Annotated in this window: 53 protein-coding genes and 1 riboswitch (1 of these 54 only partly in view); of the genes, 31 read left to right on the plus strand and 22 right to left on the minus strand. The window is 74.3% G+C overall.

Annotated elements, in window-relative coordinates:
- Nucleotides 1–173 precede the first annotated feature (173 nt).
- Both ACFWPT_RS19530 and ACFWPT_RS19535 read left to right on the plus strand, forming a co-directional pair.
- Nucleotides 174–923 (plus strand): SDR family NAD(P)-dependent oxidoreductase, encoded by a 750-nt coding sequence (locus ACFWPT_RS19530; RefSeq protein WP_363369728.1) that lies wholly within the window; start codon nt 174–176, stop codon nt 921–923.
- Entirely contained in the window at nt 920–1,987 is a 1,068-nt protein-coding gene (locus tag ACFWPT_RS19535) for an S-adenosylmethionine:tRNA ribosyltransferase-isomerase (protein WP_380483068.1), read from the plus strand. The genes ACFWPT_RS19530 and ACFWPT_RS19535 overlap by 4 nt, the downstream gene beginning before the upstream one ends.
- A 54-nt stretch (nt 1,988–2,041) precedes the next feature.
- Here the strand turns inward: ACFWPT_RS19535 and ACFWPT_RS19540 are convergent, their stop codons facing one another.
- Both ACFWPT_RS19540 and ACFWPT_RS19545 read right to left on the minus strand, forming a co-directional pair.
- Nucleotides 2,042–5,722: a SpoIIE family protein phosphatase gene (locus ACFWPT_RS19540; protein ID WP_380483070.1), complete on the minus strand. Its 3,681-nt coding sequence runs from the start codon at nt 5,720–5,722 to the stop codon at nt 2,042–2,044.
- A 69-nt stretch (nt 5,723–5,791) separates the two neighbouring features.
- A complete protein-coding gene (locus tag ACFWPT_RS19545; protein ID WP_380376545.1) occupies nt 5,792–7,294 on the minus strand; it encodes an MFS transporter in 1,503 nt (500 codons plus the stop codon).
- Nucleotides 7,295–7,415: 121 nt separating this feature from the next.
- On the opposite strand from ACFWPT_RS19545, the gene ACFWPT_RS19550 reads away from it, so the two are divergent.
- Nucleotides 7,416–7,958, plus strand: a complete 543-nt coding sequence (locus ACFWPT_RS19550) for a winged helix-turn-helix transcriptional regulator (protein WP_380483072.1) — start codon at nt 7,416–7,418, stop codon at nt 7,956–7,958.
- A 98-nt stretch (nt 7,959–8,056) separates the two neighbouring features.
- Here ACFWPT_RS19550 and ACFWPT_RS19555 read toward each other — a convergent pair whose 3' ends face one another.
- The 5 genes from ACFWPT_RS19555 to ACFWPT_RS19575 form a co-directional block, all read right to left on the minus strand.
- A complete protein-coding gene (locus ACFWPT_RS19555) occupies nt 8,057–9,244 on the minus strand; it encodes an alpha/beta hydrolase family protein (protein ID WP_380483074.1) in 1,188 nt (395 codons plus the stop codon).
- A 199-nt stretch (nt 9,245–9,443) separates the two neighbouring features.
- Nucleotides 9,444–10,250 (minus strand): hypothetical protein, encoded by an 807-nt coding sequence (locus ACFWPT_RS19560; protein WP_363369716.1) that lies wholly within the window; start codon nt 10,248–10,250, stop codon nt 9,444–9,446.
- Between the two features lie 164 nt (nt 10,251–10,414).
- The gene (locus tag ACFWPT_RS19565) at nt 10,415–11,491 is read right to left on the minus strand and encodes a serine hydrolase domain-containing protein (RefSeq protein ID WP_380483077.1); all 1,077 of its coding nucleotides are present in this window, start codon (nt 11,489–11,491) and stop codon (nt 10,415–10,417) included.
- 191 nt (nt 11,492–11,682) lie between these two features.
- Nucleotides 11,683–12,750 (minus strand): glycoside hydrolase family 19 protein, encoded by a 1,068-nt coding sequence (locus ACFWPT_RS19570; RefSeq protein ID WP_380483152.1) that lies wholly within the window; start codon nt 12,748–12,750, stop codon nt 11,683–11,685.
- A gap of 257 nt (nt 12,751–13,007) precedes the next feature.
- Entirely contained in the window at nt 13,008–13,421 is a 414-nt protein-coding gene (locus ACFWPT_RS19575) for an HIT family protein (protein ID WP_380483079.1), read from the minus strand.
- A 167-nt stretch (nt 13,422–13,588) separates the two neighbouring features.
- On the opposite strand from ACFWPT_RS19575, the gene ACFWPT_RS19580 reads away from it, so the two are divergent.
- Nucleotides 13,589–13,777, plus strand: a complete 189-nt coding sequence (locus ACFWPT_RS19580; RefSeq protein WP_063346479.1) for a DUF1508 domain-containing protein — start codon at nt 13,589–13,591, stop codon at nt 13,775–13,777.
- A 43-nt stretch (nt 13,778–13,820) separates the two neighbouring features.
- On the opposite strand, the gene ACFWPT_RS19585 is transcribed toward ACFWPT_RS19580, so the two are convergent.
- Complete coding sequence (locus ACFWPT_RS19585; protein ID WP_380483081.1) at nt 13,821–14,516, minus strand: MSMEG_1061 family FMN-dependent PPOX-type flavoprotein; 696 nt, start codon at nt 14,514–14,516, stop codon at nt 13,821–13,823.
- 141 nt (nt 14,517–14,657) lie between these two features.
- Here ACFWPT_RS19585 and ACFWPT_RS19590 point away from each other — a divergent pair, with 141 nt between their 5' ends.
- From ACFWPT_RS19590 to ACFWPT_RS19640, 11 genes are all read left to right on the plus strand, one after another.
- A complete protein-coding gene (locus ACFWPT_RS19590; RefSeq protein WP_159398348.1) occupies nt 14,658–14,972 on the plus strand; it encodes an antibiotic biosynthesis monooxygenase in 315 nt (104 codons plus the stop codon).
- 197 nt (nt 14,973–15,169) lie between these two features.
- Nucleotides 15,170–15,297, plus strand: a riboswitch (FMN riboswitch).
- Between the two features lie 208 nt (nt 15,298–15,505).
- Nucleotides 15,506–16,168 carry a riboflavin synthase gene (locus tag ACFWPT_RS19595; RefSeq protein WP_380483083.1) on the plus strand — a complete coding sequence of 221 codons (663 nt, stop codon included), beginning with the start codon at nt 15,506–15,508 and terminating at the stop codon, nt 16,166–16,168.
- A gap of 56 nt (nt 16,169–16,224) precedes the next feature.
- The gene (locus ACFWPT_RS19600; protein WP_380483154.1) at nt 16,225–16,812 is read left to right on the plus strand and encodes a nicotinamide riboside transporter PnuC; all 588 of its coding nucleotides are present in this window, start codon (nt 16,225–16,227) and stop codon (nt 16,810–16,812) included.
- On the plus strand, nt 16,809–18,086 hold the full coding sequence (locus tag ACFWPT_RS19605) for a bifunctional 3,4-dihydroxy-2-butanone-4-phosphate synthase/GTP cyclohydrolase II (protein WP_380424032.1): 1,278 nt from the start codon (nt 16,809–16,811) through the stop codon (nt 18,084–18,086). The genes ACFWPT_RS19600 and ACFWPT_RS19605 overlap by 4 nt, the downstream gene beginning before the upstream one ends.
- A gap of 71 nt (nt 18,087–18,157) precedes the next feature.
- Nucleotides 18,158–18,631 carry a 6,7-dimethyl-8-ribityllumazine synthase gene (gene ribH / locus ACFWPT_RS19610; protein ID WP_063346473.1) on the plus strand — a complete coding sequence of 158 codons (474 nt, stop codon included), beginning with the start codon at nt 18,158–18,160 and terminating at the stop codon, nt 18,629–18,631.
- Between the two features lie 100 nt (nt 18,632–18,731).
- Nucleotides 18,732–19,004 carry a phosphoribosyl-ATP diphosphatase gene (locus ACFWPT_RS19615; protein WP_063346472.1) on the plus strand — a complete coding sequence of 91 codons (273 nt, stop codon included), beginning with the start codon at nt 18,732–18,734 and terminating at the stop codon, nt 19,002–19,004.
- 45 nt (nt 19,005–19,049) lie between these two features.
- Nucleotides 19,050–19,898: an ATP phosphoribosyltransferase gene (hisG, locus tag ACFWPT_RS19620; protein WP_363369700.1), complete on the plus strand. Its 849-nt coding sequence runs from the start codon at nt 19,050–19,052 to the stop codon at nt 19,896–19,898.
- Nucleotides 19,899–20,062: 164 nt separating this feature from the next.
- The gene (locus ACFWPT_RS19625) at nt 20,063–20,503 is read left to right on the plus strand and encodes a PH domain-containing protein (protein ID WP_380483086.1); all 441 of its coding nucleotides are present in this window, start codon (nt 20,063–20,065) and stop codon (nt 20,501–20,503) included.
- 296 nt (nt 20,504–20,799) lie between these two features.
- Nucleotides 20,800–22,143 carry a hemolysin family protein gene (locus ACFWPT_RS19630; RefSeq protein WP_380376522.1) on the plus strand — a complete coding sequence of 448 codons (1,344 nt, stop codon included), beginning with the start codon at nt 20,800–20,802 and terminating at the stop codon, nt 22,141–22,143.
- Nucleotides 22,140–23,186 carry a hemolysin family protein gene (locus ACFWPT_RS19635; protein WP_063346468.1) on the plus strand — a complete coding sequence of 349 codons (1,047 nt, stop codon included), beginning with the start codon at nt 22,140–22,142 and terminating at the stop codon, nt 23,184–23,186. The genes ACFWPT_RS19630 and ACFWPT_RS19635 overlap by 4 nt, the downstream gene beginning before the upstream one ends.
- A gap of 98 nt (nt 23,187–23,284) precedes the next feature.
- Nucleotides 23,285–24,271, plus strand: coding sequence for an NAD-dependent epimerase/dehydratase family protein (locus ACFWPT_RS19640; RefSeq protein WP_380483088.1), 987 nt, complete (start codon nt 23,285–23,287; stop codon nt 24,269–24,271).
- A gap of 38 nt (nt 24,272–24,309) precedes the next feature.
- On the opposite strand, the gene ACFWPT_RS19645 is transcribed toward ACFWPT_RS19640, so the two are convergent.
- The gene (locus ACFWPT_RS19645) at nt 24,310–26,286 is read right to left on the minus strand and encodes an AAA family ATPase (RefSeq protein ID WP_380483155.1); all 1,977 of its coding nucleotides are present in this window, start codon (nt 26,284–26,286) and stop codon (nt 24,310–24,312) included.
- A 407-nt stretch (nt 26,287–26,693) separates the two neighbouring features.
- Entirely contained in the window at nt 26,694–27,326 is a 633-nt protein-coding gene (locus ACFWPT_RS19650; RefSeq protein WP_380376516.1) for a uridine kinase, read from the minus strand.
- Between the two features lie 209 nt (nt 27,327–27,535).
- On the opposite strand from ACFWPT_RS19650, the gene ACFWPT_RS19655 reads away from it, so the two are divergent.
- On the plus strand, nt 27,536–28,699 hold the full coding sequence (locus tag ACFWPT_RS19655; RefSeq protein WP_380376514.1) for an acyl-CoA dehydrogenase family protein: 1,164 nt from the start codon (nt 27,536–27,538) through the stop codon (nt 28,697–28,699).
- 98 nt (nt 28,700–28,797) lie between these two features.
- Here ACFWPT_RS19655 and ACFWPT_RS19660 read toward each other — a convergent pair whose 3' ends face one another.
- On the minus strand, nt 28,798–29,268 hold the full coding sequence (locus ACFWPT_RS19660; RefSeq protein WP_208869051.1) for a hypothetical protein: 471 nt from the start codon (nt 29,266–29,268) through the stop codon (nt 28,798–28,800).
- Nucleotides 29,269–29,497: 229 nt separating this feature from the next.
- Here ACFWPT_RS19660 and ACFWPT_RS19665 point away from each other — a divergent pair, with 229 nt between their 5' ends.
- The 4 genes from ACFWPT_RS19665 (at nt 29,498) to fxsA (ending at nt 34,154) form a co-directional block, all read left to right on the plus strand.
- On the plus strand, nt 29,498–29,938 hold the full coding sequence (locus ACFWPT_RS19665; protein ID WP_045694655.1) for an Lrp/AsnC family transcriptional regulator: 441 nt from the start codon (nt 29,498–29,500) through the stop codon (nt 29,936–29,938).
- A gap of 31 nt (nt 29,939–29,969) precedes the next feature.
- On the plus strand, nt 29,970–31,583 hold the full coding sequence (locus ACFWPT_RS19670) for an amidohydrolase (RefSeq protein WP_380424028.1): 1,614 nt from the start codon (nt 29,970–29,972) through the stop codon (nt 31,581–31,583).
- A gap of 296 nt (nt 31,584–31,879) precedes the next feature.
- Nucleotides 31,880–33,520 (plus strand): apolipoprotein N-acyltransferase, encoded by a 1,641-nt coding sequence (gene lnt, locus ACFWPT_RS19675; protein ID WP_380483091.1) that lies wholly within the window; start codon nt 31,880–31,882, stop codon nt 33,518–33,520.
- Nucleotides 33,521–33,575: 55 nt separating this feature from the next.
- A complete protein-coding gene (fxsA, locus tag ACFWPT_RS19680) occupies nt 33,576–34,154 on the plus strand; it encodes an FxsA family membrane protein (protein WP_063346461.1) in 579 nt (192 codons plus the stop codon).
- Nucleotides 34,155–34,278: 124 nt separating this feature from the next.
- Here fxsA and ACFWPT_RS19685 read toward each other — a convergent pair whose 3' ends face one another.
- The 3 genes from ACFWPT_RS19685 to ACFWPT_RS19695 form a co-directional block, all read right to left on the minus strand.
- The gene (locus tag ACFWPT_RS19685; protein ID WP_030306127.1) at nt 34,279–34,653 is read right to left on the minus strand and encodes an RNA polymerase-binding protein RbpA; all 375 of its coding nucleotides are present in this window, start codon (nt 34,651–34,653) and stop codon (nt 34,279–34,281) included.
- A gap of 275 nt (nt 34,654–34,928) precedes the next feature.
- The gene (locus tag ACFWPT_RS19690) at nt 34,929–36,545 is read right to left on the minus strand and encodes a hypothetical protein (protein ID WP_380483093.1); all 1,617 of its coding nucleotides are present in this window, start codon (nt 36,543–36,545) and stop codon (nt 34,929–34,931) included.
- 347 nt (nt 36,546–36,892) lie between these two features.
- Nucleotides 36,893–37,087, minus strand: a complete 195-nt coding sequence (locus ACFWPT_RS19695) for a hypothetical protein (protein ID WP_063346460.1) — start codon at nt 37,085–37,087, stop codon at nt 36,893–36,895.
- 426 nt (nt 37,088–37,513) lie between these two features.
- Here ACFWPT_RS19695 and ACFWPT_RS19700 point away from each other — a divergent pair, with 426 nt between their 5' ends.
- From ACFWPT_RS19700 to ACFWPT_RS19715, 4 genes are all read left to right on the plus strand, one after another.
- The gene (locus ACFWPT_RS19700) at nt 37,514–37,939 is read left to right on the plus strand and encodes an ankyrin repeat domain-containing protein (RefSeq protein WP_063346459.1); all 426 of its coding nucleotides are present in this window, start codon (nt 37,514–37,516) and stop codon (nt 37,937–37,939) included.
- Nucleotides 37,940–37,962: 23 nt separating this feature from the next.
- Nucleotides 37,963–38,475 (plus strand): GNAT family N-acetyltransferase, encoded by a 513-nt coding sequence (locus ACFWPT_RS19705; RefSeq protein WP_380342973.1) that lies wholly within the window; start codon nt 37,963–37,965, stop codon nt 38,473–38,475.
- Between the two features lie 46 nt (nt 38,476–38,521).
- Nucleotides 38,522–39,595 (plus strand): serine hydrolase domain-containing protein, encoded by a 1,074-nt coding sequence (locus tag ACFWPT_RS19710; RefSeq protein WP_380483095.1) that lies wholly within the window; start codon nt 38,522–38,524, stop codon nt 39,593–39,595.
- A gap of 113 nt (nt 39,596–39,708) precedes the next feature.
- Nucleotides 39,709–40,206, plus strand: a complete 498-nt coding sequence (locus ACFWPT_RS19715) for an NUDIX domain-containing protein (protein WP_380377316.1) — start codon at nt 39,709–39,711, stop codon at nt 40,204–40,206.
- A gap of 33 nt (nt 40,207–40,239) precedes the next feature.
- On the opposite strand, the gene ACFWPT_RS19720 is transcribed toward ACFWPT_RS19715, so the two are convergent.
- The 3 genes from ACFWPT_RS19720 to ACFWPT_RS19730 all read right to left on the minus strand — a co-directional run bounded on the left by ACFWPT_RS19720 (nt 40,240) and on the right by ACFWPT_RS19730 (nt 42,591).
- Nucleotides 40,240–40,890 carry a vitamin K epoxide reductase family protein gene (locus tag ACFWPT_RS19720; RefSeq protein WP_380483097.1) on the minus strand — a complete coding sequence of 217 codons (651 nt, stop codon included), beginning with the start codon at nt 40,888–40,890 and terminating at the stop codon, nt 40,240–40,242.
- Between the two features lie 68 nt (nt 40,891–40,958).
- Nucleotides 40,959–41,780, minus strand: coding sequence for a thioredoxin domain-containing protein (locus ACFWPT_RS19725; protein ID WP_063346454.1), 822 nt, complete (start codon nt 41,778–41,780; stop codon nt 40,959–40,961).
- A gap of 136 nt (nt 41,781–41,916) precedes the next feature.
- Nucleotides 41,917–42,591 carry a hypothetical protein gene (locus ACFWPT_RS19730; RefSeq protein WP_380377313.1) on the minus strand — a complete coding sequence of 225 codons (675 nt, stop codon included), beginning with the start codon at nt 42,589–42,591 and terminating at the stop codon, nt 41,917–41,919.
- A 264-nt stretch (nt 42,592–42,855) separates the two neighbouring features.
- On the opposite strand from ACFWPT_RS19730, the gene ACFWPT_RS19735 reads away from it, so the two are divergent.
- On the plus strand, nt 42,856–43,743 hold the full coding sequence (locus ACFWPT_RS19735) for a CHAD domain-containing protein (protein ID WP_380483100.1): 888 nt from the start codon (nt 42,856–42,858) through the stop codon (nt 43,741–43,743).
- A gap of 18 nt (nt 43,744–43,761) precedes the next feature.
- On the opposite strand, the gene ACFWPT_RS19740 is transcribed toward ACFWPT_RS19735, so the two are convergent.
- On the minus strand, nt 43,762–44,613 hold the full coding sequence (locus ACFWPT_RS19740) for a helix-turn-helix transcriptional regulator (protein ID WP_380377310.1): 852 nt from the start codon (nt 44,611–44,613) through the stop codon (nt 43,762–43,764).
- Nucleotides 44,614–44,760: 147 nt separating this feature from the next.
- Here ACFWPT_RS19740 and ACFWPT_RS19745 point away from each other — a divergent pair, with 147 nt between their 5' ends.
- Complete coding sequence (locus tag ACFWPT_RS19745; protein ID WP_380377309.1) at nt 44,761–45,534, plus strand: SDR family NAD(P)-dependent oxidoreductase; 774 nt, start codon at nt 44,761–44,763, stop codon at nt 45,532–45,534.
- A gap of 94 nt (nt 45,535–45,628) precedes the next feature.
- Here the strand turns inward: ACFWPT_RS19745 and ACFWPT_RS19750 are convergent, their stop codons facing one another.
- Complete coding sequence (locus ACFWPT_RS19750; RefSeq protein WP_380377307.1) at nt 45,629–46,411, minus strand: uracil-DNA glycosylase; 783 nt, start codon at nt 46,409–46,411, stop codon at nt 45,629–45,631.
- Nucleotides 46,412–46,705: 294 nt separating this feature from the next.
- Here ACFWPT_RS19750 and ACFWPT_RS19755 point away from each other — a divergent pair, with 294 nt between their 5' ends.
- From ACFWPT_RS19755 to ACFWPT_RS19765, 3 genes are all read left to right on the plus strand, one after another.
- Complete coding sequence (locus ACFWPT_RS19755; RefSeq protein ID WP_063346448.1) at nt 46,706–47,623, plus strand: PIG-L deacetylase family protein; 918 nt, start codon at nt 46,706–46,708, stop codon at nt 47,621–47,623.
- Nucleotides 47,624–47,992: 369 nt separating this feature from the next.
- Nucleotides 47,993–48,964 (plus strand): slipin family protein, encoded by a 972-nt coding sequence (locus ACFWPT_RS19760; protein WP_380377305.1) that lies wholly within the window; start codon nt 47,993–47,995, stop codon nt 48,962–48,964.
- Between the two features lie 77 nt (nt 48,965–49,041).
- Nucleotides 49,042–49,500 (plus strand): CBS domain-containing protein, encoded by a 459-nt coding sequence (locus ACFWPT_RS19765; RefSeq protein WP_380377304.1) that lies wholly within the window; start codon nt 49,042–49,044, stop codon nt 49,498–49,500.
- 63 nt (nt 49,501–49,563) lie between these two features.
- Here the strand turns inward: ACFWPT_RS19765 and ACFWPT_RS19770 are convergent, their stop codons facing one another.
- Nucleotides 49,564–50,187 (minus strand): TetR/AcrR family transcriptional regulator, encoded by a 624-nt coding sequence (locus tag ACFWPT_RS19770; RefSeq protein WP_380377302.1) that lies wholly within the window; start codon nt 50,185–50,187, stop codon nt 49,564–49,566.
- A gap of 79 nt (nt 50,188–50,266) precedes the next feature.
- Here ACFWPT_RS19770 and ACFWPT_RS19775 point away from each other — a divergent pair, with 79 nt between their 5' ends.
- Nucleotides 50,267–50,779: a DUF1453 domain-containing protein gene (locus tag ACFWPT_RS19775; protein WP_380377300.1), complete on the plus strand. Its 513-nt coding sequence runs from the start codon at nt 50,267–50,269 to the stop codon at nt 50,777–50,779.
- Between the two features lie 41 nt (nt 50,780–50,820).
- Nucleotides 50,821–51,327, plus strand: coding sequence for a hypothetical protein (locus ACFWPT_RS19780; RefSeq protein WP_380377298.1), 507 nt, complete (start codon nt 50,821–50,823; stop codon nt 51,325–51,327).
- Here the strand turns inward: ACFWPT_RS19780 and ACFWPT_RS19785 are convergent.
- Nucleotides 51,324–54,245: an FAD-binding and (Fe-S)-binding domain-containing protein gene (locus tag ACFWPT_RS19785; RefSeq protein WP_380483102.1), complete on the minus strand. Its 2,922-nt coding sequence runs from the start codon at nt 54,243–54,245 to the stop codon at nt 51,324–51,326. The genes ACFWPT_RS19780 and ACFWPT_RS19785 overlap by 4 nt on opposite strands.
- A 173-nt stretch (nt 54,246–54,418) precedes the next feature.
- Nucleotides 54,419–54,735, minus strand: the final stretch of a protein-coding gene (locus ACFWPT_RS19790) for a glycosyltransferase family 2 protein (protein WP_380483104.1). The gene runs 688 nt beyond the window's last position; 317 of the gene's 1,005 nt are visible here — the last part of the coding sequence; the start codon falls outside the window, past its right edge; the stop codon is at nt 54,419–54,421.

Genomic DNA, 54,735 nt, shown 5'->3' on the forward strand with positions numbered 1-54,735 from the left:
GATCCGACAACCGCTCACCCGCACACGACTTGACCTGCCCCACCCTCGCCACACCACAACCAACGAGACAGACACACCAAAGTCACTGGCATTGGCTCTAGGCCCAACGGACGACCGGGTCCCGGTTCCGGTGGCCGATCCGCCGCCGCCCCCTGCGGGGCGAGGGTGGGGGCATGAACGCAGCACAGCACACCGCCCCCGCCCCCGTCGCCGTGGTCACCGGCGCCTCCCGGGGGCTCGGCCTGGCGCTCGCCCGGGCCCTCGCCGCCGACGGCTGGCAGCTGGTGATCAGCGCCCGCGGCGCGGCCGGACTCGCCGCCGCCGAGGCGGCCCTGGCCGCCGTCACCAAGGTCGTCGCCCTCCCCGGTTCCATCGTCGACGACGACCACCGCGCCCACCTGACCGCGGCCGCCGACGGGCTCGGCGGCGCGAGCCTGCTGGTCAACAACGCCGGTACGCTCAACGGCGCCACCGCGCCCGGCGCCGAACCGCTGCCCCGGCTGGCCGACTTCCCGCTGCCGGACCTGCTGGAGACCTTCGAGGTCAACGCGCTCGCCCCGATCGCCCTCACCCAGCTCGTCCTGCCGCAGCTGCGCGCCCACGCCGGGGCCGTACTCAACATCAGTTCGGACGCCGCGGTCGTGCCCTATCTAGGCTGGGGCGGCTACGGCGCCAGCAAGGCGGCGCTCGACCTCGCCACCGCCGTACTCGCCCGCGAGGAGCCGGAGTTGCGGGTGTGGGCGGTGGACCCGGGAAGCATGCGCACCGGGATGTTGCAGGAGGCCAGCCCCGGTGAGGACATCTCCGGCGAGCCGCTGCCCGAGGAGGTGGTGCCGGTCCTGCTCGGACTGCTGCACGACCGCGCCCCTTCCGGCCGCTACCGCGTCGAGGACCTGAGGGCCGCGGCCCGGGGTGGGCGATGACCGGACTGGCGGACCTCGGCCTCGACGTCGCCGTGCCGCCCGAACTCTCCGCCCGGGCACCGGCGGAGGCGCGCGGCGGGGCGCGCGACGGCGTGCGGATGCTGGTCGGCCGGCGCGACCGGGGGAGCGTCGAGCACCACCGCTTCACCGAGCTGCCCGGGGTGCTGCGCGCGGGTGACCTGCTGGTGGTCAACAACTCGGCCACCCTGCCGGCCGCGCTGCCCGGCCGGCTGCCCGACGGTACGGCGGTCGCGCTGCACCTTTCCTCCGCCCAGCCCGACCAACGTGGCTCCTACCTGGTGGAGTTGCGGCGGGTGGTGCCGGGGTCGGCGGCCGCCTACTACCCGCCGGCCGACTCCCCGGCCCGCCCCGGTCTGCGGGTGGCGCTGCCCGCCGGCGGCGCGGCCGAGCTGGTCGCACCGTTCACCGCCCGGCTCTGGTACGCCCGACTCACCTTTCCAGCAGGGCTGTTGCCGTACCTGGAGGCGCACGGCAAGGCGATCCGGTACGGCTACGTGGACCGCGACTGGCCGATCGAGGCCTACCAGACGGTCTTCGCGACCGCCCCCGGCAGCAGCGAGATGCCCAGCGCCGCAAGGCCGTTCAGCGCGGAGGTGGTGGCCCGGCTGGCGGGTCGCGGGGTGCTGGTCGCGCCGGTCACACTGCACACCGGGGTGGCCTCGCCGGAGGCGCACGAGGCGCCGTACGCCGAGCGGTTCCACGTCCCGGCGGCCACCGCCCGCCTGGTCGGCCATGTGCGGGCCGGCGGCGGGCGGGTGATCGCCGTCGGCACCACGGTGGTGCGCGCCCTGGAGTCGGCCGCCGCGCCGGACGGCACCGTCCAGGAGGCGGACGGCTGGACGGAGTTGGTGATCACCCCGGAGCGCGGGGTGCGCGCGGTCGACGGCCTGCTCACCGGCTGGCACGAGCCCCGCGCCTCGCACCTGCTGATGCTGGCCGCCGTCGCCGGGCGGCCCCTGCTCGCCGAGTGCTACCGGGCTGCCGTCCAGCACCGTTACCTCTGGCACGAGTTCGGCGACGTGAACCTGCTCCTGCCGGACTGAGCCCGCGGGCCGTGCCTCCCGGTCGTAGGCCGCGCCACCCGGTCGCGGGCCGGATCACTCGGACGGGCTGCCCGGGGGCAGTTCCAGCTCGAACCAGACCACCTTGCCGTCCCCGGTGCGGCGGCTGCCCCAGCGGTGCGCGAGCTCGTTGACCAGGTGGATGCCGCGCCCGCCCTCGTCCTCGGCGCGGGCGCGCCGGATCCGGGGCGTCTCGCTCTCCTGGTCGGCGACCTCGACGGTGAGCGCCCGGTTGCAGAACAGCCGCAGCTGGGTGGGGGATCCGGCGTGCACCAGGGCGTTGGTGATCAGCTCGCTGGTGAGCAGTTCGGCCCAGTCGGCGAGCGCTTCGAGGCCCCAGGCGGCCAGCGTCTCGCGGGTGAAGCGGCGCGAGTGGGCGACCATCGCGCGGTCGCCGGTGAGCGGCAGGCTGGCGATCCGGTCCGCGCCGACCGGCCGGACCTGCGCCATGATGACGGCGATGTCGTCCTCGCTGGTGGGGCCGGTGAGTTCGGCCAGGACGGCGTCGCAGGTCTGCTCCAGCGAGCGGCGCCGGTCGGCGACCGTCCGGCAGAGCAACTGCAGTCCCTCGTCGATGTCGTGGCCCCGGCGCTCGACCAGCCCGTCGGTGTAGAGCACCAGGATGGCCTCCTCGGGGAGGGTGAACTCCACGCTCTCGAACGGGACTCCGCCGACGCCGAGCGGTGCGCCGGGCGGCAGTTCGACCAGGTGCGCCCGCCCCTGCGGATCGGCGACGACGGGCGGCAGGTGGCCGGCGCAGGCGGCGGTGCAGTGGCGGTCCACCGGGTCGTACACCACGCAGACGCAGGTGGCGAACTGGCCCTCGCCGAGCGCGCTGGAGGCCTCGTCCAGCCGGTGCAGGACGCGCTCCGGGTCCAAGTCCAGGGTGATCAACGTTCGGGCGACGGTGCGCAGTTGGCCCATCGTCGCGGCGGCCCGGATGCCGTGGCCCATCACGTCGCCGACGATCAGCGCGACCCGCCCCGAGGAGAGCGGCACGACGTCGAACCAGTCGCCGCCGACCTCGCTGACCACGCTGCTGGGCAGGTAGCGGTAGGCGAGGTCCAGGCCGAGCGTGCGGTGGATCTCCTGCGGCAGCAGGCTGCGCTGGAGGGTGAGCGCGGTGTCCCGCTCGCGCCGGTAGAGCCGGGCGTTGTCGATCGCGAGGGCGGTGCGCGCGGCGAGTTCCTCGGCCAGCGAGCGGTCCTCCGGGCCGAACGGCTCCGGGTTGCGGGTGCGGACGAACTCCGCGCCGCCCAGTACGAGTCCGCGCGCCACCAGCGGCACCATCAGGTACGAGTGCACCCCGGCGGCCAGCCCCGGCTGGACCCGGTCGGGCGAGGCGGCGATCCGGCGCATCTCCTCCTCGGTCACCTCGGAGACCAGGATCGAGCGCCGGGTGCGCAGGCTCTGCGCGTACAACTGGGCGGACTGCGAGGTCTCGCCGACCTGGTCGGAGGCCGCCGTCATGGTGCCGTCCCGGGTCGCTTCGCCGACCGCCACCGCCCGCATCAGTATCGACTCGTTATCCGGGACGGGGCCGGGCTCCTCACCGCCGAGCACCGCGTCGCGCAGGTCCACGGTGACGAAGTCGGCGAAGCGCGGGATCACCACCTCCACCAACTCCTGGGCGGTGCGGTGCAGATCGAGGGTGGTGCCGATCCGGGTGCTGGCCTCGTTGAGCAGTGACAGCCGCTGCTGCGCGGCCCGGGCCGCGTCCAGCGCCCGCTGCCGGGCGGCGGCCGCGTCCCGCTCGCGGGTGAACAGCAGTGCGTTGTCGATCGACACGGCGGCCCGCACCGCCAACTCGCCGGCCAGCGCCATGTCGTCCTCCTCGTACGGGCGCTCCACCAGGGTGCGGTAGAAGCCCGCGACGCCGACCGCGGTGCCGCGCGCGATCAGCGGGACGACCATGAAGGAGTGGACGTTCTGCTCCCGCACCGCCGCGGCGCGCACCGGGTCGTCGGCGAACCAGGCCAGCCCCTCCGCGTCCATCCGCGGCACCAGGACCGGCTTGCGGTGTGCCAGGCTCCACGCGTACGGCGTGCCGGGTGCGAAGCGGTGCACCCCGCCGAGCCGGGCGACCGGCCGCAATGTCGAGCCGGGCACCGAGTGGAAGGCCATCCGCCGCAGCAGCGCCGAACCGTCCTCCGGGGCGCGGGCCTCGCGCTCGCCGCGGACCAGTTCCTCCAGCACCTCCACCACCACGGAGTCGGCCAGCCTGGGCGTCGCCACCTCGGCCAACTCCTGTGCGGTCTGGGCGAGATCGAGGGTGGTGCCGATCCGGGCGGAGGCCACGTTGACCAGCGCCAGCCGCTCCTGGGCGGCCTTCGCCTCGCGCAGCGCCTGCTGCCGGGCCAGGACGGTCTGGTGCTGGCGCAGGTACAGCCGGGCGTTGTCGATCGCGACGGCGGCCCGCGAGGCCAGCTCGTCGCCGAGGGTGATGTCGGCCTCGGCGAACGACTCCCGGTCGCCGCGCCGCGAGTACACCACCATGCCGAGCGTGGTGCCGCGCGCGACCAGCGGGGTGATCCGCACCGAGCGCGGCCGGTCGCCGAGGTAGGCCCGGCGGTGGCTCTCGGTGATGGCCTCGCTCAGCAGCGGCAGCTCCCAGGACGGCACCACCACCGTCCGCCCGGTGGCCAGCGCCCGGGCGTACGGCGAGTCCGGGGTCAGCTCGTACAGCGATTCCACCGGCAGTGACTCGGCCGGGTACAGCGGGTCGGTGGTGGCCAGGGCCAGCCGGCGGACCAGCTGCGGCGCGTCCGGGTCGGGCGGTTCGACGTTCCGCCCGGCCACCAGCACCTCCAGCGCGAACACCCCGCTGATGTCGGCGACCCTGGGCACCATCGTGTCGGCCAGCTCCCGGGCGGTCTGCCGCAGGTCGAGCGTGGTGCCGATGGAGGCGGTCGCGTCGACCAGCAGGGCCAGCCGCTCCTGGGCGCGCGCCGCCCGGGCCTCGGCGCGGAACCGCTCGGTGACGTCGATGACGGTGGAACTCACGCCGAGCACCCGGCCGCCGGGTTCCTCCAGCCGGAAGTACGAGGCGGACCACGCGTGGTCGCGCTGCGGGTCGCCCGGGGTGCGGCCGTGCGAGCGGGTGTCCACCACCGGTTCGCCGCTCTCCAGCACCCGCCGCATCACCGCCTCGGCCTCGGCGCCGTTGATCCCGGGCAGCACCTCGGTGAGCCGGTGGCCGAGCTGCTCCTCGACGGGCAGGCCGTTGGCCCGGGCCAGCGCCTCGTTCAGCCGGACGAACCGCAGCTCGGGGTCGAAGACGCCCATGCCCACGGGGGACTGGGTGAAGAAGCCGTCGAGCACCGCCAGGTCCGCCTGGATCCGGCGCAGCGTGGTCACGTCGGAGGCGACGGCCAGCACCAGCGTGCGGCCGTCCGGCCCGGTGATCGGATGGGTGCGGAACTCCAGGTTCACCAGGTGCCCGTCCCGGTGCCGGACCGGGAACACGCCGGACCAGGGCCGGCCGTTCAGGATCTGCTGGAACAGCTCCAGCACCTCGGGCCGCTGCTCCTCGGAGGTCAGCAACTTGGCGGCCCTGGCCCCGACCGCCTGCCCCGGGGAGTAGCCGAGCAGTGCCTCCGCGTCGCCGCTCCAGTGCAGGATCCGGCCGTCGGCCTCGATCAGCGCCGTCGCGATCGGCACCATCAGCAGGGCGTCCTGTTGCGGCTCGCCCTGGTGGTGCTCGTTGTCGTTCACCATGGCCAGAGAACCGTCCGGAGATCGTCCCCACCAGCCCTGCCATCTTCGCACGCGGCCCCGGCGGGCCGCTCACCGTAGCGGGCTCACCGGTGCGGCAGCGGGCGCTCCGGGAAGGGCTCGCCGGGCTTCGGCGCCTCGGACTTCGGCGGTGCGGGCGGCCAGGGCGAGCAGCGCGCCGACGAGGCACAGGGCGGCGGCGACCAGGACGGCCCGGTCGGTGCCCGCCGCCAGGGCGCGGGCGGCGGCCTCCCGGCCGGGGCCGCCCGGTCGGGCCGAGCCCGCGACGGCCACGGTGACCGCGACGCCGAGCGCCGAGCCCAGGTACCGGGAGGTGTTGTTGGCACCCGAGCCCATGGCCGCCCGGTGCGCCGGGACGCTGCTGACGGCCAGCCGGGCCAGCGCCGCGTTGAGCACCCCGCTGCCGACGCCCGCCACCGCCAGACCCGGCGCCAGCCGCAGCCAGCCGGAGCCGGGCGCCAGCCCGTACAGGCCCGCCTCGCCGAGGCCGCAGACCGCGAGTCCGACGGCGACCTGCGCGGTGGCCGACAGGTGCGCCGCCAGCCGCCGCGCCTGGAGCGCGGACAGCACCGACAGGCCCGACCAGAGCGCCAGCACCCCGCCCGCGGCCAGGCCGGACAGGCCCAGGACGCCCTGGAGCAGGGTCGGCAGGTAGCTCATGAAGCCGACCAGCGAGAGCCCGGTGAACAGCGCCCCGACGGTGGCGGCGACGAAGCCGGGGCTGCGGAACAGTGCGAGGTCCAGCATCGGCTCCCGGGTCTTCGCCTCGACCAGCCCGAACAGCGCCAGCAGCAGCACGCCGAGGGCCAGCAGCGCGACGACCACCGGCCGCCCCCAGCCGCCGCGCCCCTCGGCCAGCCCGGCGATCAGGCAGGACGTCCCGGCGGCCAGCGTCAGCACCCCGTACGGATCGAGGGCGCGTGGCCGTTCGGCCCGGGACTCGGTGAGGACGGTGGCCGCGTACGCCGCCACGGCGGCCGAGACGATCGCGATCCCGCCGCTGACCGCGCGCCAGCCGGCCCACTGCCCTACCAGCGCGCCGTACACCGGGCCGACGGCGATGCCGAGGCCGACGGCGGCGCCCCAGACCCCGAGGGCCCGGATCCGGCCCGGTCCGGGCGGGTGGGCGTGGCTGATCAGGCCGAGCGCGGGTGCCAGGACGGCGGCCGAGGCGACGCCGAGCAGCACCCGGGCGGCCAGGTAGACGGCGCCGCCGGGGGCCAGCGCGGCCAGCGCCTCGGCGGCCGCGAACAGCAGCACGCCGAAGGTGAAGACCCGCTTGCGGCCGTGGTCGTCGGCGGCGCTTCCGGCGGTGAGCAGCAGGGCGGAGATGCCGACCAGGGTGCCGGTGAGGATCCAGGTCCGGCCGGTGGCCCCGAGGTGCGCGGCCTGGGCGGTGGCGGCGAGCGAGGCGGTGGGGGCGGTGTAGGCGACGGTGACCAGCGCGGTTGCGGCCGCGGTGGCGGCCAGGGTGGCGCGGGGCCGGGCGGGCGCGGTGACGGGCACGGTGACGGGGGAGGAGCCGGGGGAGGAGCCGGGTGGTGCGGGGGACATGGGGTGTTCCCTCCGGAGCGCGGACCTTAGGTCTGGTGAATGAACCTTCGTCTCGGTCGGCACGCTACCACCATTGGTCTGTTCATTGAACCCTCTGTCCGGGTGGACTAGGCTGACCCGCATGGCGCTGGGAACCGACTACGAACAGCAGGACTGCGCACTGGCCCGCGCCCTGGAGGTGGTCGGCGAACGCTGGAGCCTGCTGATCCTCCGCGACGCCTTCTACGGGGTGCAGCGCTTCAACGACTTCCTCGCCCACCTCGGCATCCCCCGCGCCGTCCTCACCGCCCGCCTCAACGCCCTGGTCGCGGCCGGGGTGCTGCGCAAGGAGCCGTACCAGCAGGCGCCGCTGCGCCACGGCTACCTGCTCACCGGGACCGGCCTCGAACTGTGGGGGCCGCTCTACCAGTTGAGCCGCTGGGGCGGCCGCCACGCGACCGCGGGCGGCCCGCACCACCTGTTCGCGCACGCCGTCTGCGGCACCGACCTGGACGTCGTCGGCGTCTGCCCGCGGTGCGGCGGCGCACCCGTCCCGCCGGCCGGGATCGCGATGCGCCCCAACCCCGCCCGTGGCGGCACGCACCGGGACGACCCGGTCTCCCGCTCCCTGGTCCGCCCGCACCGGCTGCTCGAACCGATCGCCTCGGCGGCGCCGGCCGCCTAGCGAACGGCGGTCGGCAAAAGGCGAACGGCGAACGGCTGGCGACAGACGGCGGCGCGGCCGCCGGCAGGCTGCCGACGACCGCGCCCACCGCGTTCCGCTTACGGGTGGAACGTCACCTCCGGATCGGCGGCGGTCGGCCCGTCGAGGAGCGGCTGCGGCGTGCCCTTCAACTGGAGGTCGAAGAAGGCCGCCACGTACGAGCGGGTGAGCTCCACGCCCCGCTCGCCCGACATCGTGGTGCCGGGAGGCTGGGGCAGGTTGAGCTTCTCGAAGAACAGCGGGAAGTCGGTGAAGGTGCCGTGGTTGGAGCCGGCGAAGGTCAACCAGCGCTTCCAGCCGTCGAGGTGCGGCCAGCTCTCCGTCCAACTGCTGTCCTCGGCGCCGTCGGGCAGCGGGTGGCCGATCATCAGGAAGGGCTTGCCGCCGATCCCGGAGGCGGGGACGGTGACGTCCATGGTGCCGTCCAGGTCCACCCCGGCCCGGATCCGGTCGTCGGTGAGCAGGGACGGGACGGTCGAGGCGCCGCCGGCCGAGTGCCCGGCCATCCCGATCCGGTCGCGGTCGATCATGCGGGCGTAGCGCCACGCCGGGTGGGGGCGGGCGGTCAGCTGGTCGAGGACGAAGGAGACGTCCTTCGCCCGGCTGTTGTCCACGGCCGCCCAGGACTCCGGGGTCGTCAGCTTGTTGCACAGCAGGCACGGGAGGGTCTGCCCGTCGGGGAACGTCGTCCCGGTGTTCTCGTAGGTGTGGTCGACCAGCGCGACGACGTACCCGCGGCTGGTCAGGTCCTCGGCGAGGCCGCTCAGCGAGGCCCGCGGCATGGTGAAGCCCGGCGACAGCACCACCAGCGGGAAGTGGCCGCCCTGCGGGCGCGCGTCGGACTTCGCCCAGGTCCGGGTGCCGGTGACCGTCTCGGTCGGGATGGTGTTGCCCGGGAGCTTCCCGTCCAGCAGCATCCGGGCGGCCGCAGGGGTCATGTACGGGGCCGCGCTGCCCGTCCCGGCCTTCGCGGGGTAGTACATCGACACCATCAGCTGGCGCGGACCGGCGGAGGGGACCCACGGATCCGGGCGGTCCTGGTCCACCAGGTGCAGGATCTCCTGCCCGACCGCGTACGGGCCGGTCGGGCGCGGCAGGTCGACGTGGACGGCGGTCGGGGCGGGAGCGGAGGCGGAGGCGTTCGCCGGAGCGGCGGGAGCGGCCAGGGCCGGCACGGCGGCGGCGACGGACAGCGGCAGGGTGAGCAGCAGGGCCGCCGCGGCGGCGGTGGCGCGAAGTCGGTTCATGTGAGGGACGGTAGGCCGGGGGAGCGGAAGTTGACGTCCCCTCAGCGGCGTACAGATCCCTTCCGGGAGGTGCGGGCGGGGACCCTTAGGGGTCGGCCGGACGGACGCCGGCCGGACCGGACCGGGGGGGTCCTTTGAGGAGCCGAACTCGCCGCTGAGCAGCGAGTCCGGGAGTCCAGCCCCCGGGACCGTTCGCCGGTCAGAGGCTCCGGGCCCGGACCTCCTCGACGAAGGCCGCCGCCGCACCGGCGTTCGGCACCGGGAGGGTGAGCGGCAGGCCGGCCGAGTGCGTCCGGATCTCCAGCTCCCCGAGATCCGAGGCCCGCGCGGACTGCACCTCCGCCCACCGGAACGCCTCCGTCGCGGCGAGCGGATGCGGCGGCCGGTGCACCAGCCCGCCGGCCGTCAGCGTCAGCCGCCCCCGGGCGAACCGGACGCCGCCCTCCGTGCGCAACGCCTCGTGCAGCGCGGCCCGGAGGGTCGGGCGGAGCCGCTCGTCGAGCTCCCGGAACAGCTCGTCCAGCCGCCGCAGCTGCGCCAGTGCCAGCGGTTCGTCCGCGCCGACCAGCCAGATCCGGCCCTGCTCGCCCACCCCGTGCCGCCCGCCGGGGGAGTACTCGGTGGCCTCCACCGCACTCCACGGCAGGGGCCGCTCCGCGCCGTCCGCCCCGACCAGCACCAGCCCGCGCTCGTGCACCCGGACGGCCCGCAGGCCCGGTGCCGGCCGCAGCCGCCCGTACCCGCTCGCGGCCGTGATCGCCGCCGCGGCCACCACGGGCGCGGGCCACCACTCCCCGCTCGCCAGCCAGGCCGCCCCGGCGACGGCGGCCGCCGCCGCGTCCAGCCAGGCCCGCGTCCGCCACGGCAGCGGCCGGAACCGCCGGTACACCCGCACCGCCCGGCCGAGCCGCCCGTCGCCGCCCGCGACCGACCGAGCCCGCGACAAGGGCCACACCACCGCCACCTCGGCCACCTCCCGCTGAGCGAACACCACAACCGGAACCACGACTGTCAGATCCTCAGCATCGACCGACCGCCGCGCCCTCGAACAGGGCCAATTCGTACCTCTTGGCCCTGAAACGAACTCACCCCATCCTCCACCTCACTCCGCCGACGGCCGCACCCGGTCCTCCACTCGACCCGGCCTGCCGCTCGATCGGACCCGCCGCCTCAGCTCGTCGTCGCGTACTCGTTCTGCAACGTGCGCAGCAGGGCCGTCCCGGCCGGATCGGCGGAGCGACGGGTGTTGACCAGCACCGCCACCCCCACCTGCTTCTCCGGATCGAAGGCCACGAAGGAGCGGAACCCGCCCGTGCCGCCGTTGTGCCAGATCTGCAGGTGGCCGCCCTGCTGGGTGTGCAGGCGGTGGCCGAGCCACCCCAGGTGCATCCAGGCGAACGGGTTGACCCGGTGCCGGGTCGCCCGGGTGAGGGTGATCGCGGGCGCCAGCGGCGCGTCCGGCTCGCGGTCGGCGGCCAGCTGGGCCCGCAGGAGTATCGCCAGGTCGGAGGCGGTCGACCGGAGCCCGCCCATACCGGGGACGTCCGCGAAGTCCCAGTACGGCACGGGCCGCCCGCCGGAGGTGTGCCCGTGCGCCAGCCGCCCGGACTGCTCCCGGCCCGAGCGCACGTGGGTGTCCACCAGCCCCAGCGGCTCGCATATCTCACGCGCCACCAGCTCCTCGTAGCCGGTGCCGGCCCGGTGGGCGAGGGCCAGGCCGAGCAGCCCGGCGCCGAGGTTGGAGTAGCGGAAGCCACGCCCGGGTCTGGCCCGCAGTCTCGTCCTGGCCAGCCCGGCGAGGACGTACTCGGTGCTGCAACGGGCGTACGGATCGGGCTTGTTGGGATTGAGCAGTGCCGTCGCCAGCAGGCCCCGGGGCAGCCGGGGGAGCCCGGAGGTGTGGGTGGCGAGGTGCCGCAGGGTGATCGGCTGCCCGCCCCTGGCCGGGACGGCGACACCGCCGGGCCGTACGTCGGCGAGCACGTCGGCGAGCGGTTCGTCGAGCCCGGTGGCGGCCCCGCCGGAGTCGGCGAGCACCAGCCGCGCGAGGACGAGCGAGGTGAACACCTTGGTGACGGAACCGACTTCGAACAGGGTGTGCGGCCCGGGCGCGGCGCCGCCCGGACCGGTCCGCCCGGCGCCGCGGATCTCCACGGCGCCGCCGGCCAGCCCGGCGACCACCGCACCGACGTGCTGGCCTGCGAGCCGGTCGGCGGTCTGTTGCACGAGGCCGGCGAGTTCGTTCATGCCTTGAGCGTAGGGCGTGTCTTCGAACCCCCGTCGTCCGCCGGAGCGACGATTTCAACCGCCCTCCGCTGCCCCCGCAGGAGGACGCCCCCCACATGAGTACGTCCCGCTACGCTCGGCAGCGTACGGGCACCACGGTGTGATGACCGGTCCGGGCGTAGCGGGGCGCGTGGTGGGGCGGGGGCGAGCCGTCAGCAGCTCAGGTTGCCCCCGGGGACGGTGCCGAGGATCTGGACGAAGCTCTGGTACAGGCTGATCCGGTGCTGCATCTGGGCGGTGTTGTTGCCGTTGCACTCCAGCGAGCCGTTGATGCTGCGGATCGTCTCACCGAAGCCGTACCCGTTGACCATGGCGTTGTGCGCGGTCATGGTGCCCGGCCCGTTCTGGGTGTTCCAGTACCAGAGGCCGGTCTTCCAGGCCACCGCCGGGTCGGTCTGCACCAGGTTCGGATTGTTCAGCAGGTCGATGCCGAGCGCGTCGCCGGCGGCCTTGTAGTTGAAGTTCCAGCTCAGCTGGATCGGCCCGCGCCCGTAGTACGCGGCCTGCCCGGCCGGGCACCCGTACGGCTGCGAGGTGTCGCAGTAGTGCGGGTAGTTGGAGGTGTTCTGCTCGACCACGTACACCAGTCCGCCGGTCTCGTGGCTGACGTTGGCGAGGAACGCGGCGGCCTCCTGCCGGCGCACGGTGTCGCTGCCGGTGGCCGCGAAGCCGGGGTAGGCGCCGAGCGCGTCGAGCAGGCCCTGGTAGGTGTAGAAGGAGTTCCGGCCCGGGAACATCTGGTCGAACTGGGCCTGGCTGACCGGGAATCCGCCCGGGTTGGGCGGCTGGGTCGAGCCGCAGCCGTACGGCTCCCAGTACCAGGTGCTGATGACCGGGTCGTAGCCCGGGTTGTCGTGGGTGGCGCGGTAGTAGCCGCCGTTGGTGTACCGGACGATGTCGCCGGCGACGTAGGCGCGGCCGGCGACCCAGGCGGGGTAGTTGCAGGTGCCGGACGTCGGGGTCGGCGTCGGGTCGGTGGACCCGCCGCAGGAGCCCTGGTCGGCCCAGACCCCGGTGCCGCCGGTGCTCGGGGGCTCGTTCTGGGTCCACCACTTGGCGTTCCAGTTGTGCCCGTTGTACGAGACGGCCGCGCCGCCGGTGTAGGCGGTGGCCGCGCTCCACGGCGTGCCGCAGGCGGCGGCGCTGGCGGAGGCGGGGAGGAGCACCGCGACCGCCAGCGCCGTGACCACGGCGGAGAGCAGCGCGAGCAGGCGTTTCATTGACACGTCATCACCCCTTGTGCGGTGGGGGCCGCACGTCGTCGTGACAGGGACTTGAGTGGGGCAGGGGAGCCGGGTCCCGTGCGGGGGTGCGCCAGGGGGGCGGCCGACCGGGGTGTGGGCCGGTGCGGGGCCGTGAAGGCGACTCAAGCGGAGTGTTCTATACCTGTCAAGAGAGTGGGTGAAACCGGCTCACAAATGCGGTGCGCACGCCCCCGGCGCCCCTGCGAGCCCCATCGGCCCCCGACCCGCCCCCTTCAGCCCCCGAGCGCCGCCCGCAGCCGGGCCGCGACCTCCGCCGCCCCCGCCTCGTCCGGGTACTTCCCCCGCGGCCAGAAGAAGCCGCGCAGCCCGTCCTTCGGATTGCGCGGCACCACGTGGACGTGCAGATGCGGCACCGACTGGCTGATCCGGTTGTTCGCCGCCACAAAGCTGCCCGCGGCTCCCAGTCCGCGCTCCACCGCGGCGGCCACCCGCTGCACCTGGAGGAAGAACGGCCCCACCTCGGCGGCCGGCAGGTCCGCCAGGGTGCGGCGGTGGGTGCGCGGGACGACCAGCACGTGGCCGGGGAACAGCGGCCGCCGGTCCAGGAAGGCCACCGCCGCCTCGTCGTCCAGCACTCGGTGCGCGGGCTCCTCGCCCGCCACCACCGCACAGAAGACGCAGTCCATCCGTCCATTCAATCCACCGGCGGCCGCCCCGGCACTTCCGCGATCGCGCGGTTGCGGGGCGTCACCCGTCCGGCCGCCGAGCAGGTGCGGCCGCCCGGTCGGGGGGCGCACGGTGCTGGAGGGGGTCGACCAGAGGCGCGCCGCGCGCCGTACGAGGAGGTGGCCCGATGGCGGGCAAGTTCGAGGTCTACGAGGACGCCGGCGGCAAGTACCGGTTCCGGCTCAAGGCGGGCAACGGCGAGATCGTCGCCACAGGCCAGGGCTACTCCAGCAAGGAGGCCGCCCACAAGGGCGTCGAGGCCGTCCAGCGGGCGGCCAGCGACGCTCCGGTGGTGGACGTGCCCAAGGCCGCCTGAGCACGCCGAGCGCCGAGCGCGCCACGCCCGCCCGCACCGTTCGTCACTCGTAGCGGTAGAGCAGCGCCTCCCGCTCGGTCTGCTCGATCATCTCGACGGTCAGCGACTCGTCCCGCAGGTGCGAGAGGGTGATCTCGGCCGAGGTCGGCTGCGCGTCCTTGGCCGGCCAGTTCTCCGGCTTCCACGCCGAGCCGCGCAGGAAGGCCTTCGGGCAGTGCGCGTACACCTCCTCGACGGCCACCACGATCGCGCTGCGCGGGGGCTTGCCGACGGCGGTCAGCTGCCGCAGCAGCTCCGGGTCGGTGGAGATGCAGGCCCGCCCGTTGACCCGCAGCGTGGTGTCCCGGCCCGGGACCACGAAGAGCAGCCCGACCCGGCCGTTCTCCAGGATGTTGTGCAGGGTGTCCAACCGCTTGTTGCCGGTGGCGTCCGGGATGGCCAGGGTGTGCTCGTCGAGGACGGAGACCACCCCGGCCGGCCCGCCGCGCGGGGAGACGTCGCAGCGCCCGGCGGCGTCCGAGCTCGCCACGAACACCAGCGAGGAGCAGGCGATCAGCCGCCGCGCGACCTCGTGCAGGTGGTCGACCTGCTTGCGGCGCGCGTGCTCGCCGGGCTGCTCGTAGATCTCGCGCAGCTGCGCCGGGTCGGTCAGCGCCCCTGCGCTGAGGGCGGCGAACAGGCTGCCCGGCATGTCCGGAGCGGTGGTTGACGCAATGACAGATTCCGGTGTGCTGGTCATACCGGAAATCTAGCCGAACCCCTTTCCGGAGCGCCTGGCCGCCGGGCGGTGCACCCCTCGGTAAAGCTTCCCCGCCACCCCTCCCCACCAGCGGTTTTACGCTGATAATGGGGCCAGGCGCTCCGCTCGGAGGTGGTGGTCGTGATCGTGAGGATCTGGGCCGGGCAGGTCCTGGCCGGTCGCATCGAGGAATTCTGTGTGCTGCTGACAACCCAGGTGATCCCGCAGCTCGGGCGGACCGACGGTTGCCTGGGCGGCGAACTGCTGCGCTCGGTGACCGAGGACGGACACCGGGTGCTCGTGGTGAGCCGCTGGCGCGACGAGGCGGCCCTGCGCGGGTACGCGGGGCCGATGTGGCGGATCCGGCCGGTCTGGTCGGAGGGCGAGCTGTGCTACCTCGCGCACCCGCCGGTGGTCACCCACTTCACGTCGATCGCCGCACCCGCCACGCTCTGACCGCACCCGCCGCGCTCCGGCCGTACCCACTACCCTCCGTACGTGCCTGCCACCCTCCGTAGGCGACCGCCACGTTGTGGGCGTCACCTACCACCCGGCCGCACATTCCCCGCATCCGCGTGAAACAGGCCACAGCGGAAGGCTCTCCCTGGCCTTGCGCGCGTCGTGGCAGAATGACCCCAACAGCAGTGACGTTCAGCGCACTCCGGGGTCGGTGAAAATCCGAACCGGCGGTTACAGTCCGCGACCCGTCCGCAGCCAGCGGCCGGTTGACCAGGTGAAATTCCTGGACCGACGGTTAAAGTCCGGATGGGAGGCGTGCGCGGGCGGACGAAGAGCAGTATCCGTGGTCCCCCGGTGGACCACGGCCAGGTGAACGGCGGGAGAGGTGTCTCCCGGGCCGGGCGAGCGATCTCCCGGCGGCCTCGGCATCCCGGCGACGGGTCGTGCCGTCGGCTCGCGCGCCGTTGCCCGTCCGTGTCATCTCCCATGCCGCCCCGGAGTCCGCGCCCCCAAGCGCGAGGAGAACCCGGGTGTTCACCGGCATCATCGAAGAGCTCGGCGAGGTCGTGTCGATCGAGGAGATCGGCGACTCCTCGCGAATCCGCCTGCGCGGCCCGGTGGTCTGTACGGGTGCGCGGCACGGCGACTCCATCGCGGTCAACGGCGTCTGCCTGACCGTCGTCGACAGCCCGGACCAACTGGCGGCCGATACGGGCGAGTTCAGCGCCGACGTGATGGCCGAGACGCTGCACCGCTCCAGCCTCGGCGAGTTGAAGCCCGGCTCCCGGGTCAACCTGGAGCGCGCCATGGCGCTCGGCGACCGGCTCGGCGGCCACCTCGTCCAGGGCCATGTCGACGCCACCGGCACGCTGTTGGGCCGCGAGCCCGGCGAGCGCGACGCGGCCGGCGACCTGCGCTGGGAGGTGCTGCGCTTCTCGCTGCCCGACACCATCTCCCGCTACCTGGTGGAGAAGGGCTCGATCACGGTCGACGGCGTCAGCCTCACCGTGGTGGAGGCCGCCCGGGACAGCTTCACCGTCAGCCTCATCCCCACGACCCTCGCGCTGACCTCGCTCGGCGCCAAGGCCGTCGGCGAGAGCGTCAACCTCGAAGTGGACGTGCTCGCCAAGTACGTCGAGCGACTGCTCGACTCCCGCACCCTTCCCCCGACGATCGCCGGAGAGTCCAAGTGAACTGGCTCAGCGGAGAAGCGTTCACCGTCTTCGGCGAGCACGTGAAGTGGGCCGACATGTTCGGCAACCTGCTCGGCCTGGCCGGGCTGGCCTTCGGCTGGCGCCGCTCGGTCTGGAGTTGGCCGCTCCAACTCCTGTCCGGCGCCGTGCTGATCGCCGCCTACCTCGGGGGCCACGTCCCCGGCCTGATCGGCAAACAGCTGATCGTGCTCGTCACCGCCGCCTGGGGCTGGGCCCAGTGGCGGCGGGGCCGCCGGGACACCGGCACGATCGCCGTCCGCTTCGCCACCTGGCCGGAGCGGGCCGCCCTGGTGGTCGGCACCGCGGCCGGCACCGTCGCGCTGGCCTGGCTGTTCACGGCCCACCCCAGCCTGTCCTGGAGCCCCTGGTCGGACGCCTACATCTTCGTCGGCACGCTGGCCGCGATGGTCGCCCAGGCCCGTGGCTGGCTGGAGTTCTGGTTCGCCTGGATCGCCGTCGACGTGGTCGGCGTCCCGCTCGCCTTCAACAACGGCTACCCCTTCTCCGGCCTCACCTACTCGATCTACTTCGTCCTGGTGCTGCTCGGCCTGCGCTCGTGGTGGCTGAGCAGCCGTGAGCCGCGCGTCAACTCCGCCAACGTCCCGCAGGGAGCCACGGTATGACCGAGAACCACACCGCCGACCGCGACCGCGAGGTGGCACCCGAGCTCGTCCTCGACCCGGTCGAGCGCGCGATCGCCGACATCGCCCTCGGCCGCGCCGTGATCGTGGTCGACGACGAGGACCGTGAGAACGAGGGCGACATCGTCTTCGCCGCCTCCGCCGCCACCCCGGAGCTGATGGCCTTCACCATCCGCTACAGCTCCGGCGTGATCTGCGCCCCGCTGACCGGCGAGGAGCTGGACCGGCTCAAGCTGCCGCCGATGACCCAGGTCAACGAGGACCGCAAGGGCACCGCGTACACCGTCTCGGTGGACGCCCGGGAGGGGGTCGACACCGGCATCTCCGCCGCCGACCGCGCCCGCACCGTCCGGCTGCTGTCCTCGCCCGGCACCGAGCCCGGCGACCTCACCCGCCCCGGGCACGTGTTCCCGCTGCGCGCGGTGGAGGGCGGCGTGCTGGTGCGCCCCGGCCACACCGAGGCCGCCGTCGACCTGGCCCGGCTCGCCGGACTGCCGCCGGCCGGTGCGATCGCCGAGGTGGTCAACGACGACGGCACCATGGCCCGGCTGCCCGAGCTGGTCGCCTTCGCCCGCGAGCACGGCCTCGCGATCATCTCCATCGAGGACCTGATCGCCTACCGCCGCCGCACCGAACTGCACGTCGACCGGGCCGCCGTGACCGCCCTGCCCACCGTCCACGGCGAGTTCACCGCGGTCGGCTACCAGGGCACCATCGACGGCGTCGAGCACATCGCGCTGGTGGCCGGCGGCCTCGGCGCCGACGGCCGGCTGCCCGAGGGCGAGGACGTCGTGGTCCGGGTCCACTCCGAGTGCCTGACCGGCGACGTCTTCGGCTCGCTGCGCTGCGACTGCGGCCCCCAGCTGGAGGCCTCGCTGCACAAGGTCGCCGAGTCCGGCCGCGGAGTGGTGCTCTACCTGCGCGGCCACGAGGGCCGGGGGATCGGCCTGGCCCACAAGCTGCGCGCCTACGAACTCCAGGAGCAGGGGCGCGACACCGTCGACGCCAACCTCGACCTCGGCCTGCCGGCCGACGCCCGCGACTACAGCATCGCGGCGCAGATGCTGGTGGACCTCGGCGTCCGCTCGCTCACCCTGCTCACCAACAACCCGGAGAAGCTCACCGCGCTCACCGAGCACGGCCTCAAGGTCAAGGGGCGCGAAGCGGTCGAGATCGCGCCGGGTGAGCACAACCTGCGCTACCTGCGCACCAAGCGTGACCGGATGGGCCACGACCTGCCCGGCCTCGACTCCTGAACCCACCCCGCGCCCCACGCACCACACCCCACACCCCACGCACCCCATGACGACGGACAGGAAGAACGAGCATGAGCGGCCACGGAGCCCCCGAGCTGACCATCGACGGCGCCGCCGACCTCAAGGTCGCCGTCGTCGCCGCCCAGTGGCACGACGTTGTGATGAACGGCCTGCTGGACGGCGCCCACCGGGCGCTCAAGGAACTGGGCGTCACCGAGCCGACCGTGCTGCGCGTCCCCGGCACCTTCGAGCTGCCGGTCGCCGCCAAGCGCCTCGCCGACCACGGCTACGACGCGGTCGTCGCCCTCGGCGTGGTGATCCGCGGCGGCACCCCGCACTTCGACTACGTCTGCCAGGCGGCCACCGCCGGCCTCACCCAGGTGAGCGTCGACACCGGCGTCCCGGTCGGCTTCGGCGTGCTGACCTGCGACAACGAGGAGCAGGCGCTCGACCGCGCCGGCCTGCCCGGCTCCGCGGAGGACAAGGGCCACGAGGCGGTCACCGCCGCCGTCGCGACCGCCGCGGTGCTGCGCGCCGCGCTCTGAGCGCACCGCCCCGACCCGGACCGTGGACGTCCAACGGACTGTCCACGGTCCGGGACCGTTTACCGCCGGTCAGCCCGCACGCCGTAAGGTGAGTCCCATCATGGCTTCGAAGACATTCGAGGAGCTCTTCGCCGAGCTCCAGCAGAAGGCCGCCACCGGCGACCCCTCGTCCTCCCGTACCGCGCAGCTCGCCCAGCAGGGCGTCCATGCGATCGGCAAGAAGGTCGTCGAGGAGGCCGCCGAAGTCTGGATGGCCGCCGAGTTCCAGACGGACGAGCAGACCGCCGAGGAGATCTCACAGCTCCTGTACCACGTTCAGGTGATGATGATCGCCCGCGGGCTGACGCTCGACGACGTCTACAAGTACCTCTAAACCCGAACCGCACGCCCCTCCCCACAGGTAAGGAACCAACCTCCCATGCTGCGCATCGCCGTCCCCAACAAGGGTTCGCTCTCGGGTCCCGCGGCGGAGATGCTCCATGAGGCCGGCTACCGCCAGCGGAAGGACCCCAAGGAGCTCGTCCTCGTCGACCCGAACAACGAGGTCGAGTTCTTCTTCCTGCGCCCGCGCGACATCGCCGTCTACGTCGGCTCCGGCCGCCTGGACGTCGGCATCACCGGCCGTGACCTGCTGCTGGACTCGCACTCCAACGCCGAGGAGGTGCTCGCGCTCGGCTTCGCCGCGTCGACCTTCCGCTTCGCCCGCCCCGAAGGCGTCGCCGTCGAGGACGTCAAGGGCCTGGAGGGCCTGCGGATCGCGACCTCCTACACCGGCCTGGTCGAGCAGCACCTCGCCGACCACGGCGTGAAGGCGACCGTCACCAAGCTGGACGGCGCGGTGGAGACCGCGGTGCAGCTGGGCGTCGCCGACGTGATCGCCGACGTGGTGGAGACCGGCACCAGCCTGCGCAACGCCGGCCTGGAGGTGTTCGGCGAGCCGATCCTGATCTCGGACGCCGTGGTGATCCGCCCCAAGGGCGCGGGCGAGGACACCCGGGTGGACCAGTTCCTGCGCCGCCTCCAGGGTGTGCTGGTGGCCCGCCGCTACGTGCTGATGGACTACGACATCCGCGCCGAGAAGGTCGGCGCCGCCGTGGCGCTCACCCCCGGCCTGGAGTCGCCGACCGTCTCCCCGCTGCACACCGAGGGCTGGGTGGCGGTGCGCTCGATGGTGCTCCGCAAGGAGGCCCAGCAGATCATGGACGACCTGTGGGCCATCGGCGCCCGGGCCATCCTGGTCACCAACATCCACGCCTGCCGCCTCTGACCGGCGCGGCGGCGACCTCGCCCGCCGTGGTGCGGGTAAGGAACGGTTGAATGGGGCGGGGACGCTGACCGGCGTCCCCGCCCTTCGTCTGGATCCGTCCGTTGCCCGGAACCGTCGTTCCCGGGAACGACCGTTCCCCCGAACCACCCCACCGGAGACCCCACGTGTCCACGCCGCCCGTCGAGTTCCCCGTCACCTGGGCGCCGCGCCGCACCCGCGCCGTGCTGCTGCCGGTCTGCGCGCTGCTGGTGGTGCTGTTCGCCGTGATGGCCGTGGCGCTCCCGGAGAACTGGCAGCTCAACGACCGGATCATGATGGCGGGCAGCGGCGTGCTGTTCGCGTGCGTGGGCCTGATGCTGGCCCGCCCCCGGGTGAGCGCCGACGCGCAGGGCGTGACGGTGGTCAACTTCGTCCGCAGCCGCCGGCTCACCTGGGCCGAGATCGTCCGGGTCAACTTCCGCCAGGGCGACCCGTGGGCCACCCTCGACCTGGCCGACGGCACCTCGCTCGCCGCGGTCGGCATCCAGTCCGGTGTCGGCAAGGACCAGGCGATCGCGCAGGCCCGTGCCCTGCGCGACCTGGTCGAGCACCACGCCAGGGCCTGAGCCCCGCGCCACCGCCGCCGCCGGTCGGCGCCCGCCCGTTCACACCGGCACCGCCCGCCCGCCGACGCCCGCTCCCGACACCCCGCCGGGCCCCGCCGGGCCTGCGAATCCTCGGCCCGGCGGGTCCGAACACTCTTCCTACCATCGTCCGGCTATGGTCTACGCTGGTAAAAGCAGGGCAAAACTTCCGTCCTGCCCGAAAGACGACTTGAGGAGTGACTTCCCCCCTCGATGGACGATCCGTCCGGTAGTACCTGCGCCGCCCACCTTCCTGTCAGCGGAAGGCAGGCGGCACTGTGATCACCGCCTGGCTGCTGTTGCTCGCAGCCCTCCTGCTGATCCTCGCCAACGGCCTGTTCGTGGCCGCCGAGTTCGCCTTCGTGACCGTCGAGCGCGGGGCGGTCGAACGCTCCGCCGGGGCCGGCGACGCCAAGTCCGCCCGCGTCTCCCGGGCCCTGCGGCACCTCTCGTTCGAACTCTCCGGCGCCCAGCTCGGCATCACCGTCACCTCGCTGGTGGTCGGCATGCTCGCCGAGCCGGCGCTGTCCACCCTGCTCAGCCCCGTCATGACCGGGATCGGCGTGCCCGAGTCGGCCGCCCGCGGCGTCGCCGTGGTCGTCGGCATGGTGCTCGCCACCGTGGTGCAGATGGTGATCGGCGAGCTGGTCCCGAAGAACTGGGCGATCTCCCGCCCGCTCCAGGTGGCCCGCGCGGTCGCCGCCCCGCACATGGCCTTCTCCTTCGCCTGCCGCCCGCTGATCAGCTTCCTCAACGGGGCGGCCGACCGGACGGTCCGCGCCTTCGGCGTCGAGCCGCAGGAGGAGCTGGACCACGCCCGGACCCCGGCCGAACTGGTCTCGCTGGCCCGCCACTCGGCCAAGGCCGGCGCGATAGACGAGGAGTCGGCGACCCTGTTCGTCCGCACCCTGGGCCTGGGCGAGCTGACCGCCGAGTCCGTGATGACCCCGCGGATCGACGTCGCCTCCCTCCAGAGCGACGCCACCGCCTCCGACGTGATCAACCTGACCCGGGCCACCGGCCTGTCCCGCTTCCCGGTCTACACCCACAGCCTGGACGAGGTCACCGGCATCGTGACCCTCAAGGACGCCCTCGCCGTCCCGGCCGCCCGGCGCGGCCTGGTCCGGGTGGGCGAGCTCACCTCGCCGCCGCTGCTGGTGCCCGAGACCCTGCCCGCCGAGCGGCTGCTCGACCAGCTGCGCCGCCTCCAGCCGATGGCCATCGTGGTCGACGAGTACGGCGGCACCGCCGGCGTCGTCACCGTCGAGGACATCGTCGAGGAGATCGTCGGTGAGGTGCAGGACGAGCACGACCCCGCCGACCGCCCCGAGCTGCTCCCGCTGCCCCCGGTGAACGGCCTGCCGGCCTGGGAGGCCGAGGGCCGCGCCCGGATCGACCAGCTGGAGGCGATCGGCCTGATCGCCCCGGACGGCCCGTACGAGACGCTGGCCGGCCTGGTCTCCGACCTGCTCGGCAAGCTGCCCGAGGTCGGCGAGCAGGCGGAGCTGCCGGGCTGGCGCTTCACCGTGACGGGTGTCGACCGGCACCGCACCAGCCAGGTCCGGGTCGAGCGCACCAGCGCGCCGGCCTCGTTCGGAGACGACCAGGAGAACGCCCGATGACCGCGCTCCAACTGGCCGTCGCCGTCCTGCTCCTGCTCGGGAACGCCTTCTTCGTCGGCGCCGAGTTCGCCGTCGTCTCGGTGCGCCGCAGCCAGATCGAGCCGCTCGCCGAGGCCGGCCACAAGCGTGCCCGCACCGTGCTGCACGCGCTGTCCAACGTGTCCGCGATGCTGGCCGCCGCCCAGCTCGGCATCACCGTCTGCTCGCTGGGCCTCGGCGCCCTGGCCGAGCCGACCATCGCCAGTCTGCTGGAGGGCCCGTTCCACGCGATCGGCGTCCCGTCCGGTCTGATGCACCCGCTCTCGTACGGCATCTCGCTGGCCGTCGTGGTCTTCCTGCACATGGTGATCGGCGAGATGGTGCCCAAGAACATGGCCATGGCGGGCCCGGAGAAGGCCGCGCTCTGGCTCGGCCCGCCGCTGGACCGGCTGGCCCGCTGGCTGGCCCCGGTGATCAGCCTGCTGAACGCCATCGCCAACGGTGTGCTGCGGCTGTTCCGGGTCGAGTCCAAGGACGAGGTCGAGTCGGTGTTCACCACCGAGCAGCTGATGTACCTGCTGGTCGACTCCCGGGACGCCGGCCTGCTCGACGAGGGCCGCCAGGAGCGTCTGGAGGACGCCCTGGAGCTGGGCCACCGCCCGGTCACCGAGGTGCTGCTCAAGCCCGAGCAGCTCGTCACCGTGGACACCAAGGTGACCGCCGCGGAGGTCGAGGAGCTCGCCCTGCGCACCGGCTTCTCGCGCTTCCCGGTCACCGACGGCGACCCGGCCGGCCACGGCTACCTGGGCTACCTGCACCTCAAGGACATCCTCGACGTGGAGGACCCGTCCGCGCCCGTCCCGGCCCGGCTGTGGCGTCCGATCACGGTGCTGCGCGGCAGCCTCCCGCTGGACGACGCGCTCGGTGCGATGCGCCGGGCGACCTGCCACCTGGCCGCCGTGCTGGACCAGGACGGCCGCACGCTCGGTGTGGTCATGCTGGAGGATGTGCTGGAGGAGCTGGTCGGCGAGATGCACGACCCGGACCACCGCTCCGCCGCCTGAGGTTCCCCCTTTCGCTGACGGCGTGTCCGCTGCGGGCGATTCTGCTCTCAGCGTGCAGCCGTTCCCATGCCGACCACCCTGGGCGCAGGGTGGTCGGCATGAGGCTTCTCCTGCTGGGTGGAACGAATTTCGTCGGACGGGTCGTCGCCGAGGAGGCGCTGTCCAGGGGATGGGAGGTGACGGCCCTCAACCGCGGTACGCAGCCCGCGCCCGCGGGCGTGACCGCGCTGCTGGGCGACCGCACCGCCGAGGGCGGGCTCGCGGCGCTGGCCACGGGGGAGTGGGACGCGGTGGTGGACACCTGGTCCGGAGCCCCGACGGCGGTGCGCGACAGCGCCCGCCTGCTGGCCGGCCGGGTCGGCCACTACGGGTACGTCTCCAGCCGGTCGGTGTACGACTACCCGCTGGCGCGCGGGGCGGACGAGTCGGCGAAGGTGGTCGGGTCGTCCCCGGACGCCGAGGGCCAGGTGCCCTACGCCGAGGCCAAGCGCGGCGCCGAACTGGCCCTGGAGGCGGAGTTCGGCGGGCGCGCCCTGCTCGCCCGGGCCGGGCTGATCCTCGGCCCGCACGAGAACATCGGCCGGCTGCCCTGGTGGCTGAACCGGATCGCCCGGGGCGGCCCGGTGCTCGCCCCCGGCCCGTACGACCTGCCGCTGCAGTACATCGACGTCCGCGACCTCGCGAGCTGGCTGCTGGACGCGGCGGCGGCCCGGCTCGGCGGCGCGTGCAACGTGGTCAGCCCGGCGGGCCACACCACGATGGGCGAGCTGCTGGAGGCCTGCGTGCGGGTCACCGGCTCGGACGCGGACCTGCGCTGGACCGACCCCGAGCGCATCCTGGCGGCCGGCGTCGAGCCCTGGACGGAGCTGCCGATCTGGCTGGCGCCCGGCGAGCTGAACGACTTCCTGCACGGCGCGTCCGTGGACCGGGCGGTCGCCGCCGGGCTGCGCTGCCGGCCGGTGGGCGAGACGGTCGAGGACACCTGGGCCTGGCTGCGGTCGATCGGCGGCGTCGCCCCGCAGCGCGCCGACCGGCCGAAGGTCGGCCTCGACCCCGAGCGCGAGGCCGAGCTGCTCCGGGGCTGAGCCCGGCGCGATCCCGGCGTGATCCCGGGGAGCTGGTCTCAGCCGCGGCCGTCGATCAGCTCCCCGTAGGCCTGGACGAGGTCGGGCAGGCGCAGGGTCGCCAGGTCCTCCCGGCCCGGCGGCTCGCGCAGCAGCGAGAGCCGCAGGTCCCGGTAGGCGCAGGACTTCTCGTACAGGGTGCGGATGAACCGGCCGTTCCCGAGTTCGTCGATCCAGCCCTCGCGGACCACGTGGGTGCAGATGCTGGCCAGTTCCTCGGCCGCGTCCTCGTCCCAGCCGTCGCCGTCCCGGCCGGCCAGCGCGGCGCCGATCGCGGTCAGCTCGTTCGGGCGGTAGCTGGGGAAGTCGACCCGGGTGGTGAAGCGGGAGTTGAGGCCGGGGTTGGTGGCGAGCAGCCGGTTCATGCCCTCGGGATAGCCGGCCAGGATCACCACCAGGCGGTCGCGGTTGTCCTCGGCGCGTTTCAGCAGCACCTGGAGGGCCTCGTCGCCGTAGGCGTCGCCCTTGGTGTAGCCGGAGTTGGAGAGGCTGTACGCCTCGTCGATGAACAGCACGCCGTCCAGTGCCGAGTCGATCAGCTCGTTTGCCTTGACCGCGGTCTGGCCGAGGAACTCGCCGACCAGGTCGGCCCGTTGGGCCTCCACGAGGTGGTCGCCGGAGAGCAGTCCGAGGGCGTGGAAGACCCGGCCGAGGATCCGGGCCACGGTGGTCTTGCCGGTGCCGGAGGGGCCGGAGAAGACGAAGTGGCGCTTGGGCGGCTGGACCGGCAGGCCCTGCGCGGCCCGGAGTCTGGACATCCGCAGCTGCGCCGACAGCGCCCGCACCTGGCGCTTGACCGGCTCCAGGCCCACCATCAGCGAGAGTTCCGCCAGCGCCGCGTCCAACTCGCGCTCGTCGTCGACCGGTTGGGCGGCGGGAAGCGGAGCGGTGCGGGGCTGGGCCTCGGCGCGGACCGGCGCCGGCAGCGGGGCGGCGGAGCCGCCCGGCGAACCCGACCGCTCGCCGGCCACCTGCGGCGCCGGGCCGGCCGTGGAGCCGTCGCCCGGGCCGGGCTCCGTGAGGAACCCGACCCCCTCGACGAATCCGACCCCGCCGGTGTACCCGGCGCCCTCGGTGAACCCGGCGCTCTCGGTGAACCCGGGGGCCGCGTCGCCGAAGCCCCCCGCCGTGGCGTACCCGGCCCCGTCCTGGAAGTCCGTCTCGTCCGCCTCGTCCATCTCGTCCGGCTCGGTGTCCTCGTACCCGGCCGCCCGCCCGCCCGACGGCAGGCCGCCGTCCAGCAGGGCGTCCGGCAGGTCGTCCGCCAACCCGTCCTCCGCCGCGATCGCGGCCAGCCGCGCGGCGGTGTCCATGAACACCGGATCGGCCCGGTGCACCGCCCGGTAGAGCGGCAGCGCGGCCGCACTGCGCCCGGCCCCCTCGTACGCCCGGGCCAGCCAGTACCGCAGCTCCTTGCGCTGGGGCTGCTCGGAGCGGCAGCGGGCCAGCGAGGCGGCCAGCGGCGCCTGCGCCTGGGCGCACATGTCCAGCCGGACCCGCGCCATGCCGGCGAACAGCCCGGCCTCGATGCCGAGCAGCGGGTCGTCCAGCAGCCGGTCGGTGTCCCGGATCAGCTGCTCCCAGTCCTTGAGCAGATAGGACCGGCAGGCGTACAGGAACTGGGCGGACGGGTCCTCGCTGGGCGCCGGGCACTGCTCCAGCGCCCGGTCCAGCTCGGCCAGGTGGCGGCCGTCCAGCCAGTGCGAGGCGTGCGCCAGCGCCAGGTCGCGGGCGTCCTCCAGGACGGGCTGCACCCACCAGCCCAGCCAGTACCAGGAACTGAGCGGGCGGCGGTGGCGCCGCCGCTGCTCGCCGAACCGCTTCTGGTTGCGGTACATGGCCAGCAGCGCCGCCGAGGTGTCGCTGCGCAGCGCGTGCAGGCCGAGCCAGGCGTCGGCCATGCCCGGGTCCAGCCGGACGGCCGCGCGGAACTCCTCCTCGGCACGGGCGTACGCGCCCGCCGTGTACGCGTCCATGGCACGCAGCCACGCGCGTTCGGCGAGCCGGTCCGGGCCGCCCGCGTTGCTGTCCGAACTGTCCACCGTCGTCACTCACGCCCCCCGCGGCTTGGCCCGGGGCTCGGTGGCAGGTCGCCTGCGTGCAGCCGGGCCGGTGGTCGAAAGCCCCCGGGCGCATCTGCGCCTGCGAGGAATCGTACCGGCGTGGCGCTGATCCGGAAGGGCGCCCACGGAGTCAAATGCGATCGTGTGAGCGGTCGTTGAGCGGGTGGGGGCCTGGACCGGCGGCGGGGGAGCGCGATTCGGAAAGGACCGGACGGCGCCCCCGGCTCACGGGGGAACAAGTCGGGGACGCCGGGTCCGAGGCGGCCGGAACATCCCGTTCCGGCGGCTGAGGAGAACCTAAATCCTGGTGACAGTGCAGGTCAAGGGCTTGTTGAAGGTTCACCCACGGTGCCCGGCGTGATTCGTCCGGTCACCCCGTCGACTCGCGTCCCGGCGAACGGACGGCTCGGATCCGCGGCGAAATGCGTCGATTCGGCCCGCGCCCAGCCGGCCCAGAACTCGGCCAGATCCGGCCCGTCCCGCTGCTCGCCGCGCCGCCGGGCCGAGGCGGCGTCCAACTCCAGCCAGATCACCCGGGCCAGCCACGGCCGCACCGCCCGCCGCCCGGCGCCGACGCCCTCCACCAGCACCACCGGGGCGACCGGCACCGCGGCCGTGCCCGCGAAGCGGCGCAGCGTCCAGTCGTACACCCGGTACGCACCGTCCCGGCCGGCTGCCAGCGGCTCCAGCACCTGTTCGCGCAGCCGCCCGGTCCAGCCGAAGGGCTCGGCGTGGGTGGCCAGGTCGTCGAGGTGGACCACCGGCGCCCCGCCGAGCGCCGCCGCCAGCCGCCCGGCGAAGGTCGTCTTGCCCGAGCCCGCGTGCCCGTCCACCGCGACCAGCCGCACCGGCCCGCAGGAGGGCGGCAGCGCGCGCAGCTCCGCCGCGAGCGAGGCCACCGCGTCGCCGGGAACGGGCGAAAGGGCGGGGGCGAGGGGTCGGGAAGCAGCCACAACGGCAACCCTACGGTGCCGTAGCCCACCAGTCCGTCCAGTTACTCCTGAGTGATCGTGACGGCGGCGCGGGTTTCCGGCATACTCGCATCGCCATGCCTGTGAACGGCCGTTCACCGTAATCCGGTGCCGGTCGGGCCGACCTGCCACACCCGCGCCGGACCAGCCACACCACGCTCCGGTGCCCGATCGAGGAGGCGACCGCCGCCATGACCCCGTCCCCAGTGAAAGCCGTGGAGCGCCAGCTGCCCAGCGAGGAGGCCCACGAGCTGCTGAGCCTCACCCGGGACCTGGTCCAGCGCGAGCTGCAGCCCCGCGCGGCCGAGGACGAGGCCGCCGACCGCTTCCCGCGAGAGGTCTTCCGCACCCTCGGCGAGGCCGGCCTGCTCTCCCTCCCCTACGACGAGAAGTACGGCGGCGGCGGGCAGCCCTACGAGGTGTACCTGCAGGTGCTGGAGGAGCTGGCGGCCGGCTGGCTGGCCGTCGGCCTCGGGGTGAGCGTGCACACCCTCTCCTGCCACGCGCTGGTCGGCTTCGGCACCGAGGAGCAGCGCGGCCGGTGGCTGCCCGGAATGCTCTCCGGCGAGCAGCTCGGCGCCTACTGCCTCTCCGAACCGCAGTCCGGCTCGGACGCGGCCGCGCTGCGCACCCGCGCCGACCTCGACGGCGACGCGTACGTGGTGAACGGCACCAAGGCGTGGATCACCCACGGCGGCCGGGCGGACTTCTACAGCGCCCTGGTGCGCACCGGCGACGAGGGCTCCAAGGGCATCAGCTGCCTGCTCGTCCCGGGCGACGCACAGGGCCTGTCGGCCGCCCCGCCGGAGCACAAGATGGGCATGCGCTCCTCGCCGACCGCGCAGCTGCACTTCGACGGTGCCCGGGTCGCCCGCGACCGGCTGATCGGCGAGGAGGGCCAGGGCTTCCAGATCGCGCTCGCCGCACTGGACTCCGGCCGCCTCGGCATCGCCGCCTGCGCGGTCGGCGTCGCCCAGGCCGCGCTCGACCTCGCGGTCGACTACGCGCGCACCCGCCGCCAGTTCGGCCGCCCGATCGCCGAGTTCCAGGGCCTGTCCTTCATGCTCGCCGACATGGCCACCCAGATCGAGGCCGGGCGGGCGCTCTACCTGTCCGCCGCCCGGCTGCGGGACGCGGGCCTGCCGTTCTCCAAGGAGGCGGCGATGGCCAAGCTGTTCTGCACCGACGCCGTGATGCGGGTGACCACCGACGCGGTCCAGGTGCTCGGCGGCTACGGCTACACGCAGGACTTCCCGGCCGAGCGCTACATGCGCGAGGCGAAGGTGCTGCAGATCGTCGAGGGCACCAACCAGATCCAGCGCCTGGTGATCGGCCGCCACCTCACCAAGGGCTGAGCCCCCCACAAACGGCCTCCGGCCGTCACTCCAGGGTGCGGAGTGACGGCCGGAGGCGTCTTCGTCTCTGCGTCGACCCGCCTGCGCGGGCTGGCGGATCAGCGCCGGACCAGGCGGCGGCGCTGCTCGGGGATGGCCGAGATGACGGGGACGGCCGGGGCGACGACGGCGGTCCGCGTCGGCCGGTGCGCCACCGCGTGCGAGAACGGCTGGGTGCGCCAGTCGAGTTCGGTGGGGAGCCTGAACAGCGCGTCGAGCCCGGCCGGCTGGTCGTCCTCCGGGGTCTCCACCTCGGCGAGGTCGTCGGTCGGCGTGCCCGAACCCGGGCACAGCGCGGGGGCGAAGGGGTTCCAGGCGGTCGGCAGCAGCGCGTGCTGCGGCAGCCGCTCCTCGTCGGCCACCAGGGCGATCGGGCGGCGGCACTCGGGGCAGTGCACCCGGAAGATGTCCCAGGTCTCGGCCTCGCCCGGGTCGATGCCCGGGACGTGGCCGTGATCGACCGCGAGGTCGTCGCGGCCGGTCGTATCGTCGGTCTCGTCGGCGCCCAGGGCACGCTGGTCAGTCGGCATGAGGATCCCCCTCGGATCGGGCCCGGCGTGGTCGCCCGGGGCCACAACCAGCACTTCCCTCCGATTCGGGCTCATAACCCTGCGGTCCGGTGCACCGTGATGCACCGGGTGTGTCCTTGGCCACATCCACTGCCACATTCGCCTGGCATTTGCCCGCGTGACACCTGCGGGCACCCGATGTGACACCGCGTGCGCCCCCCGTGCCCCCGACCGGGTAGGTTTGCGCACTGTGGAGGATCTCGACCAACGCATCGTCCAGCTGCTCCTAGAGGACGGCCGGATGAGCTACACGGACCTGGGCAAGGCCACCGGCCTGTCCACCTCGGCGGTGCACCAGCGGGTGCGCCGCCTCGAACAGCGCGGGGTGATCCGCGGCTACACCGCGATCATCGACCCCGACGCCGTCGACCTGGCGCTGACCGCGTTCATCTCGGTCAAGCCCTTCGACCCCAGCGCCCCGGACGACACCCCCGAACGGCTGGCCGGCCTGCCCGAGATCGAGGCCTGCCACAGCGTCGCCGGCGACGAGAACTACATCCTCAAGGTGCGCGTCGGCGCCCCCGGCGACCTGGAGGACCTGCTCGCCCGCATCCGCAGCGCCGCCGGCGTCTCCACCCGCACCACCGTCGTCCTCTCCACCCCCTACGAAGCGCGACCCCCGAAGCTCTGAGGACGAACCCCGCAGGTGCAGACTTAGCGGCATGACCGAACGCACCCCACGGACCGTCCTGCTGCGCGGCGGCGCCGTCTACAGCCCCGCCGACCCCTTCGCCACCGCGATGCTCGTCGAGGGCGAGCACATCGCCTGGGTCGGCAGCGACGGCGCCGCCGAGGCGTACGCCGCCGCAGCCGACGAGATCGTCGAGCTGGACGGCGCCCTGGTCACCCCCGCCTTCGTCGACGCCCACGTGCACGCCACCGCCACCGGCCTGGCGCTCACCGGCCTCGACCTCACCGGCAGCCCCTCGCTGGCCGCAGCCCTCGCCGCCGTCACCGCCTTCGTCGACGCCCGCCCCGAGCCCGGCGGGGTGCTCATCGGCCACGGCTGGGACGAGACCGGCTGGCCCGAGGGCCGCCCGCCCACGCTCGCCGAACTCGACGCCGCCGCCCGCGGCGCCGCGCTCTACCTCTCCCGCACCGACGTGCACTCCGCGCTCGCCACCACCGCGCTGCGCAGCCTCGCCCCCGGCCTGGCCGAGCGCCCCGGCCACACCGCCGACGGCCCGCTCACCAAGGACGCCCACCACGCCGTCCGGCAGACCGCGCTCGCCCACCTCACCCCCGAGCAGCGCGGCCGCGCCCAGCGCGCCACCCTCGCCCGCGCCGCCGAACTCGGCATCGGCGCGCTGCACGAGTGCGCCGGCCCGGAGATCTCCTCCGAGGCCGACCTGGCCGCCCTGCTGGCCCTCGCCGCCGAGGGCGAAGGCCCCGAAGTCTTCGGCTACTGGGGCGAGTTGGGCGGCGCCGAGACGGCCCGCCGGCTCGGCGCGGTGGGCGCCGGCGGCGACCTCTTCGCGGACGGCGCGCTGGGCTCGCACACCGCCTGCCTGCACACCCCCTACGCCGACGCCGAGCACACCGGCACCGCCTACCTGACCGCCGAGCAGGTCGCCGACCACGTCGCCGCCTGCACCGAGGCCGGGCTCCAGGCCGGCTTCCACGCCATCGGCGACGCGGCCGTGGCCGCCGTCCTGGACGGCGTCCGGGCGGCCGGGGAGCGGGTCGGCGCCGGGCGGGTCCGGGCGCTGCGCCACCGCGTCGAGCACGCCGAGGCGCTGGACGACAAGTCCGTCGCCGCCTTCGCCGAGCTCGGCCTCACCGCCTCCGTCCAGCCCGCCTTCGACGCCGCCTGGGGCGGCCCGGACGGCATGTACGTCCAGCGCCTCGGCGCTGAGCGGGCCGCCAGGCTCAACCCCTTCGCCGCCCTGCTGCGGGCCGGCGTGCCGCTGGCTTTCGGCTCGGACGCCCCGGTCACCCCGCTCGACCCCTGGGGCACCGTCCGCGCGGCCGCCTTCCACCAGACCCTGGACCACCGGATCTCCGTCCGCGCGGCCTTCACCGCACACACCCGCGGCGGCTGGCGCGCGATCGGCCGCGACCAGGACGGCGTGCTCGTGCCCGGCGCCGTCGCCAGCTACGCGATCTGGGCCGCCGACGAACTGGTCGTCCAGGCCCCCGACTCCCGGGTGGCGGGCTGGTCCACCGACCCGCGCTCCGGCACCCCGGGCCTGCCCGACCTCACCCCCGGCCACCCGCTGCCGGCCTGCCTGCGCACCGTCGTCCGAGGCCGCACCGTCCACCTGGCCGCCGAGTAGCGCCGAGCAGGCCCGCGTGGCGCCAGCTGAAGCGGCGGCCGGCCGGCCCACAGGTCCCCAGGACGACCGCCCCGCCGACTTCACTGTCCCCCGTGAGCTGCCCGCCCCGGACTTCCACCCGGAACCCCTGGGCGAGCAGCGCAGCGCCTCCGACGGGGCATGTGCGGCAAGGCCCGCCGGGCCGTGAGCCGCTGACCCTGCTACCACCCTGACCTCACGCTTCCCTGACCGTCCGGGGTACCTTCTTCGGACAGCGTCCGAACAGCAAGATCCAGGAAGATGGTGCGCCGGTGGCCATGCCCGTCACCCAGGAGCGGCCCGGGGCCGCACCCGAACCGGCGGAGTCGGCGCCCAGGCCCGGCCGGGCCGCCCGCGCCGTCGCCAAGGTCCGGGCGGGCCTTCCCCGCACCGGCCTCGCGGCCCTGGCGGGCCTGCTGCTCGCACTCGCCTTCCCGCCCTTCGACCTGTGGCCGCTGTCGCTGCTCGGCGTCGCCGCGCTGTCCCTGCTCACCCGGGGCCGCACCGTCCGCCAGGCGGCCTGGACGGGCTTCGCCTTCGGCCTGCCGTTCTTCCTGCTGCTGCTCAGCTGGCTGCGGGTGGTCGGCTGGGACGCGACGGTCGGCCTGTCGGTCGTGGAGGCGCTGTTCCTGGCCGTCCTCGGCGGCGGCCTGGCCCTCACCTCCCGGCTGCCGGCCTGGCCGCTCTGGGCGGCCTGCCTGTGGATCACCCAGGAGTGGGCGCGCGACCGGCTGCCGTTCGGCGGCTTCCCGTGGGGGCGGCTGGCCTTCGCCAACACCGCGACCCCGTTCACGCCGCTGGCCGCGCTCGGCGGCGCACCGCTGGTGACCTTCGCGGTCGCCCTCTCGGGCGCCCTGCTCGCCGGCGCCGCGCTGCGCCTGCGCGGGCCGCGCAGGACGCCCCGGGCCGCCGCGCTGGCGGGGCTGGGCGCGGTGGCCGCGCTGCTGGCCGGGTATCTGGTGCCGGTGCCGACCGCGCCGGCCGACACCGTCAAGGTCGCCATCGTCCAGGGCAACGTGCCCAACCCGGGCATGGACTTCCTGGGCCGCCCGATGATGGTCCTCAACAACCACGCGGTGGCGACCGAGCGGCTGGCCGCGGACATCGCCGCCGGCAAGGTCGAGCGCCCCGACATCGTGATCTGGCCGGAGAACTCCTCCGACCTGGACCCGTTCAGCGACCCGCTCGCCTACCAGCGCATCGACCAGGCCGTGAAGACGGTCGGCGTGCCCACCCTGGTCGGCACCCTGGTGGACGGCCCGGACGCGCAGCACGTCCAGAACGAGGGCATCGTCTGGGACCCGAAGACCGGCCCCGGCGCCTCCTACACCAAGCAGCACCCCGTCCCGTTCGGCGAGTACGTGCCGTTCCGCGCCCAGCTGATGAAGGTGATCACCCGCCTCCAGCGGGTCGCCCGGGACTTCTACCCCGGTGACCACAACGGCGTCATGCAGCTCGGCCCGGCCCGGATCGGCGACGTGATCTGCTTCGAGGTCGCCTACGACGAGATCGTCCGCGACACCGTGGACAGCGGCGCCCGCGTCCTGGTGGTCCAGACCAACAACGCGACCTATGCCAAGACGGGCCAGCCCGAGCAGCAGCTCGCGATGAGCCGGCTGCGTGCGGTCGAGCACGGCCGGGCCGTGCTGATCGCCGCCACCAGCGGCATCAGCGCGGTGATCGCCCCGGACGGCACGGTCCAGCAGCGCACCGAGGAGCTGACCGCGGCCGAGCTGTCGGCGGTCGTCCCGCTGCGCGACGGCACCACGGTCGCCGACCGGGTCGGCGCCGCGCCGGAGTGGACGCTGGCCCTCGCAGGCCTGCTGGCCTGCGGCGCGGGCGTGCTGGTCGGCCGCCGACGGAAGGCCGGCGCCGGAACACCGGCCGCCGGGGAATCGTTGGACCAGGTGGTGCCGTAGCCGGCCCGGACCTCCCGTGCGGCGCGCAGAGCACTGCTTGGAGTGGATTCGTACCGTGACCCAGCAAGCTACCCCCGCCCGTCCGGCCCCGCGCGGCAAGCTCCGCCGGGTGCTGCCGCTGCTGATCACCGCCTGGCTGGTGCTGGAGATCTGGCTGCTGGTCCAAGTGGGCTCGTGGCTGGGTGGATTCGTCGTCGTGCTGCTGCTCATCGCGGGCGCGCTGATCGGCGGTTCGCTGATCAAGCGGGCCGGGCTGAAGGCGCTGTCCGCGGCGATCGAGCAGAGCAAGGACCCGAAGTCCGAGCAGCCCCAGACCGGCACCAGTCTGACGGTGCTGGCGGGCCTGCTGCTGATCGTCCCGGGCTTCCTGTCGGACCTGGTGGCGCTCACCCTGCTGTTCCCGCCCACCCGGGCGCTCTGGCGGGCCGGTGGCCGCCGGGTGGCCGACAAGGCGCTGCGCAGCACCGTCGCCGCCGGGGCGGACCCGTTCGCGGACGCGATGCGGCTGCAGGAGCAGCTGCGCATCCACCGCCCGGACGGCAAGGTGATCCAGGGCGAGGTGGTGGAGCCAGGTGACGGCCCGCGCGGTCCGCAGGGCCCGGACACCACGTACCGCCCGCCGATCTCGGGCTGACCGCCCCTCCCGTCCCGCGTTCCCGTCCCGCGTTCCCGTCCCGGGGAACGCGAGGCGGGAACGCGAAAGGGACCCTGGTGACCAGGGTCCCTTTTCGCGTCCTCCCGCCGTGGCGGGAGCGAGGTCAGGCGCTCTTGCGGGTGTCCCGCGGGTGCACCGCGAGGTTCATTCCGCCGGAGCGGAGCACGGCCAGTCGCTCGGCCAGTACCTCCTCCAGTTCCTCACGGGTCCGGCGCTCCATCAGCATGTCCCAATGGGTACGCGTCGGCTTGACCTTCTTCTCTTCCGGCTCGTCGCCGTCGAGAAGTACCGCCTCCTGGCCACAGAAGCGGCATTCCCAGGCCTGAGGGATCTCCGCCTCGACCGAGAAAGGAACCTCGAATCGGTGTCCGTTCTGACATGCATACTCGACGGTCTGGCGGGGAGCCAGATCGATACCGCGGTCGGTCTCGTAGCTAGTGGCCCCGAGTCGCGTGCCGCGGAGAGCTCGCTCGCTCATGAATCGTGCCTCCCGGGCTTATAGCCCACAGGACTAGTGGTCGCTGTTCTTCGTCGTTCGGTCAACGCTCGGCTTCCGACGAAGATTCCCGTCCCGGGACATGCGTCGTCTGTCGTGCCGCCCCTGTTTGTACCCATCGGCGCCCGATTTGTCACATCTGGCCGTGGATATCACCCTAGGTGTCACCTATTTCACATCTGGTGATCGGTCGGCCTTTCCTGGACGAGCCTACCGGGACGGGATTCGACGAGCGCCGCCGCCCCCGTCCGCCGCGGTCAGGAGATCGGGCGGGAACGGATCATCGGCTCGCCCTTGGCGAGGTCGACCGGGTGGGCCCGGGGGGCCGGATCGGCCGGCAGGGCCACCGGCGGGCGCTCCGGCCGGGGCGGCAGGTCGGCGGCGGCCTCGGTGCGGGTGTCGCGGTGCGGCAGCAGGGCGATCACCGCGTCCCGCAGCTGGGCCGGGGCCTCCTCGTCCAGCGGGTCGACGGTGGCGGGCACCTGGAGCCGGACGGGGGTGCTGTTGCCGATCCGGGCGTAGCCGCGGCCGGCGGGGGCGTGCGCGGCGGGCACGATGTCCAGCGGCGCGCCGAGCACGGCGTGGCCCTCCTCGGGGCCGGCGGGGCCGAGCAGCACCCGGGCCCGGGTGGTGGAGCGCACGGTCGCGGTGATCCGGCCCCTGGCCTCGATGTCGTCGGCGATCACCACGGTGACGCGGGCGGCGCGGCCGTGCCGCAGCGGCAGCTCCAGCAGGTCCTGCGGGTCCGGGCGGCCCTCGGCGTGGGCGAGCTCGCTCAGCTCGGTCGGGTGGTCCAGGAGCAGCCAGAGCGGGCGGGTGGCGTCCTCGGGCGGCGCGGTGCCGGCGTGCCGGGCGGCGTTCAGCGCGGCGAGCCGGCGCTCGGTCTCCTGGGAGGCCCACTCCAGCGCGGCCAGCGCGCCGTGCAGGCTGGTCTCCACGGTGTGCACGCCGGGCCGGTTGACCAGGCAGGCGTGCTCCCCGGTGCCCGCGCCGTCGACCACCACCAGGTCCCCGTACGGGAGCGCCTGGAGCGCGATCGAGCGGATCAGGCTGGAGGTGCCGTAGCCGGTGACGCCGAGCGCCAGCAGGTGCGGCTCGGCCGAGCGCGGGCCGGTGCGCCAGACGACCGGCGGCTGCTGGGCGATCGTGCCGCCCTGGAAGACCGGGATGGTCCGGGCGGTGCCGTCCTCGTCGGTGAAGCCGAGCACGATCTCGCCGGGGGCGGCCACGAAGCGCTGGGCGACGATGTCGGCGGGCAGCGGGGTGAGCGCGGCGATCCGCAGCCGGTTGGACTCCTCGTCCCAGTCGAAGCGGTACTCCCGGGCCCGGCCGGCCTTGCCCTGGACGACCTGCTCGATCCGGGCCCGCGCGCTCGGCTCGGTGTCGGTGAAGTACGCCGGGTAGCCGAGTTCCAGCCGGGAGAGCCGGCCCTCGTCGTCGAACTCCCAGGAGCCGAAGGCGCGCTTGTAGTGGCCCTCGTAGTGGTACAGCGGGTTGGCGTCCTCGGGGCCGCACAGGTACGGCGTGAGCGCCGCGTAGAGCGCGCCGAGCTTGATGTCGGCGACGTCCGGGGCGGGCGGGGCGGGTGCCGGCTTGGGGGCCCGGCCGGTCCAGGCGGAGCTGGCCATCAGGGCGATCAGGGCGAACAGCAGGCCGTGCGGCAGCAGGTAGACGCCGACCAGCATCGCGGCGGAGAGGAACAGCGTCGGGCCGCGGCGCTCCTTCGGGGTGGCGTTCCAGCGGTCCTTGGCCCAGCCCGCGTGGTGGCGCAGTCCGCGGCCGATCACGGAGAGCGGGGCGAACATGTCGGAGGCGTGGTCCCCGGCGGTTCGGGCGATCTCGCGGCCCTTGCTGAGGTGGCGTTGGAGCGGCATTCCTTGACTCCCCGGGCGAGTGGGACGGGTCGGGTGGCGGGGGCGGAGCCGGTACGACGGGACCCGGGGCGGTGGGATCCGCGCCCGGGCCCGTGCGGGGGAGTGGCAGCGCCTGGAACGTGGGGCCTGGGCCCTGTCCGGCCGGACAGGGCCCAGGGCGTGTCTGACAATTCGCGTCGGATCAGCGCGCGGCGGTGGGCGCCCGGCTGGGCGTGCCGGCGAAGCGTCCTCGTACTGGGCCGTACTTGGACGTTTCGCCGGTGCGTCCAGGCGGGATGCCTGGGGGCACCTCCCGGCCGCCAGGCTGGGGGAGCGTCGCGCGCCCGGCGGGAATTGTCAGACACGCCCTAGAACTTGAGGCCGCCGAGCAGGCTCGCCAGGCTGGCACCGCCGGCGGTGATGCTCGGGGCGATCGAGGAACCGGCGACGTAGAAGCCGAAGAGGGCGCAGACGACGGCGTGGGAGACCTTTAGCCCGTCCCTGCGGAAGAACAGAAAGGCGATGGTGCCGAACAGGACGATGCCGGAAATCGAGAGGATCACGTTCTGCTCCTCGGGGAGGGGGGACGGGGGCGGTGTTACGGAAAGTGCGCTAATCGTGACAAAAAGTAATAGATGATGGAACGGTGCAAATGGGTGGTTTCCCGTTCAACGTCGCCCTGGAGTCCGGGCGAAGGCGGGCGGACCGGCCGGGGTGGGGCCGTGTCCCGCGCAGTTCCAGCGCGGCGAGGCATTCCCGCCGGGTGGGCGGGAGGTTTCCGGGGGGTCGGGGAAGTTCGCCCGGATGGCCGCCGCTCGAGGGCCGCCATCCGCCATCCGGATGCGCGCTGGCCCGGCCCGGCACCCGGCCGCTACGGTGCGGTACGCGCAGCTGCTCCAGCCGCACTCCGCCACCGCGGCTCCGCCACCCGCAGAACCTGCAGAGCCCGCAGAACCCGCAGGACCCACAGACCGGAAAGGCCGCCCGCCATGACCGACGCCGCCAACCAGCAGCCCGCCGACGCTCCCGGCGCCCCCGACGCCGAGGTGATCGCCCTGGCCGGAAAGCTCTTCGACGCCGCCCGCGCCGGCGAGACCGACACCCTGGCCGCCTACGTGGACGCCGGTGCGCCCGCCAACCTCACCAACGACCGCGGCGACACCCTGCTCATGCTCGCCGCCTACCACGGCCACGCCGCCACCGTCGAAGCCCTGCTGGCGCGCGGCGCCGACCCGAACCGGGCCAACGACCGCGGCCAGACCCCGCTCGCCGGCGCCGTCTTCAAGGGCGCCGAGGACGTGCTGACCGTCCTGCTGGACGGCGGCGCCGACCCCACCGCCGGCACCCCGAACGCCGTCGACACCGCACGGATGTTCGGCAAGAACGAGCTGGTCGCCCGTTTCGAGACCCGCTGATCCAGGTCGTAGGCTCTTCCCTCATGAAGAGCACCACCATGGAGGCCGGAACCGTCGAGTTCCGCGTCACCGGCTACGCCCACCCCGACGCCCAGGCCCTGTCGGCGGAGGTGCAGCAGGAGTACGTCCGCCGCTACGGCGACCCCGACGAGACCGTGCTGCACCTCGACGACTTCGACTCGCCGGCCGGCCTGTTCCTGATCGCCTACCTCGACGGCCGGCCGGTCGCCTGCGGGGGCTGGCGGGCCAAGCAGGCCGGGCCGGACGGGCTGCGCGACGGCGACGTCGAGCTGAAGCGGATGTTCGTGGTCCCCGCCGCCCGCGGCCGCGGCCTGGCCCGGGCGGTGCTGCGCCGCCTGGAGCAGACCGCCGCCGAGGCCGGCCGCACCCGCGTCATCCTGGAGACCGGCACCGAGCAGCCCGAGGCCGTGGCGCTGTACGGGTCCGAGGGGTACGCGGCGATCCGGAAGTTCGGCATCTACCGCGATCACCCGCAGAGCATCTGCCTCGGCAAGGAACTGCCCGCGGCGGCCTGACCGGCCCGCCCGGCGGGTAGGCTCACGACACCTCTGAGGGGGGACGATGAGCCAGCAACCGCCAGGAGCCGACCGGCTCCCCGCCCTGGCCGCGCCCGGCGGGGAGCTGGACCGGCTGGTCCGGGGCGGCGTGCGCACCGTCGGGGCCGGCGCCGTCTGGGCCGTCGGCGATGCCGGAGGGGCGCTCGGCGGCGGCGCGCACGGCGTGCTCGGGCAGGGCCCGTACGCTCGGCTCGCCCCCGGGCCGGACACCCGGTACGACCTCGCCAGCCTCACCAAGATCGTCGCCCTCTGGCCCTGCGTCGGAGTGCTCCGGCAGGCCGGGCGGCTCCCGCTCGACGAACCGCTCGGCCACTGGTGGCCGCCCGCCTCCGGGCACCCCGTCGGCGTGGTGACGGTCCGTCAACTCCTCGCGCACACCGCCGGAATGCTCCCGCACACCGGATTCGAGCAGCTCTACGGGCGCGGCCTCGCGGCGATCCGGGCCGGGGTGATCGCCGCCCCGCTGCACCGCGCGCCCGGCACGGCCGTCGAGTACACCGACCGCGCCGCCGTCCTGCTCGGCTACCTCGTCGAGGACCTCGGCGGCGCGCCGCCGGCCGAGCTCGCCAGTCGCTGGATCTGGCGGCCGCTCGCCATGGCCGACACCCGGTACGGGCCGCTCGGCCCCGCCGACACCGCCCGCACCGCGCCCACCGAGTACGACCCGCAGGTCGGGAGCCACCTGTGCGGCGTCGTCCACGACCCCTCGGCCCGGCTGCTCGGCGGCGTCTCCGGCAACGCCGGGGCCTTCTCCACCGCCCGCGACCTCGCCCGCTTCCTCGCCGCGCTGCTCGCCCCGCCGCCCCAACTGCCCTGGGGCGAGGCCTGGATCGCGGAGTCGCTGCGCGAACAGACCGGCGGTCTCGCCCCCGCCCGCGGCCTGTCCTGGCTGCACGCCCCCGGCACCGACCCCGCCGAGGGCACCTTCGTCCACTACGGCTTCACCGGCACCGGCATCTGGATCTCCCGGCGGCTCGGCCGCTGGGCGCTGCTGCTCACCAACAAGGTCCACTACGACCGCGGCATCCAGCCGCTCACCGACCTGCGCAACGCCTACCGGCGGGCGGTCTTCGGGTAGGAGCTCTCGTGCGTCGAGTACCCGATCGGGTGGATTAGGTACGAACCGCCGGATCCGGCACGGGGGTTGCGGCAGAGTAACCACCGCGACGGGGCACCGGCGGAGGAGGCGCGATGACGGACACCTGGCTCTCGGAACAGGACTGGCTGGCCGGGCTGCTGCGCGCCTACGTCGGCTGCAGCGTGCTGCTCACCGGCGAAGGTGGCGACGTCCTGCTGCTGAAGGCCAGTTACCGCGCCCAGTGGCAGTTCCCCGGCGGCGGGATGGACCCGGGCGAGGGCCCCGCCGAATGCGCCGCCCGCGAACTGCGAGAGGAGACCGGGCTGGTGGCCGGCGAGCTGCGGCTGCTCGTCGTCGAGTGGCGCGACCCGATCCCGGGCCAGGGCGAACACGCCCACCCCGCCGTGCAGTTCATGTTCGACGGCGGAACGGTCCCGGCCGGCGCGACCATCCGGGTGCAGGCCGAGGAGATCACCGAGTACGGGTACTTCACCCCCGCCCGGGCGGCCGCACTGCTGCACCCCTGCGCGGCGCGCCGGCTCACCCGGGCCCTGGCGGCCCGGCGCACCGGCGCCACCGCGCTGCTGCACTCCACGGGGTACGTCGGCTGACGGTCCGTCAAATATGCCAGTCGGTCAGGCCCGTCAGACCAGCGTGCTCCAGTAGTACCAGAACCGGTTGAGGATCAGCAGCGCGATCACCGCCGCCCACAGCACCGGCACCGCCCAGTGGTAGCGCGCGGCCTCCCGCACGACCGGCCGCAGCCGCGGGCCCACCGGGATCACCCCCGTCCGGAGGTTGTGCAGCGTCGTGTACCAGAACAGCACCACCACCGTCGCCCACACCACCATGCAGTACGGGCACAGCGCGCCGATCCGGTACAGCGCCTCGTCGATCAGCCAGTGCACGAACACCACACCCAGCAGGGTGCCCGCGTGCAGGCCCAGCCAGAACCAGCGCCGGTACGCGGCACCGGCCAGCAGCCCCGCCCCGACCGCCGCCAGCGCGCCGAAGGCGGCCAGCCCGAGCAGCGGGTTCGGGAACCCGAAGACCTCCGCCTGCTCGGTGCGCATCACCGAACCGCAGCTGATCACCGGATTGAGGTTGCAACTGGGGACGTAGGACGGGTTCTCCAGGATGCGGAGCTTGTCGAAGGTCAGGACGGCCGAGGCGGCCAGCCCGATCAGCCCGCCGAGGAACAGCAGCAGGGAGAACGCCCGGCCCGCGCCGACCGGCGTACGGCCGGCGTCGCCGGGGGCGGGAGGGGAGAGGTGCACAGAGGTAGCGGCGGTCATGGCAGCACACTCCGGTGGCTGGGAGGAGCCGGCCCGGCCGGGGTTCGGCCGGGCCGGTGGTGCCCTGCTTACTTCAGGCCGGCGGCCTGCTTGACCTGGGCGGTGAACTGCTCCGGCGTCACCGTGGACTGGCCGCTGAACAGCGTGATCGGCTTGCCGTCCACCTTGACCGTCGGGGTGCCCGTCACCCCGCTGCCGTTGAACGCCTCCGCGACCTTCGCCGCCCACGGCGCGTACGTCTTGTCGGTGACGGCCTTCACGAAGGCGTCCGTCTTCAGCCCGGGCACCTGGCCGGCCAGGTCGAGGATGTGGTTGACGTTGCCGAAGTCGTCCTTCCGCTCGTCGGGCTGGTTGGCGTACAGCACGTCGTGGAACTGCTTGAACTTGTCCACGCCCTCGTTCAGCGCGGCGCCCGCGGCGGCCAGCGCGGTACGCGAGCCCTTGCCGCCGAGGGCGTTGTCCAGGAACGCCGCCAGGTGGAACTCCACCTTGACCGAGCCGTCCTCGGTCAGCTTCTTGACCGCCTCGCCGTTCGCCGCCTCGAAGTGCTTGCAGACCGGGCAGCGGAAGTCCTCGTACACCTCCATGGTGTGCGGGGCGTCGGCCTTGCCGTAGGTGATCACCGTGCCGTCCGGGCCGGAGGCGTTCGCCGGGACGACCAGCTCCGTCGGCGCGGCCGCATCGGCGGCCGCCGTCGAGTCCTTCTTGCCGGACGCCGAGTTGATCGCGACCGCCGCTCCGCCCGCGAGGGCGAGCACCGCGACGGCGGACACCGCCACGACGATCCGCTGGCGGCGCTTCGAGGCCGCCTGCTCGATGCGCTGCGCCTCCTGGATCCGCTCACGGGCACTGATGCGCTTGGCCTGCTGCTTGCTGGGGGTCTGAGCCATGGAAGGTCAACTCCTGTACGCGGCGCGCGGATGCGCGCGGGAAACCGCACCGGGTGCGGCGGGATCGAGTGAACGCGGGAGTTGTGCGCGCTGCCTGCGGACGAACGTGCGCGGCGGCCCTACGGCCTCGGGCGGGTCAGCAGGCAGGCGCGAGAACCGGCGGACCACGCCGGGGAGCCGGGCTCAGCACCACGTCCTCGCGGCGCGGCCGCACGCGGTCCGACACCGGCAGCGGCACCCGCAGCACCGGCCGAACCGGAGCCGGGAGCAGCAGCAGGACCAGGGCGCGCAACGGGCGGGCCAGCGACTGGCGCAGCGCGCGCAGCGACCGGGCCAGGCCCGACAGGGCGGCGTCGCCCAGCCGCAGCCAGGCCGCGGCGGCCAGCGCGATCACCAGGTGCACCAGCAGGAGCAGCACCTGGGTCGCCGCCGGGGCCAGCGGCCCCACATGGCCCAGCGGACCGGCCAGCAGCGACCCGTCCACCGAACCGCCGCCACACACCAGCAGGTTCACACCGCGCGCGGGCACGTGCTCGGACAGGATCGGCCCACAGCCGGCCTGCCCCAGGTTGAACGTCGTGTTGAGCAGCAGCTCGACCGGCACCAGCACGCTGGAGATGTGCAGCAGCCGCCGCTCCCCGCCGGCCAGCGCGGCCGCGACCAGGAAGACGACGGCGGTCGCGGCCGCCACCAGCGAGAGCGGCAGCGGGCGACCCGTGATGACCACCTGGCCCAGCGCGGACAGCGGCACGGCGAGCGCGGTGAACACCGCGGCCCGCAGGGCCCTGATCGCATGGGTGGAGGTCGTCACGTCCCGGAGTATGCCACGACGCTTACATCCGGCACGAGGGCGCGTACCCGGGGAGTGGAAGCGTTGCCCGCCGGAGGCCGTTCGTTCACCCGCCTGACGCCCGCTCAGCCGGGACCGCTTCGCCGGTCGTGCGGGTCGGCGTCGTGTGCGCCGCGCAGCCGTCCCGGGCCTGCGCGTCCCCGTCGCGGTCCTGGTCGTCGTCGTGCGCCCGGACCCGTAGCCTGGAAGGCGTTCCCGGCGACCCCGATGAGGGGGTGAGCGCTCATGGCGCGACCCGCCACCACGGTGGGGCAGGTGCTGCTGGACCGACTCGGGGCCCAGGCGGCGGTACTGGCCGGCCTCGACGACGCCGTCCGGGCGGACGAACCGGACGCGGTGCACCGGATGCGCGTCGCCTGCCGACGGCTGCGCAGTGCCCTGCGGACCTTCCGGCGGCTGTTCGCCCCCGGGGCCACCGACCGCCTGGTCGCCGAACTGCGCTGGCTCGCGGCCGCCCTCGGCCGCGCCCGGGACGGCGAGGTGCTCGCCGAGCGGCTGGCCGCCCAGGCCCGGGCACTGCCCGCCGCCTGCCGGCCGGAGCGGGTCGCGGCGGAGCTGGAGCGGTGGGGGCGGGTCGAGTACCGGCAGGCCTGGCCCGAGGTGCTCGCGGCCCTCGACAGCCCGCGCCGCCGCGCCCTCGCCGACGCCCTCGCCACCCTCCTCGCCGACCCCCCGCTGCGCCGTCGGGCCGGCCGTGACGCCGTCCCCGAGCTGGCCCGGATCGCCGAGCGCGAGCAGCACCGCACCGGCGAGCGCGTCCGGGCGGCCCTCGACGCCGGGGCCGGGCCCGCCGAGCAGCGCGACCGCGCCCTGCACGAGGCCCGCAAGGCCGCCAAACGCGCCCGCTACGCCGGCGAGACCGCCGCCCCGGCGGTCGGCGCGGCCGCCGAGCGGTACACGGACCGGATGAAGGCCGTCCAGGAACTGCTCGGCGAGCACCAGGACGCGGTGGTCGCCGCCGGCACCCTCGCCGGGCAGGCCGCCGACAGCGGCGAGCCCTTCGGCCTCGGGGTGCTCTACGCCCGCCAGCTCACCGCCGCCGAGACGGCCCGGGCCCGGCTGCCCCAGGTGTGGGCCTGGGCGGCGGGGCGCAAGCTGCCGCGGTTCGGCTAGGCCAAACCTAGGCCCAACCTAGAACGGCGCCGCGTGGGCCGGGGCCGCGTCGTGGGCGGCGGCGAAGGCGTGGCGGGCGCGGCTGCCGGGTGGGGCGAGGCACGCGAAGACGTACCGGCCCTCCTCGGGCAGGGCGAGCACGGTGTAGTCCAGGACGTCGGTGTCCAGGGCCGGGTGGCGGATGTGGAGTCGGCCGGGGCCGGGCGGGCCGGCCCGGTGGCGGTCCCACAGCGCGGCGAAGGCCGGGCTGTCCGAGGACATCCGGCGGACCAGGCGGGTGAGCCCGCGGTCGCCGGGGCGGTCCGCGTGGTGGGCGCGCAGCGAGGCGACGAGGTCCGCGCCGATCGAGCCGGTGGCCGCGAGGTTGCCCTGTGAACGGTCCCCGTACGGGCAGCAGAACACCTGCCAGAGCAGGTTGCGCTCGTGGGGCGGGCGCCGTTCCGGCCAGGCCATCAGCAGGCCGGCCGGGCGGTTCCAGGCGAGGAGTTCGAAGGTCGGGCCGGTGACGAAGGCGGGCGCGGCGTCCAGGGTGTCCAGCAGCGCCAGGGTGGTGGCGGAGACGGCCGGCGGCTCGGGCGGCGCCCCGGCCGGTGCGCGGTGCCGGGCGGCCAGCCGGTGCAGGTAGGCGCGCTCCGCCCCGGCCAGTTGCAGGGCCTCGGCGATGCCGTCGAGGACCGGGCCGGTGGGCACCCGCTGGCGGCCCTGCTCCAGCCGGGCGTAGTAGTCGGCGGAGATGCCCGCGCGGGCCGCCACCTCCTCGCGGCGCAGCCCGGGCGTCCGGCGGCGCCCGGCCGGGGGCAGGCCCGCCTCGGCGGGCGCGAGGCGGGCGCGGCGGGCGCGCAGGAACGCGCCCAGCGGGGTCTCGGGCATGCGGTCACGCTGCCACAGCCGGGCGGGGTTAGCCAGGACCTGGCCGTCCCTGGCTGGCCCGTCCCTGGTCGGCTGGTCCCTGGTCGGCCCGTCCCCGGGAAGGGCTGGCCGCTGGTGGCCCGGGCGGGGCGCCGGGAGGCTCGCCGCATGGGACTTCTCGACGACAAGGTCACGATCGTCACCGGCGCCGGGCGCGGCATCGGCGCAGCCGCCGCCCGGCTGTTCGCCCGGGAGGGCGCGCTGCTGGTGCTGGCCGCCCGCTCCGGCGCCGAGGTGGAGGCGCTGGCCGCCGAGCTGCGGGCCGGCGGGGCCCGGGCGGTGGCCGTCGCCGCCGACCTGACCACCGCGGAGGGCGCCGAGCGGACGGTCGAGGCGGCGCTCACGACGTACGGCCGGCTGGACGCGGCCTTCGACAACGCGGGTTCCGGCCTGTCGCCGGCCCCGCTCGCCGAGCGCTCCGAGGCCGAGTGGGACGACACCCACGCGCTCAACCTGCGCGGCAGCTGGCTCTGCCTGCGGGCCCAGCTGCGGGCGATGGCGGCGGGCGGTCGGGGCGGCGCGGTGGTGCTCAACTCCGGGGTGGGCGCGCTGGTGGGCGGCTTCGGGGACGGCGTCCAGCAGGCCGCCAAGCACGGCCTGACCGGCCTGGTGAAGGCGGCCACCGCCGACTACGCCCGGCACGGCATCCGGGTCAACGCCGTCGCGCCCGGCGTGGTGCGGACGCCCTCGACGGAGCAGTTCTTCGCGTCCGGCCCGGAGTTCGACGCCCTGGTGGTCCGCTCCACCCCGCTGGGCCGGGCGGGAGCGGACACCGAGATCGCGGAGGCGGCGGCCTGGCTGCTGAGCGACCGGGCGTCGTACGTGGCCGGGGTGACCCTGCCGGTGGACGGCGGGATCACCGCGACCCGGCGGTTCGACTGAGTGCGGGCCCGATCAGTTGGGGGCCCGGTCGGTCGGGGGCCCGGCTGGTCGGGGCGGGTCCGACGGCACCGTACGGGGGTCGGTGCCGTCGGGCCTACTCCGACGCAGGTTCCAGCCCGGCCGACCGGGCGGCGGTGCGGAGCAGGGCGCGGAGCATGGGGGTGGTGAGGCGGCCGGTGTTGGTGTTGCGCGGGCTCACGTGGTAGCAGCCGTACAGCTGGAGGGCGGGGCCGTCGTCGGTGGCGGGGAGGACGGCCAGGGCGCCGTGGCCGAAGGCGGGGCGGGGCCGGGGGACCTGCCAGCCGGCCTGCGCGAGGGCGGGCAGGAGGGCCTGCCAGGCGAAGCCGCCGAGGGCGACGACGGTCCGTACGGTGGGGCGCAGCAACTGGAGTTCGCGGGTGATCCAGGGGCGGCAGGTGTCGCGTTCGGCGGTGCTGGGCTTGTTGTCGGGCGGGGCGCAGCGGACCGGGTCGGTGATGCGGACGCCGTGCAGGTGCAGGCCGTCGCCGTACCGGACGGACTCGGGGCGGTTGGCGAGCCCGAGGTCGTAGAGCGCCGCGTAGAGCAGGTCGCCGGACGGGTCGCCGGTGAAGATCCGGCCGGTGCGGTTGGCGCCGTGGGCGGCGGGGGCGAGGCCGACCAGGACGAGCGGGGCGTCGGGCGGGCCGAAGCCGGGGATCGGGCGGGCCCAGTAGTCCCAGTCCAGGTAGGCGCGGCGCTTGGTGCGGGCGGTCTCCTCGCGCCACTCGACCAGGCGCGGGCAGGCCCGGCAGTCGGTGACGACGCGGTCCAGCGCGGTGAGCGAGATGGCGCGGGCGGCGGCCTCGGCGGGGTGGCGGGGGTGGCCGGGGTCGTCGGCGGCGGCGGACTGCGGCATGGCCCCGATCCTAGTAGGGCTTTGTCAGGTCCTGTGGTGGGAGCGGGGCGGATGCGGGTCGGTCGCATATCGGGCAGGCACCGGTCCAGGGGGCCTGGGCGGGTGAGGCATCCCTCCCCTCGCCTGACCATCCGTGGCGCCCGACAAAGCCCTACTGGGCCCTGTCCGGCCGCACCCGCTGGGCGGTCTGGACGGTGGCCTGGTTGAACCGCCGGGTGACGGTGGCCCGTCGACCGGGTTGGGCCCGGTGATCGGGGCGGTGGCGAGAAGGTCCGGTGGGACCGGGAGGCAACAATGGTGGAGAACGGGTACGCGGGTCCGTCTCGACGGCAGGTCCTGACGGCCGGCGCGCTGGCCGGCGCGACGGTGCTGAGTTCCGGCATGTGGGCGACCGAGGCGTCGGCGGCGGCACCGCCGGCGATCTTCTACTCGCCGCACCAGGACGACGAGGCGTTGGGCCTGGCCGGGGCGATCCTGGAGCACAAGGCGGCCGGCCGGCCGGTGTACCTCGTGCTGGTGACACGGGGAGAGAACGACGGGCTGGCGAAGCTGATGAACACCGATCCCTGCCCGCTGACCACAGGCTCGGACCGGCACCCCTGCGCGGCCGGCGGCCACCACGGGGTGAACTGGCCGACCGACGGCAGCAGCAAGATCGTCCCTTGCCGGACGGCCGAGTTCATGGCCTCTGCCGCCACCCTCGGGGTCGACAAGGTGATCAACCTGAAGATCGTCGACTCCCCCTACGGGGGGCCCGATGCCTTCGCCCGGTTCGTCGCCACGGTCAAGTCGAAGATCGCGTCCATCGCGCGGCAGTACCCGGGCGCCTCGCACAAGTTCACCGCGGGCTGGCTGGAGATCACCGACACCCACAAGGCGATCGCCGACGCGGCCGTGCAACTGGCCCGCGAGGGCAAACTCACCGACGTGCGCTTCAATTTCGTCTACGCCTACGACCAGCCGCTCGGCTCCCGCGCGAACGGTGCCGCCTACGTGCTGGACATCCCTGCCGCGCACATGGCGACCAAGCGCAACGCCATCTACTGCTACAACACCTGGGCCCCGTCCCGGAACCTCTACGCGCTCGGCTACCACAGCGTCCCGAACAAGCTGGAGTCCGCGCACAACGACCCGCACGAGTACGTCTTCACCCTCCCCAACAACTCGTACCAGTTCGGGAGCATCACGGCCCCGCACCCGGAGTGGTCGTAACAGAACAGGGCCGGGGTCGGGCTGTCGGCGGACGGCCCGACCCGGATTCCCGCTCAACCCCGCGGGACGAACCGGTCACCACCGCCCCACCGATCCCCGAGCGGGTGATCGTCTCGCAGCGACGTTCGAGGCCGGACAACCCCCCGACCCCCACCACAGGACCTGACAAAGCCCTCCTAGGGCTCGCACCGGGCCCGCATCGGCCGTGCACCGAGCTCGTGCCGGGCCCGTATCGGCCCTGCGCCGGCCTGGCCGGGCAGGCGTAGCGTGGAATCAGCTGCTCCGGCGGCCCCCGGCTGGGCCGGGTCGGCGACGGCCGGGGCTGGCTGGTGCGCGAGGAGGCCTCGCCGAGGCCGCAAGGAGGCCGCGATGATCGTCGATGCGGTGCTGGGTGCCATCGGGGGGCTGGTCGGGCTGGGGGCGATCTGGGCGGGCCTGAGCGTCCGGGTCGTCCAGCAGTTCCAGAAGGGAGTGGTGTTCCGTTTCGGCCGGGTGCGCAGGGATGTGCGCGAGCCCGGGCTGGTGGGGCTGCTGCCGATCGCGGACAAGCTGCGCAAGGTGAACGTGCAGATCGTGACGATGCCGATCCCGGCGCAGGAGGGCATCACCCGGGACAACGTGACCGTCCGGGTGGACGCGGTGGTGTACTTCCGGGTCGAGGACCCGGTGAAGGCGATCGTCAACGTGCAGGACTACCACTTCGCGATCTCCCAGGTGGCGCAGACCTCGCTGCGCTCGATCATCGGCAAGAGCGAGCTGGACGACCTGCTGGCCAACCGCGAACCGATCAACCAGGGGCTGGAGTTGATGATCGACAGCCCGGCACTGGGCTGGGGCATCGAGATCGACCGGGTGGAGATCAAGGACGTCGCGCTGCCGGAGTCGATGAAGCGCTCGATCGCGCGGCAGGCGGAGGCCGAGCGGGAGCGGCGGGCGCGGATCATCACGGCGGACGGTGAGTTCCAGGCCTCGGCCCGGTTGTCGGAGGCGGCGGCGGTGATGAGCGCGACCCCGGCGGCGCTCCAACTGCGGCTGCTGCAGACGGTGGTGGAGGTGGCGGCGGAGAAGAACTCGACGCTGGTGCTGCCCTTCCCGGTGGAGCTGCTGCGCTTCCTGGACAGCGCGACGGACAACCAGCAGCGGGCTGCGGTGAATGCCGCGGCGGCAGCGGCGAAGGCCGCCGAACGGGCCGCCGTGGAGGGGAAGGAGGCGGCGAAGGCGGAGGTCGAGCAGGACAGCTCGAAGCACGAACTCCCGCCGCTGGAGGAATTGTTGGACCAGTCGCCGGTGCCGGATGCGGACGCGCCGGGCGGGCGCGCGGAGCCGGACCAGGCGGCCTGACCGGCGCCCGGTGGCGGCCTCCGCGGGCCCGGACCAGGATGGACAGGGGAGCCGAAGCCAGGCCAGGAGGCGGGACCATGACCAGAGCCAGCGACATCATGCACCCGGGCGCGGAGTGCATCCGCGAGCACGAGACGCTCGCCGCCGCCGCCCGGATCATGCGGGAACGACACGTCGGCGCGCTGCCCATCTGCGGGGAGGACGACAAGCTGCTGGGTATCGTGACCGACCGCGACATCGTGCTGCGCTGCGTCGCCGAGGGCCGGGACCCGGCCGCGGTGACGGCGGGCGAGCTGGCCCTGGGCCGGCCGATGACGGTGGAGGCGGACGAGGACGCGGAGCAGGTGCTACGGGTGATGGAGCAGTACCGGGTGCGCCGGCTGCCGGTGATCAACCACCCGGAGCACAAGCTGGTCGGGATGATCAGCGAGGCGGACATCGCGCGCGGGCTGCCGCAGGCCCGGGTCGCGGAGTTCGTGTCGGCGGTCTGCGCGGAGGAGGCGCCCGCGGAGGAGGCGGCCAAGGCCGGGGCCTGACGGCGTCGGCTGATCCGGGCCGGGGGGTCAGTGCCAGCTGTGGCGGATCAGGGACGCGGCGAATCAATCAGGGCATCGTCCGGCCAGCGTGTCTAGGTGGCGGCGCAGCACGGCGCGCAGTTCGTCCGGGCCGACCAGGTCCGGGTGCTGGACGGCCTGGAGGGTGAGGCCGTCGAGCAGGGCGGAGAGGCGGCGGGTCTCGACGGCGAGGTCGAGGCCGGGCGCCAGGGCGCCGGAGCGCTCGGCCTCCGTCAGGACGCGGTGGATCAGCCCGTCCAGTCCGGCCTGCAACTCGGCGGCGCGGGAGCGGAGTTCGGGGCGGGTGCGGGCAGCGGTGACGAAGGACAGCCAGAGCGCGGACTCCTCCCGGCGCTCGGCGTCCAGCGGGAGGGTCTCGGTGAGGAGTTCCTCGACCTGTGTGCGGCGGTCGGTGCCGCCCTCCGGGTCGAGCAGGGTGCGGGCGTGGGTGCGGATGCGGCTGTCGATGCGGCGGGCCAGCTCCTGCATCGCGAAGATCATCAGTTCGGAGCTGCCGGCGAAGTAGTGCCGTACCGAGCCGATGGCGAGCCCGGCCTCGTCCGCGACGTTGCGTAGCGAGGCGCGTTCCAGCCCCTCTCGGGCGGCGACGCGGAGCACGGCGTCGGCGACGGCCTGGCGGCGTTCCGCGGGGTCCACGATCTTGGGCATGTTGCCGTTATAGCACGGTCGAGCTAAATTGCTGATTTAGCATGGTCGAGCTAAAAAACTCCCGGGGAGGGGTGTGCCGATGAACGTCTGGCTGCAAGCGGGGTTGATCGCCGTCGTGGTCGTGGTGGTGGTGATCCGGCGGCTGCGTGGGGAGCCGCTCAATGCCCGGGACCTGTTCGCGCCGCCGGTGGTGCTGACCGCGATCGGGTTCTGGTCGCTGGTGCGGCGCCCGGGTCTGGGTGCGGGTGACTACGCCTGGGTGGCCGCCGGTGCCGCGCTCGGCGTCGGACTCGGGGTGCTGCGCGGCATCACCGTCACGCTGTTCGAGCGCGACGGTGTGGCGTGGCAGCGGTACACCGGCCGGACTTTCCTGGTCGCCGCCGGCTCCCTCGCGGTGATGGCGGGCTTCGGCCTCCTCGCCGGCCGCTTCGGTCTCGCTCCGGATGCCCGGCCGGTGCAGTTGTCGATCGGCGTGGGCTTCCTCGGTGAGGCCCTGGCGGTCGGCTGCCGGGTGCTCGTCGCGGGTCTTCCCTTCGCGCCCGAGCGACGGGGTCTGAGTCCGTCACTCGGCGCGGATCGAATCAGGCGGTAACTTTGGTTGTCGTAGGCCGGTTCGGTAACTATGGTTGTCGCATGACATCGATCGAGATCACCCCCGAGGAGCGGTCCGAGCTGGCCAGGGCGCTCGGTGACGCACTGAACCCCCTCGCCAGGGCTGTTCGTTCGCACGAGACCGGGCTGCCCGAGGACCGGATGTGGAACGCGGACCCGGCCGAGGTCGCGCTCTCCGTCCTCGCCACCTGGAAGGTGGTGGACACGGAGGTCAAGCGGCTGACCGCGATCGCGGCGGCGACGGCGGGTTCCTACGGCGCGAGCTACGAGCAACTGGGTGCGGCCTGGGGCATCACCCGGCAGGGCGCCCGGAAGAAGTGGCCGGAGGCCCGCCCTGCGGTGCCGCAGGGCATGCTCGAACTGTTCGGCGGAACGGCCGAGTTGGGGCAGGAGGAGGAATCCGGCGGCTGGCGCTGGGCGGGCGTCGGCGCCGACGGCGCGCGCGGCGCGGCCGACCGCGGCTACCCGACGAAGGAGGAGGCCGCGGCCCGCGCCGGGGCCTTCCTCGGCGAGCACGCCGCGCCCTAAGCGCGCCCCCGAAGCGCCCGGGCGATCAGTTCCGCCAGGTGCAGGGCCTGGCGGCCCTGGGCGAGTTGGGTGATCTGGGTGCGGCAGCTGAAGCCGTCGGCCAGGATCACCGTGTCGGGGGCGGCGGCCCGGACCTCGGGCAGCAGGACGCGCTCGGCGATCGCCTCGGACACCTCGAAGTGGCCCCGCTCGAAGCCGAAGTTGCCGGCCAGGCCGCAGCAGCCGGAGTCCAGCACCCGGTTGTGCAGGCCGAGTCGGGCCTCGACCCGGCGGTCGGCGGCGCTGCCGAGGACGGCGTGCTGGTGGCAGTGGGTCTGGGTGACGGCGTCCAGCGGGACGTGCGGGAGCGGGGCGTCGGGGGCGTACTGGTCGAGGAACTCGGCGAAGGTGCGGGTGCGTTCGGCGAGCGGGCGGCCGTCCGGGCCGAGCAGTCGGGGCAGGTCCTCGCGCAGGGCGGCGGTGCAGCTCGGGTCCATCCCGACCACCGGGGTGTCGGCGGGCAGCCCGGTGTCGGCCAGCGTCCGCAGGCTGCGCCGCAACACCCGGCGGGCGGTGCCGAGTTGGCCGGTGGAGTACCAGGTCAGGCCGCAGCAGACCGGGCCGGCGGGCAGCCGCACGTCGAAGCCCAGGTGCTCCAGCACCTCGACGGCGGAGCGCAGCACGTTCGGCTGGAGGTGGTCGGAGAAGGTGTCCGGCCACAGCAGCACCGGCCGTGCCCCCGCCGGGGCCGGGTGCGCGGCGCGGTGGCGGCGGTACCAGCGGGTGAAGGTCTCCGGCGGGAGGACCGGCAGCACCCGGCGCCGGTCGACTCCGCCGAGTAGCTTGAGCAGTCCGGCGGCCGGGGAGCGGGCGAGGGTGTTGGCGGCGCCGGGGGCGAGGGCGGCGGCCCGCAGCCAGCGCGGCAGCCAGCCCATCGAGTAGTGGGCGAGCGGGCGCGGGCGGTGCCGGTAGTGCTGGTGCAGGAACTCGGCCTTGTAGGTCGCCATGTCGACATGGACCGGGCAGTCGCTCGCGCAGCCCTTGCAGCTCAGGCAGAGGTCCAGGGCCTCCCGGACCTCCGTCGAGCGCCAGCCGTCGGCGATCGCCGCGCCGCCCTGGCGGCCGGGAGGTGCCGCCATGCCGCGCAGCATCTCGGCCAGCAGCCGGGCCCGGCCCCGGGTGGAGTGCCGTTCCTCGCCGGTGGCCATGTAGCTGGGGCACATCACCCCGGTGTTCGGGTCCACGCACTTGGCGACGCCGACGCAGCGGTGCACGGCCTTGGCCAGGCTGCCGCCGTCCTGCTCGTACGGGAGGGCGAGCGGCAGCGGGCGGCGCGGGGCGGTGACGAAGCGCAGGTCGGCGTCGAGCGGGCGCGGGTCGACCAGCGCCCCCGGGTTGAGCAGGTGCTCGGGATCCCAGATCCGTTTGAACTCGCCGAACAGGGCGATCACTTCGGGCGGGTACATCCGGGGCAGCAGCTCGCCGCGGGCCTGCCCGTCGCCGTGCTCGCCGGAGAGCGAACCACCGTAGGAGACCACCAGGTCGGCGGCCTGCTCCAGGAACTCCCGGAAGACCAGCACCCCGGCGGGCTCGTCCAGCGGGAAGTCGATCCGCAGGTGCACGCAGCCGTCGCCGAAGTGCCCGTACGGCACGCCGTGCAGGCTGTGCCGGCGCAGCAGGGCGCGCAGGTCCCGCAGGTAGTCGCCGAGGCGCTCGGGCGGGACGGCGGAGTCCTCCCAGCCGGGCCAGGCCTCGCCGCCGCCGGGCAGCCGGGTGACGATGCCGGCGCCCGCCTCCCGGACGGCCCAGAGCTGGCGCTGCTCGGCCGGGTCGGTGACGAGGGCGACGGAGGCGGAGCGCTCGCGGCGCACCGCGTCGGCGAGCCGGCGGGCCGCCTGGTAGGCCTCGACCGGGGTGGCGCCGCCGGTCTCCAGGAAGAGCCAGCACTCGCCCGCGGGCAGCCGGTCCAGCGCGGGCGGGCGGGGGCCGGCGGCGAGCAGTGCGGCGATCAGGTCGGCGGACATGCCCTCGGCGGTGAGCGGCCCGAGCGGCAGCAGCGCGGGGACGGCGTCGGCGGCGGCGCCCTCGTCGGGGTAGCCGGCCACCACCAGGGCGCGCGCGGGTGGCTCCTCGACCAGCCGGACGGTCGCGCCGAGCAGCACCGCGCAGCTGCCCTCGGTGCCGGTGAGCGCGCGGGCCAGGTCGTGGCCGTGCTCGGGCAGCAGGGCGTCCAGCGGGTAGCCGGAGGTGCGGCGGGGCAGCGCGGGCAGGCCCTGGCGGATGGTGGCGAGGTTGCGGTCGGTGAACTCCTGGAGCTGCCGGTGGAGTTCGCCGGGCCGCCCGGGCAGGGCGCGGAGCGCGGCGCGCTCCTGCGGGGTGAGCCGGCCGCCCACGGTCAGCTCGGTGCCGTCCGCGAGCAGCAGCTCCAGCCGCTCGACGTTGTCCGAGGTGCGCCCCCAGGCGAGCGAGTGCGAGCCGCAGGAGTCGTTGCCGATCATGCCGCCGAGGGTGCAGCGGCTGTGCGTGGACGGGTCGGGGCCGAAGCGCAGCCCGTACGGCCGGGCGGCGCGCTGGAGGTCGTCCAGCACGGTGCCCGGCTGGACCCGGGCGGTGCGGGCCTGCGGGTCGACGTCCAGGACGGCGCCGAGGTGGCGGCGGAAGTCCAGCACCACCGCGCCCGGGCCGATCGCCTGCCCGCCGATGCTGGTGCCCGCCCCGCGCGGCACCATCGGCACGCCGTACTGACGGCAGAGCGCGACGGCGGTGCGGACGTCGTCGAGGTCGGCGGGTTTGACCACACCGAGCGGCAGCTGCCGGTAGTTGGACGCGTCGTGGCTGTAGACGGTCCGCTCGGCGGTGCCGAAGCGGACCTCCCCGCGCAGTACGGCGGCCAGTTCGCGGGCCAGCTCGGCCCCGGGGGCTGCGGACGGACGGCTCACCAGGGACCTCCGGGCGGGTGCGGCGACGGCTCCGGCCGATCATGGCAGCCGCGCGCCCGCAGGGGTACCGGCCACGACCGGGGTACCGCCGATGGGGTGTCGGTCGGCGGCCGCCCGGACAGGACCTCGGCCCCGCCGCCTGCGGAGGCGGGGCCGCGCACGTGCGGAGTACGTCACCGCCGCCCGGTGAGTGTGCCGCGGGCGATGTGGGAGAGCTTGGCCATCTCGAACGCCGGGTAGGCGCCGCCGGCCAGCAGCGAGAACTTGATCCCCTCGCGGCCGCCGGGCCGCCGGTGGCCGGGCGGCTGGAAGCGCCGGTGGTGCTCGGCGGCCCGGTGGAAGAACTGCGGCCGCTCGGCGCGGGTGACGCACCCGGCCAGGTCGAAGACGAACAGGTAGTGCCGGATCATCCGGACGAACAGCGCGTCCCGCACCGCGTACAGGTGCGGCTGGTCCTCCAGCAGCGCGAAGCTGCGCTCGTACTGGTCGA

Origin of the sequence: Kitasatospora sp. NPDC058478 (genome assembly GCF_042720345.1) — a bacterium.
In the GTDB taxonomy this organism is placed as follows: domain Bacteria; phylum Actinomycetota; class Actinomycetes; order Streptomycetales; family Streptomycetaceae; genus Kitasatospora.

Bases quoted from the DNA above. Each gene is read 5' to 3' on its own strand.
- ACFWPT_RS19635 (WP_063346468.1), top strand. From the start codon at position 22,140: ATGACCGCGCTCCAACTGGCCGTCGCCGTCCTGCTCCTGCTCGGGAAC.
- ACFWPT_RS19745 (WP_380377309.1), top strand. From the start codon at position 44,761: ATGGGACTTCTCGACGACAAGGTCACGATCGTCACCGGCGCCGGGCGC.
- hisG (WP_363369700.1), top strand. From the start codon at position 19,050: ATGCTGCGCATCGCCGTCCCCAACAAGGGTTCGCTCTCGGGTCCCGCG.
- ACFWPT_RS19720 (WP_380483097.1), bottom strand. From the start codon at position 40,890: ATGACCGCCGCTACCTCTGTGCACCTCTCCCCTCCCGCCCCCGGCGAC.
- ACFWPT_RS19605 (WP_380424032.1), top strand. From the start codon at position 16,809: ATGACCGAGAACCACACCGCCGACCGCGACCGCGAGGTGGCACCCGAG.
- ACFWPT_RS19690 (WP_380483093.1), bottom strand. From the start codon at position 36,545: ATGCCGCTCCAACGCCACCTCAGCAAGGGCCGCGAGATCGCCCGAACC.
- ACFWPT_RS19740 (WP_380377310.1), bottom strand. From the start codon at position 44,613: ATGCCCGAGACCCCGCTGGGCGCGTTCCTGCGCGCCCGCCGCGCCCGC.
- ACFWPT_RS19645 (WP_380483155.1), bottom strand. From the start codon at position 26,286: ATGGACGCGTACACGGCGGGCGCGTACGCCCGTGCCGAGGAGGAGTTC.
- ACFWPT_RS19600 (WP_380483154.1), top strand. From the start codon at position 16,225: ATGTTCGGCAACCTGCTCGGCCTGGCCGGGCTGGCCTTCGGCTGGCGC.
- ACFWPT_RS19775 (WP_380377300.1), top strand. From the start codon at position 50,267: ATGAACGTCTGGCTGCAAGCGGGGTTGATCGCCGTCGTGGTCGTGGTG.
- ACFWPT_RS19735 (WP_380483100.1), top strand. From the start codon at position 42,856: ATGGCGCGACCCGCCACCACGGTGGGGCAGGTGCTGCTGGACCGACTC.
- ACFWPT_RS19550 (WP_380483072.1), top strand. From the start codon at position 7,416: ATGGCGCTGGGAACCGACTACGAACAGCAGGACTGCGCACTGGCCCGC.
- ACFWPT_RS19710 (WP_380483095.1), top strand. From the start codon at position 38,522: ATGAGCCAGCAACCGCCAGGAGCCGACCGGCTCCCCGCCCTGGCCGCG.
- ACFWPT_RS19725 (WP_063346454.1), bottom strand. From the start codon at position 41,780: ATGGCTCAGACCCCCAGCAAGCAGCAGGCCAAGCGCATCAGTGCCCGT.
- ACFWPT_RS19555 (WP_380483074.1), bottom strand. From the start codon at position 9,244: ATGAACCGACTTCGCGCCACCGCCGCCGCGGCGGCCCTGCTGCTCACC.
- ACFWPT_RS19670 (WP_380424028.1), top strand. From the start codon at position 29,970: ATGACCGAACGCACCCCACGGACCGTCCTGCTGCGCGGCGGCGCCGTC.
- ACFWPT_RS19580 (WP_063346479.1), top strand. From the start codon at position 13,589: ATGGCGGGCAAGTTCGAGGTCTACGAGGACGCCGGCGGCAAGTACCGG.
- ACFWPT_RS19585 (WP_380483081.1), bottom strand. From the start codon at position 14,516: ATGACCAGCACACCGGAATCTGTCATTGCGTCAACCACCGCTCCGGAC.
- ACFWPT_RS19545 (WP_380376545.1), bottom strand. From the start codon at position 7,294: ATGTCCCCCGCACCACCCGGCTCCTCCCCCGGCTCCTCCCCCGTCACC.
- ACFWPT_RS19765 (WP_380377304.1), top strand. From the start codon at position 49,042: ATGACCAGAGCCAGCGACATCATGCACCCGGGCGCGGAGTGCATCCGC.
- ACFWPT_RS19700 (WP_063346459.1), top strand. From the start codon at position 37,514: ATGACCGACGCCGCCAACCAGCAGCCCGCCGACGCTCCCGGCGCCCCC.
- ACFWPT_RS19575 (WP_380483079.1), bottom strand. From the start codon at position 13,421: ATGGACTGCGTCTTCTGTGCGGTGGTGGCGGGCGAGGAGCCCGCGCAC.
- ACFWPT_RS19705 (WP_380342973.1), top strand. From the start codon at position 37,963: ATGAAGAGCACCACCATGGAGGCCGGAACCGTCGAGTTCCGCGTCACC.
- ACFWPT_RS19615 (WP_063346472.1), top strand. From the start codon at position 18,732: ATGGCTTCGAAGACATTCGAGGAGCTCTTCGCCGAGCTCCAGCAGAAG.
- ACFWPT_RS19640 (WP_380483088.1), top strand. From the start codon at position 23,285: ATGAGGCTTCTCCTGCTGGGTGGAACGAATTTCGTCGGACGGGTCGTC.
- ACFWPT_RS19685 (WP_030306127.1), bottom strand. From the start codon at position 34,653: ATGAGCGAGCGAGCTCTCCGCGGCACGCGACTCGGGGCCACTAGCTAC.
- ACFWPT_RS19655 (WP_380376514.1), top strand. From the start codon at position 27,536: ATGACCCCGTCCCCAGTGAAAGCCGTGGAGCGCCAGCTGCCCAGCGAG.
- ACFWPT_RS19715 (WP_380377316.1), top strand. From the start codon at position 39,709: ATGACGGACACCTGGCTCTCGGAACAGGACTGGCTGGCCGGGCTGCTG.
- ACFWPT_RS19760 (WP_380377305.1), top strand. From the start codon at position 47,993: ATGATCGTCGATGCGGTGCTGGGTGCCATCGGGGGGCTGGTCGGGCTG.
- ACFWPT_RS19570 (WP_380483152.1), bottom strand. From the start codon at position 12,750: ATGAAACGCCTGCTCGCGCTGCTCTCCGCCGTGGTCACGGCGCTGGCG.
- ACFWPT_RS19755 (WP_063346448.1), top strand. From the start codon at position 46,706: ATGGTGGAGAACGGGTACGCGGGTCCGTCTCGACGGCAGGTCCTGACG.
- ACFWPT_RS19660 (WP_208869051.1), bottom strand. From the start codon at position 29,268: ATGCCGACTGACCAGCGTGCCCTGGGCGCCGACGAGACCGACGATACG.
- ACFWPT_RS19535 (WP_380483068.1), top strand. From the start codon at position 920: ATGACCGGACTGGCGGACCTCGGCCTCGACGTCGCCGTGCCGCCCGAA.
- ACFWPT_RS19530 (WP_363369728.1), top strand. From the start codon at position 174: ATGAACGCAGCACAGCACACCGCCCCCGCCCCCGTCGCCGTGGTCACC.
- ACFWPT_RS19770 (WP_380377302.1), bottom strand. From the start codon at position 50,187: ATGCCCAAGATCGTGGACCCCGCGGAACGCCGCCAGGCCGTCGCCGAC.
- ACFWPT_RS19540 (WP_380483070.1), bottom strand. From the start codon at position 5,722: ATGGTGAACGACAACGAGCACCACCAGGGCGAGCCGCAACAGGACGCC.
- ACFWPT_RS19780 (WP_380377298.1), top strand. From the start codon at position 50,821: ATGACATCGATCGAGATCACCCCCGAGGAGCGGTCCGAGCTGGCCAGG.
- ACFWPT_RS19565 (WP_380483077.1), bottom strand. From the start codon at position 11,491: ATGAACGAACTCGCCGGCCTCGTGCAACAGACCGCCGACCGGCTCGCA.
- ribH (WP_063346473.1), top strand. From the start codon at position 18,158: ATGAGCGGCCACGGAGCCCCCGAGCTGACCATCGACGGCGCCGCCGAC.
- lnt (WP_380483091.1), top strand. From the start codon at position 31,880: ATGCCCGTCACCCAGGAGCGGCCCGGGGCCGCACCCGAACCGGCGGAG.
- ACFWPT_RS19750 (WP_380377307.1), bottom strand. From the start codon at position 46,411: ATGCCGCAGTCCGCCGCCGCCGACGACCCCGGCCACCCCCGCCACCCC.